The 54,160-nt window shown below is 66.0% G+C and carries 36 protein-coding genes and 1 pseudogene; 13 read left to right on the forward strand and 24 right to left on the reverse strand.

Translation table 11 applies throughout. The features are described 5' to 3' along the window. Positions 1-178: 178 nt before the first annotated feature. Positions 179-764: pseudogene (locus PV772_RS18600) on the forward strand (ATP-binding cassette domain-containing protein); the annotation flags it as partial. Between the two features lie 162 nt (positions 765-926). Here PV772_RS18600 and PV772_RS18605 read toward each other — a convergent pair. The 4 genes from PV772_RS18605 to PV772_RS18620 all read right to left on the reverse strand — a co-directional run bounded on the left by PV772_RS18605 (position 927) and on the right by PV772_RS18620 (position 7,819). After that, positions 927-2,309, reverse strand: a complete 1,383-nt coding sequence (locus PV772_RS18605) for a phospholipase D-like domain-containing protein (RefSeq protein WP_347887116.1) — start codon at positions 2,307-2,309, stop codon at positions 927-929. Continuing rightward, complete coding sequence (locus PV772_RS18610) at positions 2,306-5,716, reverse strand: AAA domain-containing protein (protein ID WP_347887117.1); 3,411 nt, start codon at positions 5,714-5,716, stop codon at positions 2,306-2,308. The genes PV772_RS18605 and PV772_RS18610 overlap by 4 nt, the downstream gene beginning before the upstream one ends. Before the next feature lie 208 nt (positions 5,717-5,924). Further along, positions 5,925-6,563: a HEPN domain-containing protein gene (locus PV772_RS18615; protein ID WP_347887118.1), complete on the reverse strand. Its 639-nt coding sequence runs from the start codon at positions 6,561-6,563 to the stop codon at positions 5,925-5,927. 20 nt (positions 6,564-6,583) lie between these two features. Beyond that, on the reverse strand, positions 6,584-7,819 hold the full coding sequence (locus PV772_RS18620) for a DUF262 domain-containing protein (protein ID WP_347887119.1): 1,236 nt from the start codon (positions 7,817-7,819) through the stop codon (positions 6,584-6,586). Between the two features lie 313 nt (positions 7,820-8,132). On the opposite strand from PV772_RS18620, the gene metH reads away from it, so the two are divergent. Beyond that, positions 8,133-11,777 carry a methionine synthase gene (metH, locus tag PV772_RS18625; RefSeq protein ID WP_347887120.1) on the forward strand — a complete coding sequence of 1,215 codons (3,645 nt, stop codon included), beginning with the start codon at positions 8,133-8,135 and terminating at the stop codon, positions 11,775-11,777. Between the two features lie 46 nt (positions 11,778-11,823). Here metH and PV772_RS18630 read toward each other — a convergent pair whose 3' ends face one another. The 9 genes from PV772_RS18630 to catA form a co-directional block, all read right to left on the reverse strand. Beyond that, positions 11,824-13,443: an ABC-F family ATP-binding cassette domain-containing protein gene (locus PV772_RS18630; RefSeq protein WP_307357866.1), complete on the reverse strand. Its 1,620-nt coding sequence runs from the start codon at positions 13,441-13,443 to the stop codon at positions 11,824-11,826. A 362-nt stretch (positions 13,444-13,805) separates the two neighbouring features. Beyond that, positions 13,806-16,658: an ATP-binding cassette domain-containing protein gene (locus tag PV772_RS18635; protein WP_347887121.1), complete on the reverse strand. Its 2,853-nt coding sequence runs from the start codon at positions 16,656-16,658 to the stop codon at positions 13,806-13,808. Continuing rightward, positions 16,655-17,218, reverse strand: a complete 564-nt coding sequence (locus PV772_RS18640) for a hypothetical protein (RefSeq protein ID WP_347887122.1) — start codon at positions 17,216-17,218, stop codon at positions 16,655-16,657. The genes PV772_RS18635 and PV772_RS18640 overlap by 4 nt, the downstream gene beginning before the upstream one ends. Positions 17,219-17,367: 149 nt before the next feature. Further along, entirely contained in the window at positions 17,368-18,942 is a 1,575-nt protein-coding gene (locus tag PV772_RS18645; protein WP_347887143.1) for an APC family permease, read from the reverse strand. 149 nt (positions 18,943-19,091) lie between these two features. Beyond that, a complete protein-coding gene (locus PV772_RS18650) occupies positions 19,092-20,732 on the reverse strand; it encodes a GMC oxidoreductase (RefSeq protein WP_347887123.1) in 1,641 nt (546 codons plus the stop codon). Continuing rightward, the gene (locus tag PV772_RS18655) at positions 20,733-22,271 is read right to left on the reverse strand and encodes an aldehyde dehydrogenase family protein (RefSeq protein WP_347887124.1); all 1,539 of its coding nucleotides are present in this window, start codon (positions 22,269-22,271) and stop codon (positions 20,733-20,735) included. Positions 22,272-22,371: 100 nt separating this feature from the next. Then, positions 22,372-22,998 carry a TetR/AcrR family transcriptional regulator gene (locus PV772_RS18660; RefSeq protein WP_347887125.1) on the reverse strand — a complete coding sequence of 209 codons (627 nt, stop codon included), beginning with the start codon at positions 22,996-22,998 and terminating at the stop codon, positions 22,372-22,374. A gap of 71 nt (positions 22,999-23,069) precedes the next feature. Then, entirely contained in the window at positions 23,070-24,347 is a 1,278-nt protein-coding gene (locus tag PV772_RS18665) for a benzoate/H(+) symporter BenE family transporter (protein ID WP_347887126.1), read from the reverse strand. Between the two features lie 91 nt (positions 24,348-24,438). Further along, positions 24,439-25,320, reverse strand: a complete 882-nt coding sequence (catA, locus tag PV772_RS18670; RefSeq protein ID WP_347887127.1) for a catechol 1,2-dioxygenase — start codon at positions 25,318-25,320, stop codon at positions 24,439-24,441. A gap of 328 nt (positions 25,321-25,648) precedes the next feature. On the opposite strand from catA, the gene benA reads away from it, so the two are divergent. From benA to PV772_RS18695, 5 genes are all read left to right on the forward strand, one after another. Next, positions 25,649-27,034 carry a benzoate 1,2-dioxygenase large subunit gene (gene benA, locus PV772_RS18675; RefSeq protein WP_347887128.1) on the forward strand — a complete coding sequence of 462 codons (1,386 nt, stop codon included), beginning with the start codon at positions 25,649-25,651 and terminating at the stop codon, positions 27,032-27,034. 33 nt (positions 27,035-27,067) lie between these two features. After that, entirely contained in the window at positions 27,068-27,604 is a 537-nt protein-coding gene (gene benB, locus PV772_RS18680; protein WP_141159038.1) for a benzoate 1,2-dioxygenase small subunit, read from the forward strand. 123 nt (positions 27,605-27,727) lie between these two features. Then, positions 27,728-29,299, forward strand: coding sequence for a benzoate 1,2-dioxygenase electron transfer component BenC (benC, locus tag PV772_RS18685; protein ID WP_347887129.1), 1,572 nt, complete (start codon positions 27,728-27,730; stop codon positions 29,297-29,299). Then, entirely contained in the window at positions 29,299-30,126 is an 828-nt protein-coding gene (locus tag PV772_RS18690; protein WP_347887130.1) for a 1,6-dihydroxycyclohexa-2,4-diene-1-carboxylate dehydrogenase, read from the forward strand. Before benC ends, PV772_RS18690 begins: the two co-directional genes overlap by 1 nt. Positions 30,127-30,185: 59 nt before the next feature. After that, complete coding sequence (locus PV772_RS18695) at positions 30,186-33,017, forward strand: AAA family ATPase (RefSeq protein ID WP_347887131.1); 2,832 nt, start codon at positions 30,186-30,188, stop codon at positions 33,015-33,017. Positions 33,018-33,022: 5 nt separating this feature from the next. Here PV772_RS18695 and catC read toward each other — a convergent pair whose 3' ends face one another. The 4 genes from catC to PV772_RS18715 all read right to left on the reverse strand — a co-directional run bounded on the left by catC (position 33,023) and on the right by PV772_RS18715 (position 36,796). Beyond that, positions 33,023-33,301, reverse strand: coding sequence for a muconolactone Delta-isomerase (gene catC, locus PV772_RS18700; RefSeq protein ID WP_347887132.1), 279 nt, complete (start codon positions 33,299-33,301; stop codon positions 33,023-33,025). Positions 33,302-33,329: 28 nt separating this feature from the next. Continuing rightward, positions 33,330-34,430, reverse strand: coding sequence for an enolase C-terminal domain-like protein (locus tag PV772_RS18705; RefSeq protein ID WP_141159043.1), 1,101 nt, complete (start codon positions 34,428-34,430; stop codon positions 33,330-33,332). Next, positions 34,427-35,347: a LysR substrate-binding domain-containing protein gene (locus PV772_RS18710; protein WP_347887133.1), complete on the reverse strand. Its 921-nt coding sequence runs from the start codon at positions 35,345-35,347 to the stop codon at positions 34,427-34,429. Before PV772_RS18710 ends, PV772_RS18705 begins: the two co-directional genes overlap by 4 nt. A gap of 75 nt (positions 35,348-35,422) precedes the next feature. After that, entirely contained in the window at positions 35,423-36,796 is a 1,374-nt protein-coding gene (locus PV772_RS18715) for an aromatic acid/H+ symport family MFS transporter (RefSeq protein ID WP_347887134.1), read from the reverse strand. A gap of 328 nt (positions 36,797-37,124) precedes the next feature. Between PV772_RS18715 and PV772_RS18720 the strand changes: the two genes are divergently transcribed. Then, a complete protein-coding gene (locus PV772_RS18720; protein ID WP_347887135.1) occupies positions 37,125-37,823 on the forward strand; it encodes a maleylpyruvate isomerase family mycothiol-dependent enzyme in 699 nt (232 codons plus the stop codon). A 77-nt stretch (positions 37,824-37,900) separates the two neighbouring features. Here PV772_RS18720 and PV772_RS18725 read toward each other — a convergent pair whose 3' ends face one another. Next, positions 37,901-38,878 carry an ABC transporter substrate-binding protein gene (locus PV772_RS18725; protein ID WP_347887136.1) on the reverse strand — a complete coding sequence of 326 codons (978 nt, stop codon included), beginning with the start codon at positions 38,876-38,878 and terminating at the stop codon, positions 37,901-37,903. A gap of 385 nt (positions 38,879-39,263) precedes the next feature. On the opposite strand from PV772_RS18725, the gene PV772_RS18730 reads away from it, so the two are divergent. Further along, positions 39,264-41,243: a PxKF domain-containing protein gene (locus PV772_RS18730; protein WP_347887137.1), complete on the forward strand. Its 1,980-nt coding sequence runs from the start codon at positions 39,264-39,266 to the stop codon at positions 41,241-41,243. Between the two features lie 92 nt (positions 41,244-41,335). On the opposite strand, the gene PV772_RS18735 is transcribed toward PV772_RS18730, so the two are convergent. Together PV772_RS18735 and PV772_RS18740 are read right to left on the reverse strand one after the other, a co-directional pair. Beyond that, positions 41,336-42,034: a type 1 glutamine amidotransferase domain-containing protein gene (locus PV772_RS18735; RefSeq protein ID WP_347887138.1), complete on the reverse strand. Its 699-nt coding sequence runs from the start codon at positions 42,032-42,034 to the stop codon at positions 41,336-41,338. Positions 42,035-42,080: 46 nt separating this feature from the next. Continuing rightward, positions 42,081-42,953: an aldo/keto reductase gene (locus PV772_RS18740; RefSeq protein WP_141159050.1), complete on the reverse strand. Its 873-nt coding sequence runs from the start codon at positions 42,951-42,953 to the stop codon at positions 42,081-42,083. A gap of 140 nt (positions 42,954-43,093) precedes the next feature. On the opposite strand from PV772_RS18740, the gene PV772_RS18745 reads away from it, so the two are divergent. The 3 genes from PV772_RS18745 (at position 43,094) to PV772_RS18755 (ending at position 48,467) form a co-directional block, all read left to right on the forward strand. Then, positions 43,094-44,086, forward strand: coding sequence for an LLM class flavin-dependent oxidoreductase (locus tag PV772_RS18745; protein WP_141182681.1), 993 nt, complete (start codon positions 43,094-43,096; stop codon positions 44,084-44,086). Positions 44,087-44,305: 219 nt separating this feature from the next. Then, complete coding sequence (locus tag PV772_RS18750; RefSeq protein WP_347887139.1) at positions 44,306-46,936, forward strand: trehalase-like domain-containing protein; 2,631 nt, start codon at positions 44,306-44,308, stop codon at positions 46,934-46,936. A 64-nt stretch (positions 46,937-47,000) separates the two neighbouring features. Next, positions 47,001-48,467 carry an MFS transporter gene (locus tag PV772_RS18755; RefSeq protein ID WP_347887140.1) on the forward strand — a complete coding sequence of 489 codons (1,467 nt, stop codon included), beginning with the start codon at positions 47,001-47,003 and terminating at the stop codon, positions 48,465-48,467. A gap of 61 nt (positions 48,468-48,528) precedes the next feature. Here the strand turns inward: PV772_RS18755 and PV772_RS18760 are convergent, their stop codons facing one another. From PV772_RS18760 to PV772_RS18775, 4 genes are all read right to left on the reverse strand, one after another. Beyond that, positions 48,529-49,662 (reverse strand): FAD-dependent oxidoreductase, encoded by a 1,134-nt coding sequence (locus tag PV772_RS18760; RefSeq protein ID WP_347887141.1) that lies wholly within the window; start codon positions 49,660-49,662, stop codon positions 48,529-48,531. 38 nt (positions 49,663-49,700) lie between these two features. Then, on the reverse strand, positions 49,701-50,627 hold the full coding sequence (locus tag PV772_RS18765; protein WP_347887142.1) for an AEC family transporter: 927 nt from the start codon (positions 50,625-50,627) through the stop codon (positions 49,701-49,703). Between the two features lie 51 nt (positions 50,628-50,678). Beyond that, on the reverse strand, positions 50,679-51,104 hold the full coding sequence (gene panD / locus PV772_RS18770; protein ID WP_210411346.1) for an aspartate 1-decarboxylase: 426 nt from the start codon (positions 51,102-51,104) through the stop codon (positions 50,679-50,681). A gap of 166 nt (positions 51,105-51,270) precedes the next feature. Then, entirely contained in the window at positions 51,271-52,185 is a 915-nt protein-coding gene (locus tag PV772_RS18775; protein ID WP_141159056.1) for a LysR substrate-binding domain-containing protein, read from the reverse strand. Between the two features lie 155 nt (positions 52,186-52,340). On the opposite strand from PV772_RS18775, the gene PV772_RS18780 reads away from it, so the two are divergent. Further along, positions 52,341-53,804, forward strand: coding sequence for an amino acid permease (locus tag PV772_RS18780; RefSeq protein ID WP_141159057.1), 1,464 nt, complete (start codon positions 52,341-52,343; stop codon positions 53,802-53,804). Positions 53,805-54,160 lie beyond the last annotated feature (356 nt).

The raw sequence follows: 54,160 nt of genomic DNA on the forward strand, positions 1-54,160 counted from the left end.
CGAAGGGCCGGTACCAATTTCCCGGAACCCCAGTACCAACTACCCAGACCAGCAGTTCCAACAAAAGCTATCTGCCAGCAAGCCTCCCGTTTAGGCCTTTGATGCCGTCCTGACCTGCGGCATCAGACTGAACTGTGGGCTGCGAGATGAACGAGTCATTGCCCCTCCTGGGGCAGTAGCGAGTTTCGGGGCGCAGTTCATTTCCGGGCTGATCATGACGTTCATCGGGAACCTGGTGTACGTGGGGATCGCGGTGGTGGGCGGGCTGCAGGTGGCGTCCGGGGCGATGCAGCTGGGCGATGTGCAGGCGTTCATCCAGTACTCGCGTCAGTTCACCATGCCGCTGGCGCAGCTGGGGTCCATGGCGAACGTGCTGCAGTCCGGGGTGGCGTCGGCGGAGCGGGTGTTCGAGCTGCTGGATGAATCTGAGGGGCGCTAACGTGTCCGCGGGGGAGAAGCAGCTGCTGACGATTGCCCGGGCCTTCCTGGCCCGGCCGTCGGTTTTGATCCTGGATGAGGCGACGTCTTCCGTGGATACCCGGACTGAGGTGCTGGTGCAGAAGGCGATGAGTGCTTTGCGAAGCGACCGGACTTCTTTTGTCATCGCCCACCGCCTGTCCACGATCCGCGACGCCGATCTCATCTTGGTGATGGAGGCCGGGCAGATCGTGGAGCAGGGGACGCACGCGTCACTACTCGCCGCCGGCGGGGCTTACGCGCGGCTGTACGAGGCCCAGTTCGCGGCTCCTGTGGCGGAGGTTTGAGTGCAGCGACAATCACCCAGCTTGCAGTCTGTATTTTCTCGTGGCAGCGGCCGTTGGATTGAATCGAACGCACCAATTCTAAGGAGAAGCGCAACAAGCGGGATGTTACCGGTACCTTCGCCGTCGTTAGCTAGGCTTTCTCACTGCTGAGGATCGCATGAGTCAGGTCCGCCCTCGCGGGTCCGCTCCATCCGAGTCCAGTATGGTGATGTAACGCTTAAAGGCCTTGTCGACTTCGCTCTGTATCTGGACGAGCGTCCCCTCCTCCATGCGGTAGGTCCGGTTTGGATCACCTTTGAAGGAAAGCCAATTGAAGCTCGTGGTGATCCATAAGTCATCGGAGATCAGGATTTTGGCGTGCGTGTTCTGGAGACGAACGACCCGCAACTTGTCGTAACGAGCAGCCAGATTGCTGAGGCGACGAAGCGCGAAGTCGTCGGAGCCGCTATCGTCAGGGCCATATCCGTGTCCTATATGGACTTCAACTCCAGCCCGGAGCCGCCGCTCAAGGGCTGCGACGAAGTCAGTGTTGACTACTCCGCCCTTCACCCATGGAGCGATGATCAACAGTCGCTTCTTCGCGCTGTTAAGCGCGTTGCTTAGCAGCTGCGGGTGCTCATGGACGTCGACGCTGCGCACTGCGATGTCCTCGACGCGCAACGGCATGTCGGCCGGGCTTTCTTCGTTCTTGGCAACTCGTTCACCTGCCATCCTGATAATCTCAACCTGCTCACTTGCCACGCGCTGCTCCTCGAGCTCGGGCGTAAGCGTAGGTCTTGGCTCAGGACGAGAAACCGAGATGCCGAGCTTCACAACTGCGTCAGCGGCCGCAAGTTCGAGCCCGTGGGCCGGCTGAAGATCACCGTCGATACACATGCCGAGCTCTACCTCTCCCGTGTCCGGGTTGCCATAGACGAGCAACTGGGCAGGCATGTAAAGGTGAAGGTTCTGCGACGCGATCTTACGGACGCGCAGCACTTCGACCTGCCGTGTCCGGTCGTCGCGCGACTCGACAAGCTCATTGAAGCGTTCCACAGGGAGATCACTGAGGTCGACACGCGATGTTTTCTTAGCGGGCAGGATCTCTAAGCCGGCTTCTTGGGCTTCCCGCTTCTTAATCAAGCTAGAGCGCGCATAGTCCTGCGCATTCCAAATGAGCCGATCAAAGGGCACATTAAGCTGGGTAAGAACGGGCTGCACAGCTGCCAACGTGCGAGCGGACTCATGACCTAGCGCAGTCAGACGCAATTGCCCATTCCACGCCCGAGTGAGGTTGTTCGAACTTATTTGGTCGGCAACTGTTGTCACTACCTGTTCGCGCCGTAGCCCGAGCAGGCCTGCGATCTCATCGATCTCGCGGACACCTGCGTGTACAAATCGCAGAATGAATTCCTCGAGGAGCGGAAATGACTTGCGCTCCTGCGCGAGAACATCGATACGCAAAATTGTAACCGGCAGGGCGGCATCGACAATGCTGACCAACTGGAGGCCAGGGCGGTGATCGCCGAACCGCCGCCGAAGCATGTCACCTGAAGCCAGCCTCATCGCTCAGCCGTCCTAAGCTCGCAGTCGTCCGGATGACTATCAATGTATGTCAGCACTTTCTTCAACGCGCCGGTCGTACCCCGAACAAATCCAGCGTCACCCACGATCGTGAGGCCGAAGCGGGCCCGTGAGAGCGCGACGTTGATGCGCCTCCAGTACTCGGCTCCGATGAAGCCGAGTTCGGCCTTTGCGTTGCTTCGCGTCACGGAAAAGATAGCCACGTCTGACTCACGCCCTTGAACTGCATCCACACTCATCACAGTGATGGAGAGATGCCTGAGCCGGTCTCGTAGGGGAGCTAGCTGCTGATTGAGGTCAGCAACTTGGGCGACGTATGGAGCGATGATAAGGACGTCGAGCTGGCCGTTGTCTTTAGGAAGCTTCACGACTTTCTTGTCGATGGAGCCATTAAGCACCTTCAACCGGTCAATCACGATGCGGGCCTCCGCACGGTTTGCGAAGCTCTGACCCTTGCCGTGTGGAGCGGCCTCACGTCGGTCGTCACCATATGCGGAGGTATCGAGCCACAAGACGGGCCTGCCATATCCGAGGAGGTAGCCTTCAAGGCCTCCGTCGTTCGGCGATCGCAATTTCTCATCGTAGAAACAGGTTGAGATCATATCCCCAATCGGGCGGATCATCCGGTACTGCTGGTTTAGCATGACCTGCGAGTGCTCCGGCAGGCGGTCCGTTAGCCTCTGGAAGAGTGTCTGCTTAATGTCGTCGGGAAGGAACTGGTGGTCGTTCATCAGATCCTTGTTTCGCAGTATGTCCTCATCTACGGGAGGCAACTGGTTCGTATCCCCAACGACTACCCATCGCTTGGCTCGGGAGACGGGCACCAACGCTTCGGTGAGGGTTGCCCGCGACGCCTCGTCCACGATGCATAGGTCGATATTGAGGTCGCGTACCGCTGGGTGCCTTAGATAGCCAATGCAGGTTCCCGCAATGACACTCGTCTGATCGAGGAATGCGTCAGCTAGCCCGGAGTCGGACGAGATCCGCTGTAACCACTCGCCCTGCAGTTGCAACCGAGTGAGCAGCTGCTGTGCATCGACGCTCTCGCCAATGAGTACTTCTACAGCGTTAAGCGCATCGCGTACACTCATGTCGGCCAACAGAGTCAAGTCACTTCCCAACTCCAACTGAGCCTCTGCGAGCAGCTCGTCGCGAAGGTCCGCCAAAGCATCAACCTTCTCCTGAACGGATGTCGACGATGTGGGTTCAACCAGTGAAGTCGCTAGCTCGGACCGCTGTTCGTCGTCATCGTCAGGCCGAACGGTCTGCAGGTAGTTGAGTTGGGCCAAAGTGGCCGAGAGTTGCTGAAGGGCCAGCGCTGCACGAAGGTGCGATGGGGCGAGTCCCGCTTCGGTCGCCTGCGCCCCCAAGTAGCCCTCAGCGTTCTTGCGAACTTCGCGGGCCCAGCGCTTCATTTGCGAGTCAAGGAGGAGGTGGCGCACTGACTCGTCAACCCGGTTCCGGTCGGCGCTTGCCAGCCTTACCATGTTCGCCTGTCCTGCATCGGAAAGACGTTGCAGAGCGTTGTCCACAGCAACGTTGGTTTGGGAAGCGATCAATACCCTTGCTTCCGAATTTGCGTTTAGAGTCTGCTCCACGAGTTCGGCAATGAAGCTGGTCTTGCCTGTTCCTGGCGGGCCTTGAACGACGAAAATATCGGGTGCCCCTAAAGCGGTTTCAATCGCTTCGCGCTTACTATCATCAAGCTCCCGATTCCACTTGGAAATTGGGACTGCTTGAGGTTCGGTGTTGCGACCGGGATTGAGGAGTAGTTCCCGCAGGTCCGGGCGGGCTGACTTGTCCCGCTGAACATCATCGACAGCTCGGCGCTGACGGTTTAGTGCTGCCTCATCTGGGCCGAGGTGGGGGTCAAGAACGGCACGGTCGGGCAGACCCTCCCAACGACGCCCGCTCAGGATGACGACCCGATCTACCTCGTGGTCGATGACCTCGCCCCAGCCGAACCTGCGGTCGGTCATCTGATCTCTTACGCGCCACTCCGTGCCGACGAGGTCGTGATCGACTGCCGAATCCAGTGTGAAGGTGGCCTCGCGTCCACTAGCTTGGACCTTCTTGTAAGGGAGCGGCTTCTTCTCTCCTCTGGCAAGTTCCTCGCGGGCGTTCAGGATCCTGCGCCACGTGTCAAAGAGCTCATCGCCGTCGCGCTCTTCCTGAACGGCATGCTCCGCCTGGTCTTTGGCCTCATAAAACGTGTCAATGGTGTCGACCAGTGTTGCTACCCCCGCCCGTGCGAGAACTGGGTTGGCTGGCTGCGCGAACATCCAGTCAAACACCTGCGGCAGTAGAACTGCCCGTCGCCTATGATTTTCGAGTCGCTCGAAGTCGAGTTCTGTGGCTTTGATGACCACAGCGCCAATCTCATCCGTTTTCAGGGTAAAGCTCCAAGCGGAACCATCGACCCTGATGCTATCTCGCTGGGGTTGACCCGACACCTGGTCATGGAAAAAAGACGCGTAGACGTCCCCGGAGAGGTCCGCTTGGACTTTGCCTATGGCCTCCTGTCGGGCGTCGTCGGCGCCTCCAAGCGACCTGATTGCCGACTTCGTTAGACGTAGCCAAACGGGGTTTCGGGTGATCTGTTGGTGTATCTGGCGCCGCTGTTGGATTGCCTTAAGTGCGCCTAGTAGGTCGCTGGCATTTTTCGGCCGATCGTCTGGCTGAGTAGCGATGCAGGATCCCAGCAGGCGTCTAACATCAGGCGGGACGGGGATGGAATCCAGCGCTCGCTCTACGCTTGCCAGGTCTTTCAACTGATCGTTCGTCATGCACTGAATGAGAAGGACGCCCATCGAGTAGACATCGCGCACGTAGCGGACGTCTGCGTTGAGTTCGGGCGGAGCGTACGGCTTAGAGTGCCAATCGGCGACGGTTTGAAGAGTCGTGGGCTCTTCACTCCTAAGCTTGGCAATTCCGAAGTCTGCCAGGAGCGGAACTCCCGCATCGGAGACTAGGACGTTTTGGGGTTTGATGTCCCGGTGTTCTATCTGTTTGAGATGCGTATATGCCAGGGCATCGATGAGCGGCAATGCGATGTCATCTGCGAGGCGGTCCCAGGACTCCCAAGGGCCGGAGGTCTTCAGTACGTCGCTAAGGTTGCGCTCAACCCAATCGAGGACGAGAACGTAGGTGTCGGTATCGTCTGTTCCCGCCCAGCGGCAGCGCACGATGTTGGGGTGCGTCAGGCTCGTCAGTGTTTTCGCCTCGTTGCTGAACACCTTCCGGGTCACGTCGTCTGACTGTCCTGACAGGAGCTTGACCGCAACGAAGGTTCCGTCGCGATCGTCAACTCCCTTGCGGACAATGGAGAACGTCCCGGCACGGCGCGCCACGTTCAAAAGCATGTAGTGGTTGCCGACGACGTCTGGCACGCCTGTTCCCCCTATTTCAAACGCTGGCTTGGTCAAGACCTATTGAAACACAACCCCCAAGGCGCGTTCCCCGGTCCAGGTACATGGCAGTATCGTCACGATTCCAGCCCTCCAAGAGTCCAAGTTTCGCGAGGCGCAGGCGCGCGTTAGTCGCATCGTTCTAATTCAAAGAAAGTTAGCTATATCGACTGTTCACAAGAAGTAGAGGTCAATTGCCATCCCAATCGGATATGAGGGAAGGTGGTTGCTGCTTCAGAAGTATCTCCGACAGGTACAATCGAATTCTTTCAATCGCCCTCTCGCCAGCATCTACCCACGTTCGAACGTCCTCGGGATAATCGTTTTCAGTTAGTTCGGTAACTTTGCTTGTGTACGGTGACAAATGACCCGCCGCTCCTCGCTTGGAGCCTAGTGTCGTCAAATCTGACAGCTCAGCGTTCAGGGCGTCTTCGAAAGACTTCCAGTCTAGTCCAACAAGTTTTGCCAGTGCAGCAACATTTTCCAACTTGAGACCATTATTCTTTCCTAGAAGCTTGATAAATTCATTGCGTGCTGGCTTAGCAAAAAATTGGTGAAGGTCGCGCTGCTTGTAGCCGATGTTTAGAGAGGCGGGTAGCCATTCTTTAACAGCGTATGCAAGAAGTGCTGTTTCACGCGGAACGAGGTCGGACACCAGCCAGCTAACCAAGCGATCAAAGTGCTCCTCAAAGATCTTTTCGAGGTGCTCTTCCAAGACGGCGTGAGCTAGCACTAAGTACCCATGAGTAAGAGCCTGTTCAGCGGCGGTCAGCGGGGCTGGAAATTGAGTAGTCACACTTCCAAGAAGTGCCTTGTCAAGATTCTTCAACTGCTCAGTTAGCAGCATGACTAGGCCCGCCGGAGTGGTTCCGGGAGAGGATACTCTGCGTTAGTGACCCGCTTAACGATCTTCATCCACGTCCTATGTCGGGTGATGAACGCCTCCGCTGTCTTTGTCGTGGCGGTGATTGACCTGACGAAAGTCTCGTTATTTTCACATTCGTATTGAAATTCTAGGATTAACTGGTCCCCCTTATCTGCAACCGCTCGCCGAACGTGTTCGTGACTAAACGAGTAGACCTGTATGTCAAAGATAGCGCGGTTCAAGGCGCGTTCAAATTTGCCATCCTTTGGATCGTCTAGCCCAGGTGACCATTTGCGGCAGAAAACGTCTACCCCTAAGATATTGCGTCCGGTTACTAAAGCGCGTTCAAACTCTTCAAGGGATTCGCTCACTACGGGGTGGAAGTGTCGCCAGTCCTTGTTGAAATGACGAGAAGTATCATCCAGGAAATCCTTGAGGTTGCCTCGATACTTGATTGGAGAGTTTGAGAAAGACAGGTGGCGTAGCAGCAGTTCTGCGTCCACCATCCGTCGATCCGGGTGAGCGTTATTAAGTAACTCGCGGAGAGCGGGGAGGTCGCCAGATTGCGAATCGAGCCAGTTGATAAACTGGCCATGTATCAGTGCCTGTCGAAGCTCTTGGGGAGAGAGCGCGACACTTCCTGTATTCAGGCGCAGGAAGAGTGAAAGTAGAAGGCGCTCCGAGTTCCAGTTGCCTAAAACGACAGTCCGTATACTGTGATTTTCGACCGCGGCAAACAACGCCGGTTCAGTTTGTTCAAGCTGGTCTGCATCCTTGCGGTTGAGGTTCGTAAGAACTTCCAGCCCTGTAAGTTTAAGCGGAGTAAAGCCTACGTCCTTCGGGTTCGCCGGGTCGGCAAAGAACTGCCGCAATGCAAGCAGGCGCTGCTTGCCGTCCAACACAAAATAATGTCCGGGAGAATCATGCTTCTCGGCAAGTACAATCTGAGGAACAGGAAATCCCAGCATGATCGACTCAATAAGCTTGCTCTTCCGATTTGCAAGCCATGCATTCCGGCGCTGAAAAGATGGGTCTAAATCAATTCGGCCCTTGCGCATCTGCGAAACGAGGGTCTCAACTGTCCAGTCTTTGCCGCCTATCGAAGCCTTAAAGCCCAGTTGGGAACCTTCGAAATCACTCTCATCTTCACCTTGATTCGGAACAAGTTGCACGCTTTCCGGATCTAAAGTCTCTCCTGTTGGCTCCTCTGAGATGATCAACGTGCCACTCCCTTGCTCACTATTGTGTACTTGGCTCAAACTCACAGTAGACCGCTTCGCATAACTTGCCGAATGGCACGCGGGGTAGCGGAACGGCGGATATCAGGGCCGTAGCTGTTTCCACCCTTGAGGGGCAGGACGAACATCTACGTGGGCGCGGTGTTGGGCTTTGCCCGAGACCTGTGCCGCAAGTCGTCTTCGGTGGACGATCATGAATGGTGATGCTCTTGAAGCTCTCGCCAACGCACTATCCGCCGCCGTAGTACACGGACACACAGCGCAACGTTTCAGCCTCCACACGTAACCTGTTTAGATGCCTCGTTTTGCGCTTGATATTGAGTCCGTGCCCCGCCCTGCCCGTTCGCAGGAGCTCTTGGACGCCGTGAACCACAGTGTGGTCATTGCCGACGGCGCCATGGGCACGATGCTGCAGGGCCGGGACCTCTCGCTCGAGAAGGACTTCCTGGGCCTCGAAGGCTGCAACGAGATCCTCAATGACACGCGGCCCGATGTCCTCGCCGACATCCACGACGCCTACTTCGCCACAGGCATCGACGCTGTCGAAACCAACACCTTCGGCGCCAACTGGTCCAACCTCTCCGACTACGGCATCGATGACCGCATCGAGGAACTCGCCCGGAAGGGTGCCGAGATCGCCCGCGAACGCGCCGAAGCGGCAGAAGAAACAGACGGCCGCATGCGCTGGGTCCTCGGCTCCATGGGCCCCGGCACCAAGCTCCCCAGCCTAGGCCACACCAGCTACGACTACCTCAAGCAGACCTTTGCCCTCCAGGCAGAGGGCCTCATCGACGGCGGCGCGGACGCCTTCCTCATCGAAACCAGCCAGGACCTCCTGCAGACTAAGGCCGCGGTCAACGGCTGCAAGCATGCCATCGTCTCCAAGGGAGTCCGCCTCCCCATCTTCGTCGAGGTGACGGTCGAAACCACCGGAACCATGCTTATGGGCTCCGAAATCGGCGCCGCCCTCACCGCCCTGGAACCACTCGGCGTCGACGCCATCGGCCTGAACTGCGCCACCGGCCCGGACGAGATGAGCGAGCACCTCCGCCACCTCGCCAAGCAGTCCTCCGTGGCCATCGCCTGCATGCCCAACGCCGGCCTGCCCATTCTCGGCGCCAACGGCGCGCACTACCCGCTGACCCCCACCGAACTCGCCACCGCGCACGAACAATTCGTCCGCGAATTCGGCCTGGGCCTGGTGGGCGGCTGTTGCGGTACGACGCCGGAGCACATGGCCGCCGTCGTCGAACGTCTTGCGCCCTTCCGCAGCAAAGCCGTGGAGACCAAGGCAAACAACGCACCCGCAAGGATCCCAGAAGAGCGCGAGGCCGGCGTCGCCTCCCTCTACCAGCACGTGAACTTCGACCAGGAGTCCGCGTACCTGGCCATCGGTGAGCGCACCAACGCCAACGGCTCCAAGGCCTTCCGCCAGGCCATGCTCGAGGAGCGCTGGGACGACTGCGTGGACATCGCCCGCGAACAGATCCGCGTCGGCGCACACCTGCTGGACGTCTGCGTCGACTACGTGGGCCGCGACGGCGTCGCGGACGTCAAGGAAATCGTCTCCCGCTTCGCGTCCGCCTCCACCCTCCCGCTGGTCATCGACTCCACCGAACCGCCCGTCCTGCAGGCCGGCCTGGAACTCATCGGCGGCCGCCCCGTGGTCAACTCCGTCAACTACGAGGACGGCGACGGCCCCAACAGCCGCTTCGCCCGCATCATGCCCCTGGTCAAGGAACACGGCACCGCCGTCATCGCCCTGACCATCAACGAAGAAGGCCAGGCCCGCACCACCGAAGGCAAGGTGGCCATCGCCTCCCGCCTCGTCGACGCCCTGGTGGGCGACTGGGGCATGCGGGTCGAGGACATCATCGTCGACTGCCTCACCTTCCCCGTCGCCACCGGCCAGGAGGAAACCCGCCGCGACGGCATCGAAACCATCGAGGCCATCCGCCAGATCACCGCCAAATACCCCGGCATCAACACCACCCTCGGCGTCTCCAACGTCTCCTTCGGCCTGAACCCCGCCGCGCGCATCGTCCTGAACTCCGTGTTCCTGCACGAGGCCGTCCAGGCCGGCCTGACCAGCGGCATCATCGACGCCGCCAAGATCGTCCCGCTCGCCTCCCTCCCCGATGAGCAGCGCAAGGTGGCCCTGGACCTCGTCTGGGACCGCCGCGAATACGACGCCGACGGCAACACCACCTACGACCCCCTGGCCATAATGCTGGACATGTTTGCCGGCGTCGACACCGCAGCGCTCAAGGACCAGCGCGCCGCCGAACTCGCGGCCCTGCCCACCGGCGCGCGGCTGGAACGGCGCATCATCGACGGCGAAGGCAAGGGCCTCGAAGCAGACCTGGACCTGGCCCGCAGCGAAGGCATGACCCCGCTGGGCATCATCAACGACCACCTGCTCGAGGGCATGAAGGTGGTGGGCGAACGCTTCGGCGCCGGCGAAATGCAGCTGCCGTTCGTGCTGCAGTCCGCCGAGGTGATGAAGAACGCCGTCGCGCTGCTCGAACCGCACATGGAGAAGTCGGACTCCTCCGGCAAGGGGACCATGGTGATCGCCACCGTGCGCGGCGACGTGCACGACATCGGCAAGAACCTGGTGGACATCATCCTCACCAACAACGGCTACAAGGTCATCAACATCGGCATCAAGCAGGGCATCGCCGAGATCATCGCCGCAGCCGAGCAGCACAACGCCGACGTGATCGGCATGTCCGGCCTGCTGGTCAAGTCCACCGTGGTGATGAAGGAAAACCTCGCCGAGCTGCAGTCCCGCGGCCTGGCCAAGAAATGGCCGGTCATCCTGGGCGGCGCGGCACTCACCCGCGCCTACGTGGAGCAGGACCTGGCGGAGCAGTTCGACGGCGTGGTCCGCTACGCCAAGGACGCCTTCGAGGGCCTGTCCCTCATGGAACCACTGGTCCGCGTGGCCCGCGGTGAATCACCGGACGACGTCGGCCTGCCGCCGTTGAAGAAGCGCATCCACAAGGGCGGGGCGAAGTTCACCATCACCGAGCCGGAGGCCATGCCCGGCCGCTCCGACGTCGCCACCGACAACCCCGTCCCCGTGCCGCCGTTCTGGGGCACCAGGATCGTCCGCGGCGTCTCGCTCCACGACTACTCCGCGTTCCTCGACGAGCGTGCCACCTTCATGGGCCAGTGGGGCCTCAAGCCCGGCCGCGGCGAGGACGGCGCCTCCTACGAGGAACTCGTGGAACGCGAGGGCCGGCCGCGCCTGCGCTACTGGCTGGACCGCATCCTGGGCGAAGGCATGCTCGATGCGTCCGTCGCCTACGGCTACTTCCCCGTGGTCTCGGAGGGTGAGCAGGTGGTGGTGCTGCACCACGGAGAGGATCCCGACGGCGTCCTGGGCCAGGCAGGTCTGCTTGCCCCGGACGGTGGTTCAGGCGGCCCGATCGGCAGCGACCGCCTGCGGTTCGACTTCCCACGGCAGCGCCGCGACCGGCACCTGTGCCTCGCCGACTTCGTGAAGTCCCGCGAGTCCGGCCAGATCGACGTGCTGCCGGTCCAGCTGGTCACCGCCGGCTCCAGGATCGAAGAGTTCACGTCCAAGATGTTCGCGGCAAACCAGTATCGCGACTACTACGAACTCAACGGCCTGGTCATGCAGCTCACCGAGGCGCTGGCCGAGTTCTGGCACGCCCGCATCCGCAAGGAGCTCGGCTTCGCCGCCGAGGAGCCCAAGGACACGGCAGGGTACTTCAAGCTGGACTACCGCGGTGCCCGGTTCTCGCTGGGCTACCCCGCCTGCCCTGACATGGAGGACCGCCGCAAGGTCACCGAGCTGCTGAAGCCCGAGCGGATGGGCGTGGTCCTGAGCGACGAGCTGATGCTGCACCCCGAACAGTCCACCGACGCGTTCGTGTTCCACCACCCGGAGGCCAAGTACTTCAAGGTGTGAGTTTGGCTGTGGCCCTGGGGACCGCGCTGCCGGCCCCGGCCTCCTGTCATTCCGCGCCAGGCAGCGAGGCCAGTTCGGTCAGCGACCCATCGCGTCCCATGCCGAGGATGAAGTCCAGGTCCAACCGGTCCAGGAAGGCGTCATCGTGGCTGACCACGATGACGGCGCCGCCGTAGGCCCCGAGCGACTCCACCAGCTGGTCAACGCTCCGGATGTCCAGATTGTTGGTTGGCTCATCCAGGATCAGGACTTGAGGCGGCGGGTCGGCGAAAAGCAGCCGGGCCAGGGAAACCCTGAACCGCTCACCGCCCGAGAGCGTGTGCACCGGCCGGTTCACGCTGTCGCCGCGGAGGAGGAACCGGGCCAGCTGGTTGCGGATATCACCCGCAGGCACGTCCGGCGCGGCGTCCTGTACGTTTTCGAGGCTTGTTGCCTCTTCCCGCAGCCCGTCGAGCCGTTGACGCAGATAGCCGGCGCGGTCCGTCAGCAGGCTTCCACCGGCTTCGCCCTCGATGCACGGGACACCGCCCATCAAGCGTTCCAGCAGTGTGGTCTTGCCGGCACCGTTGGGTCCGATGATGGCCACCTTCTCCGGGCCCTGCACCACAAAGGAGCGGTTGGTGCCCCGCAGTTCCGCGATCCGCCGGCCGCGCGGAACGTCCGGGTCGGGAAGGTTCAGGGATATCCGCTCCTGGTCCCGCACCCTCGCTGCGGCGGCGTCCAGGGCCGCTTGCGCGGCCTGCACTTTGGCGTCCATGCCGGAACGCATTCGTCCGGCTGAGACCTGGGCATCAGAGGCCCGCTGGTTCATCAGGATCTTGGATCCCTTTTTATTGTCGTAGCTGGCCTGGCCCGTCCTGGCCCGTTGGGCGAGCTTCGATTCGGCCTCCTGCTTTTGCCGCTTTTCCTTCTTCACCAGTTGCTCAGCGGCACGGGTTGCCTGCGCGGCTGCGGCTTGCTGGCTGTCCAGGTACGCCTGCCACTCGCTGTAGGGGCCGCCGAACACCGTGAGCCCTCCCTCATACAGTTCGGCCGTGCTGTCCATGAGTTCCAGCAGTGCCAGGTCGTGGCTGACCACCACCAGGCTGCCCGGCCAGTCGGCCAGTATGCGTCCGAGCGCCGAGCGTGCCCGGCGGTCCAGGTTGTTCGTCGGTTCATCCAGCAAGGTGATGGGGGTGCGCCGGATCCGGAGCCCGGAGATGGCGGCCAGCATGGCTTCCCCGCCGGACAGTTCGCCCACGCGCCGGTCCAGCCCGACGCCGGCCAGGCCGATCCCCTCCAGCGCCTCGTCCGCACGGGCCTCGATGTCCCAGTCGTCGCCCAACGCATCGAAGTGCTCCACCGCTGCGTCACCGGATTCGATAGCCCGCAGGGCACGGACTTTGTCCTTGATCCCGAGCAGCTCCATCAGGGTGGCATCGTGGTGCAGCGTCAGGGTCTGCGGAAGGTAGCCGACGTCGGCTCCCGTGGTGATACTGCCGGCCGTCGGTGTGAGGGTCCCCGCCACGAGTCGCAGCAGCGTTGACTTCCCGGAGCCATTCGTTCCGACGAGCCCGGTTTTCCCGGGCCCGAAGCTCCCGGATATCCCGGACAAAGCCGGCGAGCCGTCCGGCCACCGGAAATGCACGTCCGTGAGGACGATGGATGGATTTTTTGTTGCAGGCATGGTGCTCCCAAAACAGGATGTTGGGCGGCTGGGCCGCGGTTCGCCAAGGTCAGGTCCGTAGAACGCGGGTCCTAGGGCGGACGGGGCGTGGCGGTGGGCGGCCACGGCGGCCTGGGGCATGGGCAGGCGTATGCTGCGGGGCAGGAAATCAGTGCAGGGGAAAGAAAGCCGTGGATCGGCATCGGGCTCCGGGTGGTTTCAGCGGGTGAAGCGCTGAACTTGCCGGCCCTTGGGGCATCAGGGAAGTGTCAGCGCGCGGATTGCGTCGCGAAACCTGAAATGCCCGTCAAAACATTGCCTAACACTGGGGAACAGAGGACAACAGTGTCACAAATTCGTTGGCTGGAGGCAACCTGTCTGCGTTACGGTGTGAGCTGGCGCCGGTCCCGCACCAGCGGTGACGGCACACTGGCGGCCTGGCCGTCCGCCCCGGCAGCCCCGCCCGCACCGGACACCGGCTTCACCCGCCGCAGTGAGGCGAGCACCGCCCGGCCCACCACCGCGATGCCGATCACCGTGGTGACGGCGCGCAGGGTGTCCCAGCCCGCCGTCGAGGTCAGCAGCGAGTACAGCAGGAAGCTGCTGAGGTTGGTGCCCAGCGGCGCGCCCGGAACGTAGGAAATGCCTGTGCCGGCGCCCACGGCGAAGGGCCAGAACCACAGGTTCAGCAGCAGCCCGAACACGTAGGACGCCACCACGCCGTAGGCGGCCAGCATCCACAACTCCGCCTTGCCGCGCACCCGGCGGGGCAGCAACCCGGCTCCCGCACCCACCCACGCGCAGGCAAAGACCTGGAACGGCGTCCACGGTCCGATCCCGCCCCACAGCGCACTGGAGATGGCAATCGTGGCGGCCCCGAGGAGCAGGCCGAACCTGGCACCGAATGCACGCCCCGCCAGGATCAGCAGGATGAAGACCGCTTCCACGCCGCCGACGCCGGTGCTCGCCACCCGCACCGCCGAACCGACGGCAGCCAGCACGCCCAGCAGCGCCACCGTGTGTGCCGAACGCACCGACCCGTCCAGGGAAAGCACGACGGCGACCGCGGCCACGGGTGCAATGGCCAGCGCCGCGTAAGGGGTTGCGGCGGCAGCGTCCTGGGGGAGGGCCGCGGCAAGCAACGGCCAGCAGAACGCGGCGAGGGCGAGCAGGTTGGCGACGGCGAGGACCGCGAGTTCAGCGCCCCTCGGCATCCGGACCCGGTGTGGACTCGTGGCGCCCGGTACATCTTCCTGTTCAGCGGGGGACGCCCCAGCCTGGGCTCCGGCAAAAGCGGGAGGGGGTGCCGGGACATACGGTTCCGGGGCAGCGACAGGTTCCAGGGATGGTGCCACGCCGTCACGCATCGGCAGGATGCGGGCACCCAGGCCGTGCGCGAAGTCGAGGTCGTGCGTGGCGATCAGGACCGCCGCGCCGTCCTCTGCCGCCGTGCGCAGGGCGTTCGTCACCGCTGCGCGTGCGGCCGGATCGAGTCCGCGGGTGGGCTCGTCAATCAGCAGCACCCCGGGGCTGTCCATGGTCTGCAGGGCGATGGCCAGGATCCTGCGTTCGCCGGCGGAGAGGTCCCGCGGATGCCCGTTCCCGACCGGAATATGAACGTCTCCCCGAAGCCGGGCAACGCGGGCCGCCGCGGCACCGGCAGCAACCGCCGCGCCGTGTTTTTTGCGCGCCAGCCGCCGTTCCGCCGCCCGCAGCTCGCCCGCCACGGTATCCCGGGTGAAAAGGTCATCGGAGGCGTCCGGCACCAGGGCGACCCGGCCGCCGTCGGACGTTTCCACCGCGCCTTTGGCTTCAGGGAGGGCCAGCGCCACCAGCAGGGAAGACTTCCCGGCCCCGTTCGGCCCCACCAGCGCCACGATCTCGCCGCGGTGCAGGGCCACGGAAGCGTCGCGGACCAGCGGCGTCCCCTTCCGGTGCACCTCGAGGTGGGTTGCCGTCAGCACGGGGTCGTGGCTGTGGGCGGGGAAGACAACGGGCCGGGCATGGGCAGGAGCGGAGGGGGCGGGCGCGGTGCCCGGCACCAGGGCGCCGTCCTCGATGGTCCACCAGGAATCCGCCACCGGCACCAGCGCTCCGGCCCGGTGCTCGGCCAAGATGACGCATACGCCGTCTTCGCGGGCCAGGGTGCTGAGTACGGCGATGACTCGGCTGCGCGCCGTGGCGTCGAGGTCGGCCAGCGGCTCGTCCACCAGCAGCAGCCTGGGATGGTCCACGACGGCGGCCGCGATGGCCACGAGCGTTGCCTCACCTGCCGAGAGGGTGCTGACGTCCCGGTCCAGCAGCGAGGCGACGCCGATCCGTTCCGCCACCGCCAGGACCCGGGCCTTCGCGGCGGCCGACGGCACGCCCCGGAGCTCGAGCGCCAGGGCGATGTCATCCCGGACCCGGCTGGTGGCGAAGGCTGCGCGCGGGTTTTGGAGGACGACGCCCACTAAACCCGCGGTGTCGCGCGGGGGAGCGGAGGCACGGTCCCTCCCGGCAATCCGTACGGTGCCGGACAGCCCGCCGCCGTCCACGTGCGAAAGGAGGCCCGCGAGGCCGCGCAGGATGGTGGACTTACCGGAACCGGTGGGCCCGGTGATCACCGTGACGGACCCAGCCGGCGGCGCAAACGAATCAACCCTGATGCGTGTGTCAGCGATGCGGAACTGTGCACCGCGCACCAGAAGCGGCACGCCGTCGTCGTGATGTCCTTGGCGGGATGCCCGGCTGCCGAACCCGCGAAGCTCCAGCGCCGCGGCAATACGGCCTGCGTGCTCCAGGGTCCGTTCGAGCACTGGCACCAGGGCGCGTGGGCCAAAGCGTTCGCCCCGCAACCGGAAGGCCAACCGAACCGAGGCCACCGCGTCGGCCAGCGCCGGGAGCGCCGCCCACGCCACCACCAGCATCCGCGCCACGCCCTGCAGGGGGCCGCCGCGGGCAAGGCGGACAAAGCCCCGGGACACATCCACCCAGGCGTTGAGCAGGCCGAACGCGAGAATGGTCGCGGCGATGGGCAATGCGGACAGCACCGCTGCCCACAGCCCCGGACCGGTGACCGGGCCCAGGAACACCACATGGGCGTACGGAGCCGGAAGCCGCAGCGGCGGCAGGTCCAGCAGGACCGGGCTGCCGGTACCTGTCCCGTTGAAAAGGACCCGGTAGGCGACCCGCGCCGCGATGAACACAGCAGCGAGAACCGCTGCTGCGCGCAACGGCGCGGGCCGGAAGGTCATGACGCGGGTGCTGCCGGTTCGTTGTCCACGGTGTAGAGCAGTTCAAGGCTCTCGCCGGGGCTGAGCTTGAGGCTGTCGAGGCCTTCCTGCGCGTAGGCCCACGTGCCGTCGGCGGGCTTCACCCAGAGGGCCCAGTAAGAGACTGTGTTGGTGTCATCGCACGCTTCGCGGGTAGTGCCGCCCTTGTGCTTGATGTCGAAGTCCGCAGCGGGCACGCCGTTGACGCGGCACGCGAAGCTCGTGGGGTACTTGGCGGTGCCCTGGATCTTCACGTTGGCTTTGCCCAGCACGTCCGATGCCACGGTGGGTCCGTCCACGGACACGCAGGTGGAGCTGTCGGCGGCGGACTGCTTCAGGGCGCCCGAATCGACGATGACCTTCACGCCGGCGCAGGGGCCGGCGGAGGTTGAAGCGGCGCTGGCGCTCGACGAAGCCGCTGACGCGGGTGCGGAGGAGCTTGGCTGGGTGGCGGCCGGCGTTGAACAGGCGGCGAGGGTAAGCAGGAGGCCGGCTGCGGCGAGGGAGCCCGCTGACGCGGTGCGGAGTTTAGTCAATGTCACCTGTCAAGGGTAGGGCGTTGGCGGTCCGGAGCGGATGGCCGTTCCGTTGTGTGACGCGGGCCCTGACCCTGTCCAGGCGCCACTAACGTCAAACGGCCGACGGCGGCACTCCGGTGAGTGCCGCCGTCGACCTTTCTGCTGCGGCGCTGCTAGCCTTCGGTTGCCATGACCGCGTTGGCCGGCACCGCTTCCTCCGGCGCGTCGTACCGCGGGTCATTGGACGACGGATGGGCGGCCACTGCGGCAGCGTGCTCGGCCAGCACCCCGGTCTGGTGGCGGATCTTCAGGCGGTACAGCAGGGTTCCGCCAATCACCACGGCGGCAACGAAGAAGACGCCGCCCCACTGCAGGTACCACTCGAACGGTGGCACCGAGTTGTAGATCTCCGGGCGGGGCCAGACCAGGTTTATCGTCATGGCGGCGCCCCACAGGACGGCCAGGATGTTCACGGGAAGCCCCCATTTGCCCATGCTGAACCCGGGCTCGGAACCGTCCGCGACCAGCGGCCACTTCTTCAGGAACCGTTTGCGGAGCAGGGGAACCGTGACCAGGAGGTAGGACAGGTAGATCAGCACGATGCTGATGCTGGACAGGATGGTGAAGATGGCCGGCTGCATCACGTTGACCAGCAGCGGGATCACGGCCAGGACGCCGATGACGATCGCTGCCACCGTGGGGGTCCGGCGGACCGGGTCCACTTTGCCCAGCTGCCGGCTGAAGGGCAGGTTGTTGTCACGGGCCATGGCGAACATCATCCGGATGGCGGCGGCGTGGACGGCCAGGGTGCAGACCACCACGGCCACCACGATGCAGGCCAGGAAGGCCTTGCCGAAGGGGCCGCCCAGGACGGAGAGCACGATGTGCTGCAGGCCGCCGTCGGGTGAGCCGATCTGCGGGTCCGTGAGGTCCGGTGCGGCCAGGATGCCGAACAGCAGGATCCCGCCGCCCAGCAGGAACGATGCCGTAACAGCCCGCAGGATGGCCTTGGGTGCGGTCTTCTTGGGATCCTTGGTTTCCTCGCCCAGGGAGCTGGCGGTGTCGAAGCCGTACATGACGTAGCCGGAGGCCATGGCGCCGATCAGGAAGACGCCGAAGAAGCCCAGGTCCTTGCCCTCGCCGAAGCCGTTGGTCTGGAAGAAGACCTCCGGCCCGCGGACCACGTGCCAGCCGAGCGCGAGGATCAGCAGCACGGCCGCGATGAGCTCCACGAAGACGCCGATGCTGTTGATCCGGGTCATCAGCTTCACGCCGAACGCGTTGATGAGGGTGGAGATGGTGATCATGATGGTGGCCAGGACCACCCCGTTCATCGCGAAGTCATAGGGGCCCGTGCCGTCACCGACGAACTGGAAGCCGGACCACAGCTGCGGGAGGGTGATCTGCAGGGCCAAGGCCACGGAGCCCAGGGCCATGATGGAGGACAGCAGCAGCAGCCAGCCGGCCAGCCAGGATGAGGTTCCTGAAGACAGCCGCTTGGCCCAGTTGTAGACCGAGCCCGCAACCGGGTAGCGGCCGGCCAGCTCGGCGAAACAGAGGGCCACCATCAGCTGGCCAACGAACACGATAGGCCAGGACCAGGCGTACGCCGGGCCGGCCATGGAAAAGCCAAAGTAGAACAGTTGGAAAACACCGGTGAGGATGGAGATGTAGCTGACACCGGCGGCGAAGCTGGCAAACTTGCCGATGCTTCGATCCAGCGTCTGGGTGTAGCCGAATTCGTCCATGCCGCTTGAATCAATACTCTTGCTGGGTTCCAATATGGACTCCTAGATCAGAAAAGCACGATGGGTACGGCCGCCCTGGGGTGCGGCGGAATAACGTTCTGCGGGGGCCGCCATTGTTGGGGAATGCGGCCCCCTTGATGACCCGCCGCTCAGGCGAGGGACGTGGTGAGCTCCTTCTCTTCCGGGGCGTCGGTGCCGGCGTAGTCCGCCTTGATCAGGTCAGCACAGCGCTCGCCGATCATCATGACGGTGATGTTGGGATTGACGGTGACGTGTTCAGGCATGACGGACGCATCGGCCACCCGGAGGCCGGTGACGCCCTTGACCCGCAGCTCGGGGTCCAGCGGCGACATGTCGTCGTCGGCCGCTCCCATGCGGACGGTGCCCACGGGGTGGTAGACGGTGTTGTGGGTCTTGCGGATGTAGTCCTGCAGTTCCTCGTCCGTCTGCGCCTCGACGCCCGGCGAGAGCTCCCGGCCGGTCCATTCCGCCATGGCGGGCTGGGCGGCGATCTCGCGGGCCTTGCGGATGCCGGCCACCATGACGCGCATATCATGGCCCTCCGGATCGGTGAAGTAGCGCGGATCGACCATCGGCTTGTCGCGGAAGTCGCGGCTGCGCAGCCGGACCGTCCCGCGGGAGCGGGCGTGGGTGACGTTGGGGGTGAGGCTGAAGCCGTTCTCCGTGGTGGGGTAGCCGTGGCGCAGCGTGTTCATGTCGAACGGGACGGAGCCGTAGTGCATCATCAGGTCGGGGCGGTCCAGGCCGTCCTCGGCGGGCGTGAAGATACCGATCTCCCACCACTGGGTGGAGGTCTGCACCATGGGCTGCCTGGCCTCGAACTGCACCACGCCTTCCGGGTGGTCCTGCAGGTTTTCGCCCACGCCGGGGGAGTCCACCAGCACCTCGATGCCGTGCTGGGCCAGGTGCACCGCCGGGCCGATGCCGGAGAGCATCAGCAGCTTGGGGGAGTCGATGGCGCCGGTGGATACGACGACTTCCCGGTGTGCGGTGAGACGGTGGGTCCGGCCGAACGCGCCGTCCACCACGTCCACGCCGGTACAGCGCTTGTCCGCGTCGAACACGAGCTGGCGGGCGCGCAGGCCGGTCAGCAGGGTGAAGTTGGGCCGGTCGATGATGGGGTGGATGTAGGAGACAGAGCTGGAGGAGCGGGTGCCGTCCGCGCGGCGGTTGATCTGGAAGAAGTTGGCGCCGTTGACCACGGTGGTGCCGGTGTTGAACTTCGCGCGGGGAATGCCCGCCTGCTCGCAGGCGTCCAGAAGTGCGACGCCGGCAGGATCCGCCGGGGGCACGTTCATCAGGTGCACGGGGCCGGAGTCGCCGTGGTGCGTTGCATCGGGGCCGGCATCTTCATTGGTTTCCAGCCGCTGGTACAGCGGCCAGGCGTTGGCGGCGTTCCAGCCGGTGGCGCCGTACTTGGACTCCCATTCGTCCAGGTCCTCGCGCGGTGCCCAAAAGGCGATGCAGGAGTTGTGGCTGGAGCAGCCGCCCATCACCTTGGCGCGGGCGTGGCGCATGAAGGAGTTGCCGTTCTCCTGCGGCTCGATGGGGTAGTCCCAGTCGTAGCCGGATTCCAGCAGCTCCATCCAGCGGTCCAGCTGCAGGATCTCGGGGATATTGCGGTCGTCCGGGCCCGCCTCGACGAGGGCCACGGTGACGTCCGGGTCCTCGCTCAGCCGTGCGGCCACCGCCGCCCCCGCGGACCCGCCGCCGATGACGACGTAGTCGAACCCGCGTTCGGTCACGTCCTCGATGTTGTCGTAGTGCATCTAGTTCTCCTTGCCGTGGTCAGCAAACCAGCCGGTGACCTGTGGGCTGGTGTTCTGGTAGATGTGCTTGGCTTCCTGGTACTCGGCCAGGCCCGTGGGGCCCAGCTCGCGGCCGACGCCGGACTGGCCGAAGCCGCCCCACTCGGCCTGGGGGAGGTAGGGGTGGTAGTCGTTGATCCAGATGGTGCCGTGCCGCAGCCGGGACGCCACGCGCTGCGCCTTGCCGGCGTCCTGGGTCCACACCGCGCCGGCCAGGCCGTAGATGGTGTCGTTCGCGGTGGCCACGGCCTCGTCCTCCGTGCGGAAGGTTTCCACCGTCACCACGGGGCCGAACGCCTCGTCGGTGACCACGGACATGCCGCGCTGCACCTGGTCCAGGATGGTCGGCTGGTAGTAGAACCCGCCGTCGTACTTCTCCCCGGAAGGTGCCGCGCCGCCGGTGCGGAGCCGCGCGCCCTCCTTGATGCCGCGCTGGACGTAGGTGTGGACCTTGTCGCGGTGCGCTGCGGAGATGAGCGGGCCGGTTTCGGCGTCGTCGTCGAAAGGCCCGCCCAGCCGGATGCCCTCTGCGCGGCGGACCAGTTCGTCCACGAAGCGTTCGGCGATGGATTCCTCCACCAGCAGCCGGGCGCCGGCGGAGCAGACCTGCCCGGAGTGGACGAACGCGCCGTTCAAGGCGTTGTCGACGGCGGCGTCAAAGTCCGCGTCGGCGAACACCACGTTGGGGTTCTTGCCGCCGAGCTCCAGTGCCACCTTCTTGACGGTGGCGGCGGCGGCCGCGGCGATGCGCTTGCCGGTTTCCAGGCCGCCGGTGAAGGAGACAAGGTCGACGTCGGGGTGTTCCGAGAGCGGGGCGCCCGCCTGGGCGCCGGCACCGGTGACGAGGTTGGCCACCCCGTCCGGCAGGCCGAGGTCCTGCAGCAGCTGCATGGCCAGGATGCTGGTGGAGGGCGTCAGTTCGGAGGGCTTGAGGACGAAGGTGCAGCCGGCGGCCAGCGCAGGCGCGATCTTCCACGCCGCCTGGAGCAGGGGATAGTTCCACGGCGTGATGAGACCGCAGACGCCCACGGGTTCGTAGACGATCCTGCTGACGACGGCGGCGTCCCCGGCGTCCACCACCCGGCCCGCCTGCTGCCCGGCGAGCCTGCCGAAGTACTCGAAGCAGGCGGCGATGTCATCCATGTCGATGCGGCTTTCCACCATCCGCTTGCCGGTGTCCAGGGACTCGGCGCGGGCGAACTTTTCGCGCCGCTCCCGCAGTCCGGCGGCGACCTTCAGGAGGAAGGCGCCCCGCTCCGGTGCCGGGACGCTGGACCAGACGCCGGAGTCGAAGGCGGCGCGGGCGGCCGCGATGGCGCGTTCGGCGTCCTCCCGGCCCGCCTCCGAGACGGTGGCCACCAGCTCGCCGACTGCGGGGTTGCGGATTTCACGGACGGCGCCGGACGCCGCTGGCTCCCATTTGCCGTTGATGAACAGGGAGGAGGCAGGCTTGATTTCGGTGCTCGGGACGGCTTCCTGGGCCTGTGTGGCGTAAGTCATAGGAAGGACAGTAGTGCAAGTTGAACGAGTGTTCAATAGATTTCTTGAACACTTGTTCAATGCTTCTTGCGCCGCTACTGTTGCCCCTGGAGCGGGTGTTTCAGGGCCGGAAGGGAACCTGGCCGCCGGCGATTTCGTCCGGAACCGGTGCGAACGCGATCTGCTCCGTGCGTGCGATGCTCCGCTGGATGGAGGCCGTGTCCACGCCCAGCAGCGCGGTCAACCACATCCCGTTCTGGATGACCACAATGTCCGAGGCGCGCTCCCTGCAGGCCTCCCAGGCCAGCCCTGGCCTGGCGCTGGACACCAGGGCCGCGAGCCCGTCGATGTACCGGTCGAAGGCGGCGGCGTTGATCTGCGCGTAGTCCTCGTCCGCCTGGGCAAGGGCCCACAGGTGCAGGCGCAGGGACAGGTAGCGCGTGGTCAGCAGGTCAGCTCCGGCAACGCGCCGGAGCGCCCGGCGCAGCTGTTCATCCGGGGCCACCGACGGGTCCGGGGCGACGAGTAAAAGGTCATGCTCATCCACGCGGCGCAGGGCAGCACGGATCAGGGTGGTCTTGTCGTCGTAGTAGTAGTTGACCAGGCCCAGCGCCACGCCGGCCTCGCGTGCGACGGCGCGCATGCTCACGCCGGAAATCCCGTGGCGGGACAGCAGGTCCATTGCCGCTTCGAGGATGCGGGCCTGCCTGTCCACTTGTTCGCCGGAAGTCACGGCATTGGTCCCCATCTGGCCAGACTATTGCCTGACGGGCCGTGCGCGCACTTCCGGGGTCCGGCCAGCGGGCGGTCAGCACGGTATCAGGGCTGGGCGTGGTCGGCGCGCTCCAGCAGGCGGGACACCCCGTAGCCAATCACCAGGCCCCAGAACGCTGCATGGATGTTGAAGAGGTTCATGCCGGAGATGGTCACCACGAACGTCACCAGCGAACCCAGGGTGAAGCTGGTGGCGAACGCCGTCACGAAGGCCTGCTGAAGGGCCCGCAGCATCGCGATGCCACCCAGCGCCAGGACGAACTCCTTGGGCGCGGCCAGCATCAGCCGGGTCAGCGTGGGGGCAAACGCTGCGAACACCAGGGCCAGTAGGCCGTACGCCACGGCCGCCGTGTATTGGCGCTCCCTCTTCCCGGACGACGTCAACAGGGCGTTGGTGGGACCTGTCACGCAGGCCGAAACGGCGCCGAAACCGGCGTTCAGCACCGAAAAGGCGCCGGACGCGATGGCGAAGGCATTCACCGGCGGACGGTGGCCGGCGGCGCGGAGGACGGCGATGCCCTGGCCGTTCTGGACAAACAGCACGGTGAGGGCCAGGGGAACCACCAGCTCAAGCTGGGAAGCCCATGTGAATGCAGGGGCGGTAAAGACCGGGGTGGCCAGGAGCGGTCCGCCGGGCGGGAGGTTGAACTGCACGCTGGCCGCCACGGCGACGCAGCCTGCCACCAGGGTGCCCAGGACCGGCGGCAGGTACCTGCCAAGCCTGGGAACTGCGGTGAGGACCAGGAAGGCGGCCACCATCGGTGCAGCCACGGCCGGATTGTCCTGGGTGGAGGCAACGATGTCTGTGCCGAATTTCAGGAACACCGCGGCGACCATGGCCATCACGAGCGGCATGGGCACCAGCGCCATTGCTTTGCGCACCACGCCGGTGGCGCCCAGGGCGAGGATCAGCACGCCGGAGGTGAAGAAGGCCCCGACGACTTCGGCGAAGGCCAGGTGCTGAAGCGAAGGTCCAAGGAGCACCGTGCCGGGGATGGACCAGGCGAAACCCAGGGGCTGCCGGTAAATGAGGGACATCAGCAGCGTGGCCGCCCCGCCGGAAAACAGGATGCCAAAAACCCAGGACGACAGCTGGCCCTGGGTCAGGCCGCCCGCTGTTCCGACGGCCAGGGTGACGGCGATGGGTCCGGACGCCGCGAAAATGAGCCCGATGGCCCCGTTGGAGACATAGGACAGACCCAGGTCGCGAAGAATCCGCCGCGGGCCTGCGGGCCGGACCCCCGGCCGCTCCAGCAGGGGTTCCGGCGCCGGCGGGGCCGGCTCAACAGAGCTTGCGGTCGGATGTTGGCGGGGGTGGCTCATCGGGGCTCCTGGCTGGGGCGGAAAAACCGGAGGCGCTCCGAAGCATCAGCTCCGGAGCGCCTCCGCGTGGGGGTATCTCCCAGTTTGCGTGCTACTTCTTCTGGCCCTGCTTGGCCAGGACGTAGCCATAAACTACTTCCTCGCCCTTTCCGTCGGTACGGGGGCGGGGGTCCAGCATCAGTTCGGGCTTCACGGCCGAGGCGATGTCGTCAGCATTGTGGGGATCGCCGGGGAAGTAGAGCTGCTGGGTGACCGGCTCGTAGCCTGGTGCGGACACCTTGATGTGGATGTGCGCGGGACGCCAGGCGTGCCAGCCCGCGGCGCTGATCAGCTGCCCGCAGGCCCCGTCCGTGGGGATCTGGTAGGGCGCCGGACGCATGGTGTTGATTTCGAACCGGCCGTCGTCGGCGGCCTTGACGGTGGCGCGGAAGAGCCACTCGGGCATGCCCGGGGCGTACTGGGAGTAGAAACCGGCGGCGTCCGCATGCCAGATTTCCACCTGGGCACCCTGGATCGGGTTGCCCTCGGTGTCGGTGAACTGGCCGGTGAACCGCAGCGGGGTGCCCTCCTCGTCGTCGCGCATTTCCACGGTGGCGGGCGTCTGGAGTTCCGGGGAACCGGGAACGTAGTAGGGACCCTCGATGGTGCCCACGGTGCCGGGGCGGTCCTGGGAGTTAACGTCCTCAACGGTGTGTTCCAGCCAGACGTCGAGGAACAGCGGCCATTCACCGTCCGTGCCCACCTTGATCAGCCAGGCTTTGAGGGCGTTGTATTCCTCGTAGGTGACCTGGTGTTCGACGACGATGTCGTTGGCGGCCTTGATCAGCGCGCCGGCCAGCAGGCTTACCCGTTCCTTGGATACATCCACCTGGGCGAGCTTGCCTGATGCGGCGAAGCGTTCGGTTGCCTTGGAGCCTGCTTCGACGGCGGTGCCTTCGTTTTCCGTGCGGCTGTCCGTTGGGGTTTGGGTCATGACGGTGTCCACCTTCTTCATTGAATGGGACAGGAAGGGCTCCTGCTCCCCACGCGGCCTGCGGGGCGGGACGTTCCACCTGCCCTGCTCGGCACCGCGTGATCTCGGTCTCAATCGTAGGCCGCAGATAAGGACGCTACAAATATCAACTAGGCTCCTTTTGAGTCATTATCAGTACATAAAGACACCCTTGGTGGAACCTAGGTATTTGCCTGATGTGAGGCCAATCACGAGCGGCAAGAATTGCTGGACAACGTCCGCCGCCGAAGCCTCTTCCCGAGTGGACCTCCGCCTGTCCGTCCAGCAATCTCCAATGAAGGAGCACGCCATGACCGAGAACCTGATCCATGCCCGCGAGGTCCTTGCCGACGCCGTGATCGACGACCGCGAGAACGGCGTCATCCGGGCCAAGCGCGAGATCTTCACCGACCAGGAGATCTTCGAACTCGAGATGAAGCACATCTTCGAAGGCAACTGGGTGTACCTCGCCCACGAGTCGCAGATCCCCAACGTGGGCGACTACTTCACCACCTATATCGGCCGCACCCCCGTGATGATCACCCGGGACAAGGATGGGAAGCTGAACTGCCTGGTCAACGCCTGTTCGCACCGCGGTGCCATGCTGTGCCGCCGCAAGACGGACAACCGCACCACCTTCACCTGCCCGTTCCACGGCTGGACCTTCAAGAACTCCGGGGAACTGCTGAAGGTCAAGGACTCACGGAACGCCGGCTACCCCGAGACCTTCAACAAGGAAGGCTCGCACGACCTCACCAAGGTGGCCCGTTTCGAGTCCTACCGCGGCTTCCTGTTCGGCTCGCTGAAGGCTGACGTCCTCCCGCTCGAGGAACACCTTGGCGATGCCACCAAGGTCATCGACTCCATCGTCGACCAGTCGCCCGAAGGCCTGGAAGTCCTGCGCGGCTCGTCCACCTACACCTACGACGGCAACTGGAAGGTCCAGGCCGAGAACGGCGCCGACGGCTACCACGTCACGGCCGTGCACTGGAACTACGCAGCCACCACCGCCCGCCGCAGCGCCGGAGACTCCGCCAACAAGACCAAGGCCATGGACGCCGGCAAGTGGGGCAAGGTCAAGGGCGGCTTCTACTCCTACGACCACGGCCACCTGCTGCTGTGGCAGGAATGGACCAACCCCGAGGACCGTCCGCTCTGGGACCGCCGCGACGAGCTTGTGGCCAAGTACGGCGAGGAAATGGCCAACTTCATGATCAACATCTCGCGCAACCTCTGCCTGTACCCGAACGTCTACATCATGGACCAGTTCTCCTCGCAGATCCGCCACTTCCGGCCGATCTCCGCGGACCAGACCGAGGTGACCATCTACTGCATCGCCCCCAAGGGTGAGTCCCAGGAGAACCGCTCCAAGCGCATCCGCCAATACGAGGACTTCTTCAACGCCACGGGCATGGCCACGCCGGACGACCTCGAGGAATTCCGCTCCTGCAACAAGACCTACTGGGCCACCAGCGCCCCGTGGAACGACATGACGCGCGGCTCCACCCACGAGATCACCGGTCCGGACGAGCAGGCGCAGGCCCTGGGCATGACCCGGGTGATCGCCTCCGGCGTGCGCACCGAAGACGAAGGGCTCTACCCCATCCAGCACGGGTACTGGAAGGAAGTCATGGACCGGGCCCTGGCGGAGGAAGAGGAGCGTTCCGCCCTGGAATCCGTTCCCGTCACCGCCTGAGAGCCCGCCGGAACCACAGAGAGCGCAGAACCCATGACCAACCTGACCCACACCGCCCCGGTCCTGAAGACCGCGGAGGAGACCGCAACCCTTGAAACGGTCCGGGCGTTCCTGTACCGGGAAGCCCGCCTGCTGGATGACCGCCAGTTCGATGAATGGCTCGAGTGCTACCACCCGGACTCCGAATTCTGGATGCCGGCCTGGGACGTGGATGACCAGCTGACGCAGGACCCCCAGAACGAGATCTCCCTGATCTACTACGACAACCGGGGCGGCATCGAGGACCGGGTCTTCCGGATCAAGACCGACAGGTCCTCCGCCACCTCCCTCCCCGAGCCGCGAACGGGCCACAACATCACCGACGTCGAAGTGTTGTCTAACGACGGCAGCAAGGTGGAGGTGCGCTTCAACTGGTTCACCCTGTACTTCCGCTACAACACGACGGACACGTACTTCGGCACCAGCTTCTACACGATCGACCTTTCCGGCCCCCAGCCGGTGATCCTGAAGAAGAAGGTCGTCCTGAAGAACGACTACATCCACCACGTGGTGGACGTCTACATGATCTGACCTCCCGCGCCGGCGCCCGGACTACCCGGGCGCCGCACGGCCTGTCCCATTCCGTGCCCGCCGGGCACGCCAGAACTTTTTTCCCCGGACGCGACGACGCGCCCGCCCAGTCAGGAGGACCCCATGGGCCACAAAGTAGCCCTCAGCTTCGAAGATGGCGTTACCAAAGTCATCAAGGTCGGCGACTATGAGACCGTCATGGACGCGGCCTACAAGGCGCGGATCAACATTCCGTCGGACTGCCGCGACGGCGCGTGCGGCACCTGCAAGGCGTTCTGCGACTCCGGCTCCTTCGACCCGGGCGACTTCATCGATGACGCCATGACCGAAGAGGAGCTCGAAAAGGGCTACCTGCTGACGTGCCAGGCCGTCCCGGAGTCGGACCTGGCCATCCAGATCCCGGCCACGTCCGAGTCGGCCAAGACGGCGGCCGCCACCTTCAGCTCCACTATCAAGGAACTCAACCGGCACACCGACACCACGGTCTCTTTCACCCTCGAGGTGGAGAACCGGGACGCACTGGCGTTCCTGCCGGGCCAGTACGTAAACCTCAAGGTTCCCGGAACCGACGCCGAGCGCTCCTACTCCTTCAGCAGCGGCCCCGAGGTGGACGATGCGTCCTTCATGGTCCGCGTGACCCCGCAGGGTGCCATGTCCGAGTACCTGCGGGACCGCGCCGCGGTAGGCGATGCCATCGAATTCGCCGGCCCCTACGGATCCTTCTTCCTCCGCGAGCCCAAACGGCCCCTGCTGCTCCTGGCCGGCGGCACCGGCCTGGCCCCGCTGCTGTCCATCCTCGAGAAGCTTTCCGAGAACCCGCCGTCCACCCCGGTGCACCTCATCTACGGGCTCACCCGCGAGGCGGACATCGTGGGCCTGGACTGGCTCCGCGCCTACGAGGCGAAACTGCCCGGCTTCACCTGGGACTACATCGCCTCCGAGCCCGGCACCTCCGCCCCGCATACCGGCTACGTCACCCAGATCATCGAACCGAAGCACCTCAACGAGGGCGACGTGGACATCTACCTCTGCGGGCCGCCGCCCATGGTCAATGCCGTCTCCAAGTGGCTGGACGCCGAAGGCATCAAGCCTGCCAACTTCTACTTCGAACGATTCGCACCGAAGGAAACCACCGGCGGCGACGCCGAGACGGGTGCCCCGGCGTCGGCCGGGAAAATCCAGGCCGACGGGGACACCATGACCCGCGGCGAGGCCGTGTCCTCGCTGGAGACCGGCCGGCTGGATTTCCGCAAGGAAGACAGCTTCGCCCAACTGGACGCCCGCATGGGCCTGGAGCTTGCGGTCAGCGAACTGCTGCTGGGGCGGCTCAGCGGGGAGCAGCTGCGCCAGTTCCGCCGCCTGGCCGAAGCCACCGCCGGTTCGGTGCGGGACGGGAACATCACCGACCCCGACGAGTTTGCGCGCACCAACGAGGAATTCCACGAGTACCTCTTCATGATCTGTGACAACCCGATGCTCCTGGAGTCCTACCGCCGCCTGGACGTCCACGCCCAGATGGCCGCCGCCTTCGAAGCCGGCACGCCGATCTTCGGGCGCGTCACGCAGGACCACCTCGACGTCGTCGACGCCTTTGAACGCGGGGACAAAGCCAGGCTGCGCGAAGTCATCATGGCCCACGCCCAGGATGCCAAGGGGACCATGGTCGGTGCCATCGACGCCAAGGCCGCACACTGATGGCTGCGCCGTACGCAGGGCAATACGTGACCCCGGGCAGGTTCGGCGGCAAGGTCGCCGTCGTCACCGGTGCTGCCCAGGGGATCGGCCAGAAGGTGGCCGAGCGCATCGGCGCCGAGGGCGGCGCCGTGGTCCTGGTGGACCGCGCGGACCTGGTCCACGACGTTGCCCGCGGCATCAACGACGCAGCCAAGGCGTCGGGGTCGGGCGGGTCGGCCACGTCCGTCACCGCGGACCTGGAGACCTTCGCCGGCGCCACCCAGGCCATCAAGGCCGCGCTCGCGGCCCACGGGCGCGTGGACGTCCTGGTCAACAACGTGGGCGGGACCATCTGGGCCCGACCGTACCAGGAGTACGACGAGGACAAGATCGAAAAGGAAATCCGCCGCTCGCTCTTCCCCACGCTCTGGACCTGCCGGGCAGTCCTGCCGGCCATGATGGAGCAGGAGTCCGGCACGATCGTGAACGTCTCCTCGGTAGCCACCAGGGGAATGCACCGGGTGCCCTATGCCGCGGCGAAGGGTGGCGTGAACGCCCTGACCCAGTCGCTGGCCATGGAGGTGGCCGGGCACGGCATCCGCGTGGTGGCCACCGCCCCCGGCGGCACGGAAGCGCCGCCGCGCAAGGTCAAGCGCGGGCCGGAGGCCGAATCCGCCACCGAGAAGGACTGGTACCAAACCATCGTGGACCAGACGGTGGACTCCTCGTTCATGAAGCGGTACGGCACCCTGGACGAGCAGGCGGCGCCCATCGTGTTCCTTGCCTCGGACGAGGCGTCCTACCTGACCGGCAGCATCCTCCCGGTGGCCGGCGGCGACCTGGGGTAGGGCAGGTGCTGGACGCGCGGCACCAGGGGCGCCCGGGCCGCTCCGGTAGGATTGCGGCCATGACAGCGGGCTCCACCCAGGGCGAGATCGCGGAAGACTTCCCGCTGGCGGGCCGGGCGGCGGCGTTCGAACAGCTGCTGGAAATCCTCCGCACCGTCCGCAAGGGCAAGGTGGGAACCGTCGTCCTGTCCGGGCCGTCCGGGTCCGGCAAAACCGCACTCCTGGAACTCTTCCTGGACCACTGCAGGACGGCCGCCCGTGGCGTCCGCGTCTTGTCCGCCATGGGCGACGACTGGGAGGCGCAGTTCGCCCTGGCAGGCTACTCCCAGCTCATGCGGACCCTGCCGCTCCGGACGGCAAAGGATTACGACGGCGGCCCGGCCCTGGCGCCGGGGCCCGTCGCCTCCCTGACCCCTGACCAGGTGGTCAACTACGCCTCCACCCTCAGCACCCATCTCGAAGGCCTGCAGACGCACGGGAGCGTGGTGGTCGCCGTCGACGACGTCCACAAGCTCGATGAGGAAAGCCTGCGCATCCTCACCTTCGTCATGCGCAGGCTGCACGACAAACGGGTCCTGTTCCTGCTGACCCTCAACCCTGTAGACGCGCCCCGCGTCCCCGCCGGCGTGCTCGACTTCCTCACCGGCCACCAGGTAGTGCGCATTCCGCTGGAACCCCTCTCGCCGCAGCAGGTCCAGGACGTGGCACGGAGCCTGTTCGGCCTGGACCTCAGCGCGACGGCGGCCCATGGCCTGGTGACGCACACCGGCGGGATAGCCCAGTCCATCGTGGAGCTGCTCCGTGAGCTGCCGCCTGAGACGTGGCAGTCGTGGTTCCCTTCCCTGCCGCCTACTTCCCGGGTGCGCGCCAGGGTCCGCAGCGTCCTGGCGGCCGCGTCCCCCGCGCTGGTGGCCGCCGCCGAGGCCGCTGCGGTGCTCGGTCCCGGCGCCGGCCTGGCTGAGGTGGCCAAGGTAGGCGGCCTGGAATCCGTCATGCCGGCACTCGATGAGGGGCACCGGGCCGGGCTGCTGGGACTGTCCGTGGACCAGTCCCGCTCCGCCGTCGCCTTCCTGGAGCCCGGCACCGCGGAAGCCGTCTACGAACAGATCGTCCCCAGCCGGCGCGTTGCCCTGCACCGGAAGGCCGCCGAGGCTGTCCAGTCCGAGGGCGAACAGCTGGGCCACCGCGTTGCCGCCACCCCGGCCGCAGACGAAACCCTGGCCGCGGAACTGGAAGGGTTCGCGCGGCGGCAGGCCACGGTCGGCGCATGGCAGGATGCCTCCACCGCACTGTTCTCCGCCTCGCGGCTGTCCCCCGATGTCCGCGCCCGGAACCTCCGGCTCCTGAAAGCCGTCGACGCCCTGGTGGGTTCCGGCAATGTTGCCCAGGCACAGGCCTGGGCGGGGGCGGTGGATGCCCTGCCGCCGTCGCCCCTGCGGTCCTCGGTGCTGGGGTACCTGTCCACTGTGTCCGGCCAGAATGACAGCGCCCAAAGCCAACTGGAGATGGCCTGGCGGACCAGCAATCCGCAGCATGAACCCGCCGCGGCAGCGCAGGTGGCCCAGCGTTTCGTCCTCCATGGGGTGGCCTCGTGGGACGGTCCGATGATCACCGGCTGGGCCGAACGCGCGATGGCCCTGACCGAACCCGGAACTCCGGCCCACATCGAGTCGGAGGCCATCTACGGCCTGGGCCTCTATGCCCAGGGCCGGATAGCGGACGCAGAGGCCTCCTACCAGCGGGCCTCGGCCCAGGCGGCCGAGAATGCCCAGAAGCAGCGCGTGCAGATGGGCGCCGGCTGGCTGGCCCTGCGCCTGGACAACGCAGAATCCGCGCTGGTGAATTTTGAGTCGGCCGCCCCCACGGAGTACCGCGGAGGATCGCTGCGGATCTCCCTGTGGGCCGAGGCCTGGCTGGCCCGCACCCACCTTGTGCTGGGCAACTGGGACGCGGCCGCCGCCACCATCTCCCGGGCCAGCGTCCGGCTGGAGAGCTCGCGGATGCCGCTGATCCGGCCGCTGCTGTACTGGACGGCTGCCGAGCTGTGGTCCATGCGCGGCGACTGGGACCGGGCACGCTACTACGTTTCGCAGGCCGCGGTTCAGCCGGGAACCTACCGGGCCATGCAGGTCCCGGCCAGCCTGGCGCGCGCCCGCTTCCACGAAGCGAGGGCGGACTATGAAAGTGCCCTGGCCGCCCTGCAGCCGCTGACTGAGCTGGACCCGTGGACCGATCAGCGCGTGTCCTTCTGGCCGTGGCAGGACACCTACGTCAATGCTCTGGTGATGACGGACAAGCTCGATGCCGCGGACACGTTCCTCACCGCGTTTGAGGGAGTGCACCGTGAGCGGGAAGTCCCGTCCGACCTGGCCCGCGTGGCGTGGGCCAGGGGCCGGCTGCTGGCCGCGCAGGGGGATCCGGACACGGCAAGGGAGTATTTCGAGGCGGCGCTGGGGCACCTTCGCGGGCTCAACCGCCCCTATCTGCGGGCGCGGATCAGTTTCGCGTTCGGGCAAAGCATGCGCCGGGCCGGAAAGCGGCGCCTGGCCTCATCGGTGCTGCGGGCGGCGCGGGACCTGTACGACACCCTTGGCGCGGCCACGTACGTGGAACGGTGCGACCGCGAGCTGAAGGCAACTGGCCTGGACGTGGGGAACCTGCCGGACCCGGCGGACCCGGTGCTCTCCTCTGTGGGCGGCCACCATCAACAGCTCACGGCCCAGGAACAGGCCGTGGCCGAGCTGGTGGCTGCGGGCGCCACCAACAAGGAAGCGGCCCGGGCCCTGTTCCTGGCCGAAAAGACGGTGCAGTACCACCTCACGCGGCTGTACCGGAAGATGGGAATCCGGTCCCGCAGCGAACTCGCGGCGGCGTTCCGGGCCAAGGACTGACCCGGCTACTTCACATCCGAAGGGTGCTTGGCCAGCGGGACCACGGTGATGTCCATGTACGGGAACAGCGGAAGGTTCTGCAGGATGCCGTGCAGTTCGTCGTTCGATTCGACGTCGAAGATGGAGTAGTTGGCGTATTCGCCCACCACGCGCCAGATTTCGGGCCATTTGCCGGAGCGCTGCAGCTCCTGGGAGTAGGCCTTCTCCTTGGCCTTGATTCCGGCGGCTTCTTCGGCGGGCATGCCGGCGGGCAGGTTGACGTCCATGTGGACCAGGTACTTCATGGTGACCTCTCGGTGGAAGGGGCGGGTGTCAGTCGGTGCGGTAGTGGGCGAGCTTGTCGTCGTCCACGTCCGTGCCCGCGCCGGGGCCCTCGGGAACGTGGATCCGGCCGTCCGTGATGGCCAGTGGGCGGGCCAGCAGGTCATCGGTCATATCGAGGTAGTTGGACAGCTCGGCCGCACGCTTGGCGGTGTGGGCGAAGGCTGCGCCGAACACCACGGAAGCCACCGTGCCCACCTGGGTGTCGATCTGGTTTCCGATGTAGACATCGATGCCCATGCCCTCGGCCATGCCAACGATCTTGGCGGCTTCGGTGAAGCCGGACCGGGCGGTCTTGACGGACAGGAGGTTGGCCCCGCCGGTGAGGATTTCGCGGGCCGCCTCGCCCAGGTTGGCGGCGGATTCGTCGGCGGCGATGGGGATGGGGGAGTTGGTGACCAGCCGGCGGCGGCCCAGGACTTCGCGGGCGTCATCAGGTTCCTCAAGGAATTGCAGGCCGAGGTCGGCAGTACGGCGCAGCACCTCGGCGGCCTCGTTGGCTGTCCAGCCGCGGTTGGCGTCCATGTACAGCTCGGCGTCCTCGCCCAGGCCTTCCCGCAGCACTTTGGCGGCCTCGATGTCCAGGTTCAGCGGACGGCGGCCGGTCTTCAGCTTGAAGGTGTTGATGCCGTAGGTTTCCCGGAACTCCAGGGCCAAGGCCAGGAGTTCCCGGGCGGGTTTGAATCCGAGCATGTGGGAGACGCGCAGCGAGTCGGTGTAGCCGCCCAGCAGCTTGGTCACGGGCTGCCCCAGGGTCTTGCCGATGACGTCCCACACGGCAATGTCCACCGCGCCCTTGGCCGTCTGGTTGTGGATGGTCCGCGCCATCACTGCCTGGATCTTTTCCCGGTCAAAGACGTCGATGCCCACCAGCTGCGGGGCGAAGACATCCTGCACCACCGCGACGATGGACTTCTGCGTCTCACCGTAGGTGTACGGGCGGGGCGGGGTGTCTGCGGTTCCCACCACGCCGTCGTCGGTGTGGACACGGACCAGGACGTGGTCGGCCTCGTGCACGGAGCCGGAGGCGAAATGGAGCGGGTGGCGGTACGGGATCGAGTAGGGGATCGCCTCGATGGCTGCGATCTTCATGATGGGAGGAGCCTTTCATCAGCGGGAGCGGGGGTGGCGGCATCAGCGGTTGCCGTGGCCACGATGTCCAGGAAGTTTTGCAGCAGGGCGGACCGGTGGCCGCGCAGCCAGGCGACGGCGAGTTCCACCGGGGGAGCATTGTCGATCTCCCGGTATGCGACGCCTTCGAGCTGGAAGGCGCGCACGCTGGACGGCATGACGGCGATGCCGCCGCCCGCGGCCACGAACGCCAGCATGGTGGAGGTCTCACCAACCACTTGCGTGATCCGCGGCTGGAAACCTGCCTGCCTGCAGAGGTCCGAGGTAATGCGGTTCAGCACGGACTCCGGTGCATAGGCGATGAAGTCCTGGTCCTGCAGTTCGTGCATGGCCACGGGCCGGTCCACCGCCAGCGCGCTGAAGGAGGGAAGCGCGACGACGAGTGGCTCCTGGGTGACCACGCGGTAGTCGATTTCCTCGGAGGCAACGGGTGGACGCAGCAGTGCCGCGTCCAGGGTCCCGTTCCGCAGCCCCGCTTCCATGGACGGCGTCAGCATCTCTCCGTTCAGTGCCAGCGACAGGCCGGGAAGGACCTGTTTGGTGAGCCGCGCGATCCGCGGCATGACGCCGTAGGTTGCCGAGCCGGAGAACCCCACCCGGAGGACGCCGGTGGCGCCCTTGCCCACCTGGTAGACATCCGCGCGGAGCGTCTCGACGTCGTTGACGATCTGGCGGCCGCGGTCCAGGAGCAGCTGGCCCGCCGCCGTCAGGTCCACCCGGCGGGTGGTGCGGTTGAGGAGCTGGACGCCCAGCTGGTCTTCCAGTTGGCGGATCTGCTGGGACAGGGGCGGCTGCGCCATGTGGAGCCGCTTTGCCGCCCTGCCGAAGTGCCGCTCCTCCGCCACCGCGATGAAGTAGTTAAGCTGGCGGATTTCCATCCGGTGCCACCTTTCCAGCGGGTCGGGGAGGGCGCGGCGCAGCCTCATTGATTCATAGAATAACCATAAAAGGCCCTACTTAGATACTTTTTCGACGTAATCTTTCCGCTCTTCGGCCCGGGGCAGGGCTTCTTCCAGCTTGCGCTGGCGGGGTACCAGGATGGTGACGGCGCCGCCAAGCAGGGCCACCGCGCCGTAGATGTAGAAGGCTGTTGCCCCGCCGATCCCCGCCGCTGCCAGCCAGCCGCCGATGATCGGACCCAGGACCCCGCCCAGCCGGCCCACGCTGGCGCACCAGGCGACCCCGGCTGCACGGGCATTGGTGGTGAAGTAGTTGGACTGGAAACCGTAGACCAGCACCTGGGTGCCCAGGGTTCCCACCCCGGCGGTGGCGATGAAGGTGAAGAGCAGCGGCAACGGGAAGCTGAAGGTCATCAGTCCCAGGGAAATGGTGGCGAGGGCAAACGTGGCAGCGATAACCCGCTGCGGGCCGTTCCGGTCGGCCATCCGGGAGGCGACCAGACCGCCCACCACGGCACCGAGGTTCAGTGCCAGCGGGAAGAAGAGGGCGTAGGTGCGTCCGTAGCCGTAGCCCTCCATGATCTTGGGCAGCCAGGTGTTGAGCCCGTAGGTGAGGAGGAGCCCGCAGAAGGACATCAGGCCCAGCAGGATGGATGCCACGGCGAACTGGCGGGAAAAGACGGCGGCGAACCCGGACTTCTGCGGGGCGGCGCCGGCTTCCCGGATTACTTGCTCTTCGGCGAGCGGGACCCCGGTGCGCCAGGCAGCGGCCAGCGCTTCCTCTTCCCGGCCCCGGGCCAGCAGCCACCGCGGGGATTCCGGAAGTTTCCGCCAGGCAATGGGCAGGATGACCAGGAGGGGCAGGGAGCCTATGACGAAGAGGCCGCGCCAGCCGATGCTGTCCAGGAACGCGATGCCCAGGACGGACGCCAGCACGCCGCCCGCGGGGACCCCGGAGTACACGATCGCGTTGTAGAACTGCCGCCGTCCCGCAGGTGCGAACTCGGCCATCGTGGCGCCGGCGCTGGCGATGACGACGCCCAGGCCCAGGCCCGTGGCAAACCGGAGGGCGCCGAAGGCGGTGACATCCGTGGCCAGGGCGGTGGCGAACATGCCCAGGGAGAACCAGGCGATGCCCGCGAGCATCAGCCGGCGGCGGCCGAAGAAGTCACCGATGGCACCGCATGCCAGCGACCCCACCAGCACGCCAATGAGGGCCCAGGACCCCAGGAGCCCGGCCGTGGCCGCATCGAAATGACCGATTTGGCCCGCGTCCGCGAGCAGTCCCGGAAGGACGGTGCCGTAGACCACCAGGTCGTACCCATCGAAAAGGAGCGCGGCGCAGATGACGAAAGCCACCCAGTTGGCTGTCCGGGTCTCCTTTCCCGGGTTTCCGGAGATTGTTGATTGGGGGTGCGGCAGCGTCATGGCGCAGGTCCTTTCAGGGGGCGAGTGTGGAGGCGATGCGGCATCCGGATGGATCCGCGCCGGGGCCTCGGCAACCCAGCCTGACAGGCAATGTGACGCGCGGCATATGAGGGGAATCCCCGGTTTCGCACAAGGGGTGCATTGGGCAGTTTCCGGATATCAAAGGGCCTGTATTTGCGATGGATCCGGCGGAACAGGACCAATGCGCCCGGCGGCAGCGGCCTTCCGGCGGTGGCTGGCGGGCCGGTCTTAGTCCATACGCGGCCGGTATGAACCAGGAGGCCCGCAACCATGGCCGGGGGTATGGCGCCCCGGTTAGGCTGGCGGAATGATCAATCCAGCACGGCTGCACTCAGACCTGTCCCGCCTGGGCCGGGAGACGGACATGTTCCTTGCCACGGTCTCCTCCTTGTCCGATGAAGAACTGGCTGCCCCTTCACTGTGTGAAGGGTGGACCCGTGCCCAGGTCATCGCGCACGTCGCATCCAGCGGACGTGCCCTGGGTGGGCTGATCGACTGGGCCACGTCCGGGAAGGAACGCCAGCTGTACGCGTCCCCTGAAGCGCGCTCGCAGGCCATTGCCGCCCTTGCGGCCCTGCCGCGGGAGGAACTCCTGGCTGAAGTGCGGGACTCGGCCGCCGCTTTCGCCGGTGAAGCGCAGCGGTTGACCGGGGATCTTGTGGCACCGGAAGTAAAAGTGGGTGGCCGGGAGTTGCCGGCAACCTCCATAGTGGCGCTGCGGATTGCCGAGGTGGTGGTGCACCACCATGACCTGGACACCGCGTGGACCATCGAGGAGGCCGACCCCGATTCGCTGTTGAACGCCATTGAGGCCGTGGTACGTGCCATGCGGGCCAAGGGCGCGCCCGGGATGACGCTGGTTACCGAGGAACGCGACGAGTGGGTGATCGGTGACGGCGGCCTGCGGGTTGAGTCGGACCGGGAGGGCCTCCTGAAATGGCTGGCACGCGGCGACGCCGAAGATGTTGAGGCGGCAGGCCCGGTGCCCGTGCTGCCGGCCTGGTAAAGCCAAAGAAGAATCCCCGCCGGGCACCAGCGGATTGCTGGGGACACCCGGCGGGGATTCCATCGTCGGCGGGACGCCTACTTCTTCGGCAGGCCCGCCGGGTTCAGTTCGGACTTCTGGATGGCCTCGGAGGAGAGGCCCCAGCGGTCCAGGATTTTGGCGTAGGTGCCATCCTCGATCAAGTGGTTCAGCGCAGCCTGGGCGGCCACCGCCAGGCCGTTGCCCTTCTTGGTGGTGAAGGCGATCTGCGCCGTCAGTGGCCAGCCGCCGTTCAGCGTGCCCACCTGCTTCGTCTTTCCGTCCTGCGCCGCCTTGTAGGCGGCAGCCGCGTTGGGCCCAAACGTCAGGTCCGCACGGCCTGACTGAAGGGCCAGGCTCGAGGCGGAGTCGTCGTCGTAATACTGGAACTGGACCGGCGCCAGGCCGTTCTTCTTGTTCTCCTCGTCCCAGCGCACCAGGATGGCCTCCTGATTGGTGCCGGAGCCCACGATGATCCTCTTGCTGGCCACGTCCTTGGCCTCCTTGATTTCCCCGATGTCCGAACCACTCTTGGCATAGAAGCCCAGGAGGTCATTGCGGTAGGTGGCGAAGTCGAACTTTTCCTTGCGCGCCTCGGTGACGGTGACGTTGGACAGCACGGCCTCGTACTTGGACGATTCGATGCCCAGCGGCCAGTCCGCCCACGCCACAGGCAGGACCTCCACCTGCAGGCCCAGTGACTCGCCCACGGCGTAGGCGATGTCCACCTCGCTGCCGATCAGGGTCTTGTTGTCCGTGGCGAAGAGGCTGAGCGGCGCCGCGCCGCCCGTGGTCACCACGGTGAGTTTGCCATCGGCCTTGATGGCCTCGGGGACCAGTGCGGCAGCGGCGGGGTCGGCAGAGACTTTGAAGCGGTCCTGCTCCGGGGACAGGTTGAAGGTCTTGCCGGCAGTGTTTGTGGCGGACGACGACGGTGCTGTCGCCGCCGAAGCGCCGGGGTCGGAGCAGGCAGCCAGTCCCAGCAGTGCTGAAACGGCAAGGGCCACGACGGCGGCCGGCCTGGTGGTGATGGCCATGGTTCCTCCTTGGAACGAGGGTGGAAGATGCAGCGGGATGTGCGCGTTGCAGCCACTATCCGGCAGCCTCCGCGGTGGAATCAAAGGCCGCGAAACCCGGGGATACAGGGAGTAACGGCAGTTCACCGGAGGACCGCGGCGGTCATATTCGCCAGCTGTGGCCCAGCCGGACACGCGCCTGTCACGCATCCAGCAGAAAGCGAGTACTCGGGCAAAAAAGACAAGTGGTGATTACGCGTGTTCTCCGGCCACTCCGGAACCTACGGTGAGATACGTTGCGGTCCGGGTGGGCCGTAAGCCATGAGGGAGGCACTAAATGAATCATTCGCCAGGTGGGAAAACTATCGCTGGGGGGACGGGCCTGCTGAGGCGAACCAGCATCAGGATGGGCGCTGCAGTTGCGGCAGGAAGCCTGCTGCTCGCAGGCGGCGGGGTCGCCTTCGCGGACGACATCTACAACACCCTGGATACGTCGATCGACTCCACGGCAGAGGTCATGCCGCTCAATGCAGGGGGTGCGAACGGCACCACCACCCTGGCCGTCAGGGAGCAAAACGCCGACGGCAAGCAAGGCTGCAACCTGACGGGGCAGACCACCCTGACGCTGAACGTCTCATCCAGCAACCCGGCTGTTGCGACGGTTTCGCCATCCAGGGTCACCTTTGACTCTTGTGGTGCCCTCCGGACGTTGACCATCACCCCGGTCGGAGCTGGTTCAGCCACCGTGAGTGCCAGCCAGGTCAGCAACAACAGCGGCGGCACCTTCAACCTCGCCCCTGCCACCTTCACCGTAAACGTTGCAGCGCCGGCACCCTCGAACACCGCGCCGGTCCTGAACATCACTGGCGTGACTAACGGCGGGTCGTACACGAAGGGGGCCGTCCCGGCCGCCGTCTGCAACGTCGCAGACGCCGAAGACGGCAACAGCTCGTTCGATGCAAAACTCAGCGCGCTCTCAGGGCCCGACGCCGCCAGCGGCATCGGCTCCCAGGAGGCAACCTGCAGCTACACGGATAAGGGTGGTCTCACCGCCACCAGTTCCGTCGCCTACACGATCACCGACGGGACGGTTCCCAGCATCGGCTACACGCTCTCGCCCGACACCCCGGACGGCCTGAACGGCTGGTACAAGTCCGCTGTAAAGCTGCACTGGATCGTCACCGAAGCGGACTCGCCCAGCACCCTTAAGCTGACCGGCTGCCAGGACCAGGACATCACCGCTGACCAGGTGGCCACCGACTACAGCTGCTCCGCCACCAGTTCCGGGGGAACCGCTGCGCCCCAAACCGTGAACCTCGGCAAGGACGCCACAGCCCCCACCGTTGCGGCAAACGGCGGGACGGGAACCCTCGGGAACAACGGCTGGTACACCTCCGACGTCGAGGCGTCGTTCACCGGCACCGACGCCACCTCTGGGCTGCTCGCTGCAACCCAGACGGCGACCTCCGCCGGGGAGGGTTCCGCTGTGAAGGTGGACAGCCCGGCGTTCACTGACATCGCCGGCAACACCACCCAGGCGGGCGCGGCCTGGCAGACGTTCAAGATCGACAAGACCGCGCCCGGTGTGAGCTACACCAGCGCAGCAGGAACCGAGGGCAACGACGGCTGGTACCGCAGCGACGTGGTCGCCACGTTCACCGGCACCGACTCGCTCTCCGGCCCAGTCAACCCAACGCAGAACGCAACCTCCGACGGTCAAGGCCCGGCGGTGCAGGTGGCTAGCCCGGCCTTCAGCGACAACGCCGGCAACACCACCCCTGCGGGAGCGGTAACCAAAACCTTCAAGATCGACAAGACCGCCCCCACCGTGACCTTCGACTCCGTGATGGGGGACAGCTACTACGGCTCCACTGCCGCGGCGCCCACCTGCACCGCAATTGACAGCGGCGGTTCGGGCCTCGCGGGCAGCTGCGCGGTCACCGGCTATGACACCAAGGTGGGTCTGCACACGCTCACGGCAACGGCAACTGACGTGGCCGGCAACACCACCACGGTGACGCAGTTCTACACGGTCAAGGCCTGGACGCTGAAGGGCTTCTACCAGCCAGTTGACATGGCCGGTGTGCTGAACACCGTCAAGTCCGGCAGCACCGTTCCCGCCAAGTTCGAGATCTTCGCGGGGGACACTGAGCTGACGGATCCGGCGCTGGCCAAGTTCACCCTGCAGCAGACCGCCTGCTCGCTGACGGCTGTGCAGGACGCTATCGAGGCCACGACAACGGGCAACACGTCGCTGCGGTACGACGCTACGGCCGGCCAGTTCGTCTACAACTGGAAGACGCCCACCGCCGCCGGCACCTGCTACAAGCTGACCATGACGGCAAACGACGGCAGCAGCATCAGCGCCAACTTCAAACTGAAGTAGCGCAGCCGGGCCAGCGCCCAACGACGTTCGCCGCAAAGAGGGGACCAGCTCACTTGAGCTGGTCCCCTCTCTAGTGCGTCACGGCCGGTTGCCTAGGACAGTGCCGCGAGCACTTCCTTGGCCACATCCTCGCTGGACTGCGGGTTCTGCCCGGTGATGAGGTTGCCGTCCCGCACCACGTTGGAGGACCAGGCCGCGCCGTTCTCGATGACGGCACCCTTGGCCTTGAGGGCGTCCTCCACCAGCCACGGCGTGTTCTCCCCGGTGCCGCCGCCAAGTTCTTCCTCGTTGGTGAAGACCGTCAGGCGCCGGCCCTTGAACGCGAACCCGCCGTCGTCGTCCGTTGCGCCCAGCAGCCCCGCGGGGCCGTGGCAGAACGGGGCGATGACCTTGCCGGCTTTGTTGGCAGCCACCAGGATGCGGCCCAGGTCGGCGTCCTTGTACAGGTCCGCCATGGGGCCGTGTCCGCCGGGCATCACCACTGCGTCGTAGGCAGCAATGTCGACGTCGGCAAGGACCAGCGGGTGCGCCAGCTCGCCGTCGATCTTTGCGATGTAGTCCCGGAAGCCCTGCGCCCGTTCCTCGCCGCCCGCCGACTCTGCCGCCAGGCTGACCTGGTCCACGGTGGGCTTCCTGCCGCCGGGGGTGGCGATGTGCACCGTGTTGCCGGCATCGGTCAGGGTCTGGTGGGATACCACCAGTTCCTCCGCCCAGTAGCCGGTGGGGTGTTCGCTGCCGTCCTTCATGGTGAGGGAATCTGCGGCCGATACGACCATCAAAATGTTTGCCATGGTGTTTCTCCTGTCTTAGCTGACGTGAGTGGCTGGAAGCCGCTTGCTACTTTCCTGCTGCTTCAAGCTCAGCGTACGTGGCGTCGTCGAGCGTGATGCCCGCTGCGGCCAGGTTCTCTTCGAGGTGCTGCACGGAGCCCGTTCCGGGAATGGGCATCATCACGGGGGAGCGGCGCAGCAGCCAGGCCAGGGCCACCTGGGAGGTGGTGGCGCCGAGGCGCTTGGCTGCCTCATCCAGCGGGCCGCCCGGCTTGGCGAGCTCGCCCGCGGAGATGGGCGCCCAGGGAATGAAGCCGATGCCGTTGTCTTCGGAGTAGCGGAGTACGTCCTCCGAGCTGCGGTCCGTCAGGTTGTAACGGTTCTGGACGGTGGACACGGTGAAGTGCTTCCCGGCCGCTTCCAGCTGCTCCACGCTGACCTGCGACAGGCCCAGTGCACGGACCTTGCCTTCGTCCTGGAGCTCGCGCAGGACGCCGAACTGCTCCTCGGCGTCCACCTTGGGATCGATCCGGTGCAGCTGCAGGAGGTCCAGGGTGTCCACCTTCAGCTTGCGCAGGCTCAGTTCCGTCTGCTGGCGCAGGTATTCCGGCCGGCCCACGGGAACCCACTTGTTGGGCCCGGTGCGCGTGAAGCCAACCTTGGTGGCGATCCTCAGCCCTTCCTTGTACGGGTGCAGGGCCTCGGCGATGATTTCCTCGCTGATGTTGGGTCCGTAGGAATCGGCGGTATCGATGAAGTCGACGCCGAGTTCGACGGCGCGGCGCACCACGGCCACGGCCGCCTGGCGGTCCGCTGGCTCGCCCCAGACACCGTCACCCACGATGCGCATGGCACCAAAGCCAAGCCGGTGCACGGTACCCAGGTCCTTGAGGTCGATGGTTGCGGACAGTTCCAGCTGGTTCGTTGAATCATGGCTCATAGGGGCGGCAACATCATCAGTGTGCTGAGTATTCCGAACATCACAGAAATAACCCGGCCGCCGCCGTCGTTATGCCTGAAGAGCCCGCCGCGAACCGGCCGGCGACTCTAACGAACGTTCCTGAAAGGCCGGCACCTGACGTGACTCTTCCCCTCTCCATCCTTGACCTGGCAACCATCGGCAAAGGCCAGACGGCGGCGGAGAGTTTCGCAGGCAGCGTGGCCATGGCGCAGGACGCCGAGAAGCTGGGCTACCGGCGCGTCTGGTACGCCGAGCACCACAACATGTCCTCCATCGCCTCCTCCGCCACCAGCGTGCTGATCGCCCACGTGGCGGCGCACACCGAAAGCATCCGGCTGGGCGCCGGCGGCGTCATGCTGCCCAACCATTCCCCGCTGACCATCGCAGAGCAGTTCGGCACCCTGGAAACGCTGCACCCCGGACGGATCGACCTGGGCCTGGGCCGGGCCCCGGGCAGTGACCAGAACACCATGCGCGCCCTGCGCCGGGACCCGATGTCCGCCGACAGCTTCCCGCAGGACGTCCTTGAACTGCAGGGCTACCTGACCGGCCCCACCCGCATCGAGGGCGTCGAGGCCACCCCGGGCAAGGGGACCAACGTGCCGCTGTACATCCTGGGGTCGTCCCTGTTCGGCGCCCGCCTGGCCGCGCAGCTGGGCCTGCCCTACGCCTTCGCCTCGCACTTCGCCCCCGCCGCTTTGCAGGACGCGGTGGCCATCTACCGGCGCGAGTTCAAGCCGTCCGCCCAGCTGGACGCCCCGCACGTGATTGCCGGCGTCAACGTGATCGCCGCCGACTCCGCCTCCGAAGCGCAGGCCATGTTCCAGGCCACCAAGCGGGCCCGCGTCTCCCTGTTCTTCGGCGGGGGCACCCGCGAGTTCACCGACGACGAAGCTGACATGATCCTGGACTCGCCCCAGGGACAGCACATGGCACAAATGATGACGTACTCCGCGGTGGGGACGCCCGACGCCGTCATCGATTACCTGGACAGTTTTGGAAAGCACGCCGATGCAGACGAACTCATCGTGGCGCACCAGAGCCCGGGGACGGAGGCGCGCCTGCGGTCCGTGGAACTCCTGGCCGAGGCGGCCGGGCTGGTCCGGGTGTAGCCGCTGTGGTTTGCCGGCCGGTGCGCAACATGCAACGCCACTCGGCCGGTCGGACTTTTACATATACGCAATGAAGGGGACTTCCGGGGGTAACTGCCCGGGCTGAGGATGGGATGTGCCCCGGGTCATCCACCCGGAACCTCGGGGCGCCAACCGGTAGCCCGCGGACCGTCCGTGCGGCTGTGTTCCCGGCCTGGCCCTGCCTCAAAGGGGTTTTGGATGCCGACGCCATTGAACCAGAGCGTGGCGGATTCCGCGCTGCTCACCCGGTCCCTTCCGCTGGACATGCTGCGCGCCTTCATCCAGTCCGATGCGGCGGACAACGGGCTGACCCCCGCCCTGCTCACGGAACTCAAGGTGCTGGCCCGCGTCCCCAGCCTCCTGGTGGCCTGCAATTACGGCGGAACGCTGTGCGACGCCGAAGGCATCTCCACCGAGACGCTCCCGCTGGGCAGCGCGGCCATTGCGCTTCGTGCGCTGGCAGCGCTGCCCAATACCCATGCGGCGATCATCTCGGGCCGCTCCCTGCGTGACCTGGCAGCGGTGTCACGGCTGCCCGCGGAGGTGCACCTCATCGGTTCGCACGGCGCCGAAGCGGACATGGGGTTCGCCCACGCGCAGAGCCTGGCCACCGAGTCCGTCCTGCAGAAGGTCAATGCCGCCCTCAACGAGGCCGTCGGCTTCCACGAGGGCATCTGGATCGAACGCAAACCGGTGGCAGTTTCGGTGCACACCCGGCCCGCCCGGCCGGACGTGGTGGCCACCGTGACGGAAAGTTCCCGGCAGATCGCTGCTGCCCACGGGCTGTTCTTCATCGTGGACGGCTCCGTGCTGGACCTTTCCGTGGTGGAACCGTCCAAGGGCGAGGCATTGGAGACCCTCAGGTCCCGGCTGGGGGCCAGCGCGGCCATGTTCGCGGGGGACGCCGCCAGCGACGAACTGGCCATTGCCACCCTGCGCGGGCCCGACCTCGGCCTGCACGTGGGCCAGGGTGAGACGGCAGCCCCGCACCGCCTCCGCGACCCCCAATCCTTCGCCCGCGTCCTGGCGTTCCTCTTCGAACTGCGGCGGGCGTGGCTGTTCGGGGAGGACGCGGTGGGCCTTGAACGCCACTCGATGATCGGGAATGGGTCCTCCACCGCGCTGCTGACGCCCGACGCGAAGATCTGCTGGATGAGCCACCCGCTGCCGGACTCCGGTTCCCTGTTCGCCCACATTTTGGGCGGCGATGCCGCCGGGCACTTCTCGGTGGAACCGGTCAAAGCCTCCCAGGTGCTGGGGCAGCGCTACGTGGACAGCACCATGATTGTCGAAACCCGCTGGGCGGACGTCACGGTCACCGACTACCTGGAGCCTGCACCGGAAGGCATCACCAGCCTGGTCCGGGTGCTGACGGGCCACGGCGCAGCCAGGATCACGTTTGCTCCGCGGCCGGACTACGCCAACGCCCCGTTCAGCATGGAGGCGCGGGGCGGGGAACTGCATGTGCTGGGCACCTCGGAGCCCATCATCCTGTTCGCGCCGGGCGCCGCGTTCAGCATCACCTCGGACGGCCGCCATGCCACGGCAACGGCGTCCGTCAACCTCCAGGACGGGCCCGTGGTGCTCAACCTCCGCTGCGGGGACACCGAGCCGCAGTCCGCGGACCCCGGCGGGGAGACGGAACGGCGGGCCCGGGTGGCGCTCCATGCCCGGCAGTGGGTGCAGAACCTTTCCCTGCCATCGGTCAAGCCCTCGCTGGTACGGCGGTCGGCGCTGGTGCTCCGCGCCCTGGTGCATGAACCCACGGGCGCCGTACTCGCGGCCCCCACCACTTCCCTGCCCGAGGGAATCGGCGGGACCAGGAACTGGGATTACCGGTACTGCTGGCTGCGGGATGCCTCCATGACCGTCAACGCGCTGGTGGACCTGGGCTCCACGGCGGAGGCAGCCGGATTCCTGGGCTGGCTGGGCCGGATCCTCGAACACGCACCGGGCCCCGAATGGCTGCACCCCCTGTACTCGGTGACGGGCGCGCCGCTGTCCACGGAAGCCGTCGTCGACAGCCTGCCGGGGTACGCGGGATCCCGTCCGGTGCGGATCGGCAATGCGGCGGATCACCAGGTCCAGCTGGACGTCTTTGGGCCGGTGGCCGAACTCATCCACTCGCTGAGTGAACGTGAGGACGCGCTCGCCGACGACCACTGGGAGCTGATGAACCAGATGGCCTCGGCGGTCCTGGCCCGCTGGCATGAACCGGACCACGGGATCTGGGAAGCCCGGCGGGCAGCACGGCATCACGTGTATTCAAAGGTGATGTGCTGGGTGACCCTGGACCGCGCGCTGCGGACCGCGGCGCGGCACGGCCGGGAGCCGGACCCGGCCTGGGCGCCGGCGGCAGCCACGATCCGTGCGGAAGTGCTCCGGGAGGGCTGGGACGAGTCCGCGAAGTCCTACACTGTTGCCTACGACAGCCCGGACCTGGATGCCGCTGTCCTGCACATCGGCCTCTCCGGCCTGCTGGACGTCACGGACCAGCGCTTCCTGGACACCGTCACCGCCGTGGAGCGGGAGCTGCGGGTGGGTCCAACGGTCTTCCGCTACAGGTACGACGACGGGCTGCCGGGCCTGGAGGGCGGGTTCCACATCTGCACCACCTGGCTGATCGAGGCGTACGTGGCCGTCGGCCGCATCGATGAAGCCTGGGACCTGTTTGACCAGCTGGTGAACCTTTTCGGCCCCACCGGGCTGCTCCCCGAGGAATACGACCCCGGCACCGAGACCCACCTGGGCAACCATCCGCAGGCCTACTCACACCTGGGCTTCATCCGCTGTGCCCGGCTGCTGGACGAACACCAGGACAGGAGATAGTCGGCTCCCGTCGTGGGTACGTAGAGTGGAGGTAACAGGGATCCACCTTACTGAAACGAGACTGATGACGACCGCCCGCGCCCAGGGAGTAGGGTTCCGGTCCGACCGCGGGCCCATCCTCATCGCCCTGATGCTGTCCACGGGACTCGTGGCCATCGATTCCACGATCGTGGCCACGGCGGTCCCCTCGATCGTCCGGGACGTGGGCGGCTTCGCATCCTTCCCATGGCTTTTCTCCGCATACCTGCTGGCGCAGGCGGTGTCCGTCCCCATCTACGGCAAGCTCTCCGACATGGCCGGCCGTAAACCGATCATCCTCACCGGCATCGGCCTGTTCCTGCTGGGCTCGGTGCTGTGCGGTGTGGCGTGGAGCATGCCCTCCCTGATCGCTTTCCGCGCCCTGCAGGGACTCGGCGCCGGCGCGGTGCTGCCCGTGGCCGTGACCATCGCCGGGGACATCTACACCCTGCAGGAGCGTGCCAAGGTCCAGGGCTACCTGGCCAGTGTCTGGGCCATCTCGTCCGTGGTGGGCCCCAGCCTGGGCGGCGTCTTCTCCGCCCTCGGCATCTGGCGCGGCATCTTCCTGGTCAACGTGCCGCTCTGCCTGCTGGCAGGCTGGATGCTGGTCCGCACCCTGCACGAGAATGTGGAACGGAAGAGGCACAAGGTGGACTACGCCGGCGCCGTCCTCCTGGCCGGATCGCTCGGCCTGCTCATCCTCGGTGCGCTGCAGGGCGGCCAGGCGTGGGCGTGGAATTCGCCCATCAGCATTGGCGTGTTCGCGGTGGGTGCCGTGCTGCTGGTCGCGTTCCTCCTGGTGGAGCGGCGTGCGGCGGAGCCCATCCTGCCTTCCTGGGTGGTGTCGCGCCGCCTGCTTGCCACCACCACCCTGGTGTCCTTCGGGGTCGGGTCCGTCATGATCGGCCTGACTTCCTACGTGCCCACCTACCTGGAGGGTGCGCTGTCCTCCTCGCCGCTGGTGGCCGGCCTGGCGCTCGCCGCGCTGACCCTCGGCTGGCCCCTGAGTGCCTCGCAGGCCGGCAAGTTCTACCTGCGGATCGGCTTCAAATCCACGGCCCTGATCGGCATCGCCATTTCCGTGGCGGGCCTGCTGATCCTGTCGCTGACGGCCTCCTCGCCCAACGTGGCGCTGATCGCGGTCAGCTGCTTCGTCGTCGGGCTTGGCCTGGGCCTGCTGGCCACCCCCACGCTGATTTCCGCCCAGTCCAGCGTTCCCTGGCACGAACGCGGCGTGGTGACCAGCACCAACATGTTCGCGCGGTCCATCGGCAGTGCCCTGGGCGTGGCCGTGTTCGGCGCCGTGGCCAACTCCATTTACGGCGGCAGCAGTGGTGGCGACGCCGACCCCGCCACGGTAATCAGCGCTTCGGGTGCCGTGTTCCTGGCCGCGCTCGTGGCCGGCCTCCTCACGGTGGCAGCGGTGCTGTCCATGCCGGCGGTCAAGGCCGAGGACAGCGGCAATTCCGACGCGGAGCCAGTGCCCACCAACGCGGACGGCAGCCCGGACTAGGGAATCCCGCCAGACCGGCACGCCAGCCCGGCGGCGCCGGCCGCCTTGGGTGGCAGCGCCGCTAGCGGGACGCCCGGAAGATCGACGGCGCTGGCCGGGTCCCGGTGGCAAGGTCGGCCAGGATCCGCCCCACCACCGGGGTGAACTTGAAGCCATGGCCGGAGAAGCCCGCGCCGATCACCACCGGCCCCACCCGGTCCAAAATGAAGTCCTCGTCCGGGGTGGTGGTGTACGTGCAGCTGATGGCCTCGAACGAATCAGGGTCCACGCCGGGCAGCCACTGCCGTGCGTACTCCTGCAGCGCTGCCAGCTGCGTTGGTTCGGGCAGAAAATCGCGGTGGTCCGGGTCCACCACCGGGCCCACCCCGTGCCAGCCGGCCTTGATGCCTTCGCCGGGGGTCTGCATGCCGTACACGGGGGAGTACCAGCCCTGGTAATCCGGGCCGGGATAGTGGTTGAATCCGGGCCACACCGCGCCGGGGTCCGCCACCCGGAAATGCGCCGGCTGCTCCTGCGTCACCCTCAGCTTCGGGATCCGCAACGCTGCGGCGCCCGTGCCCGCAACCCTGGCCAGCAGCTTTTCCGTCCAGCCGCCGGCGGTCACCACGGCCTGGGCTGCGGTGACCACTTCCGTGCCCGCAGCGGATTCAAGGCCCAGCCGCACGCCGTCGTCGAACACCTCGAAGTCCACCACCTTGGTATGGTGCCGGATCTCGGCGCCGCGGGCGGAGGCGAGACGCTGGAAGGCGGGCAGCGCCGCCTCCGGGTTGAGCTGGCCGCCGTCGGGCATGTGCAGGACCTGCTGGTCGAAGCGGATGCCGCGCCAGCGCCCGCCGGCCTCGGCAGGGTCCAGGAATTCGGCGCGGATGCCGGCCTCGGTGAGGGCCTCGGCAACCTTGGGGAGGTCGCCGCCGGGACCATGGGCCGCCACGCCGGTGCGCGCAAGCAGCTGCACGCCGCTGTCCTGCTCCAGCTCGTCCCACAGGGCGAGCCCCTCTGCCAGCATGGCCACGTAGTCGGGCTGGTGGTAGCCAGGGTTGAGGTTACGGGTGGCACCGTGGGAGGCGCCGATCTTGTGGCCTGGGCCGAATTGTTCCACCAGCGTCACCTGCCGGCCGCGGCGGGACAGTGCCCACGCGGCCGCAGAGCCCATGGCCCCGCCGCCGATCACGACGGTATCCAGCACAGTATTCATCAGCCCTCCAAGCTGCAGTTATGTCGGGTGGCCGGCGCTCAGGCCAGCAGCAGTGCCACGCCGATCATCGCCGGCACCGCCACCACGGTGGTGATGAGCACGGTGTCCTTGGCGACGGTAAGCCCGGTCTGGTACCGGCTGGCGGCTACGAACACATTCTGCGCGGTGGGCAGCGAGGACGTCACCACCACCGCCAACAGGGCATGCCCCTCCATCCCGAGCGCGAAGCGGGCAAAGACGTAGGCCAGGGCCGGCTGGACCGCGAGCTTGAAGCCGCTGGCCAGCAGGGTGTCCACGCGCCGGCCGGCGGAGGCCTGCAGCGGGCGGCTGCCGTTCAGGCTCATCCCGAATGCCATCAGCATGGCCGGAATCGCGGCCCCGCCAATCAGGTGGATCGGCTCCATGACGAGCGCCGGCACCTGGAATCCGGTGCCTGCCACCAGCAGCCCCAGTCCGGAGCCCACGATCATCGGATTGCGCAGGATCATCAGGAAGAAGCCCAAAACCGTGGTCCGGTGCGTGCTGGTGCTCGAGTCCAGGATCATCAGGAACGTTGGCGTGAAGAAGGCCAGCTGGAAGATCAGCAGGGGCGCCACATAGCTCGCATCGCCCAGGACATATACCGCGATGGGAATACCCAGGTTCGCCGAGTTGGCAAGGGACGCGGACATGGCGGACATCAGCGATTCCGGGAGGGCGCGCTTCAGCCAGAACCTGGCCAGCACCAGGTAGATCCCGGCCGTGGCGATGGCCGCCACCGCCGTGACCAGGAGCGGTTCGGCGAAGACTTCCTGCAGGCGGGCCTTGCTCAGGGTTTCAAAGAGGAGCGCCGGACTGGCGACGAAGAACGTCAGGCCGCTCAGGACGGGGCGGGCGTTATCACCAAGGATCCGCTTCCGGCCCACGAACCAACCCACCAGGATGATGCACCAAACGACGAAGAATCCCGCCAGCACCCCTAGCAAGGGTCAGCCGTTCGGGCACGGCGGAGGCAGGGACCGGGACACACGCTCCGGCTACAGGGTGGCGTTGTTAAGCGCGAAAGGGGGGCGCATCATGCCGGGAGTCAGGCCTTCGGCGGGATCATTGCCCAGCTGGATGATCCGGTTGTCCTGGTCGACGTGGACCACCTTGGGCTGGTAGGCCTTGGCTTCTTCGGTGGTCATTTCGGCGTAGGTGATGAGGATGACGATGTCATTCTCGTGCATCAGGTGCGCCGCTGCACCGTTGATGCCGATGACGCCGGAACCGCGCTCGCCGGCGATGGTGTAGGTTTCAAGCCGCGCGCCGTTGGTGACGTCCACAATGGACACCAGCTCGCCGGGCAGGATGTCGGCGGCTTCGAGCAGGTCGAGGTCAACGGTGACCGAGCCGACGTAGTGCAGGTCGGCGTGCGTGACGGTGGCCCGGTGGATTTTGGACTTGAACATTGTTCGATTCATAACGGCTCCAGTCTAGTCCTGCGGCCCTTTACCCGCAGTGACGCACGAAACATACGGGCCACGACGCGCCTGCGCACCGGCGCGGGTTCTCAGGGCGCAGGGAACGCACCTGCGCAACGCCGGGCGGCGTGGCTGCGCACGGAAGGACGCGGACGACGGCGGCCGGTCACCCGGCGTCGTCCGTTGCCACCGCCGCGGCAGCCGCAGCCAGGGTCTCCCGGGCGGCCAGGATGGCCGGGCGCTGGGTGCTGGAGCGGCGGACCGAGGTGAAGATGGTGCGGTGCGGCTTGCCGGGAAGCTCAAGAAGCTGCGCGGTGGTGCCGCGGCCCGTCCACACCAGGTCCGGCATCAGGGCCACGGCGTTGCCGGACTCGATCAGGCGTGCCTGGGCCTGCAGGTCGGCGGTTTCAAAGCGGACATCGGGCTCGAATCCTGCGCTGCGGCAGGCTTGTTCCGCCCAGTGGCGCGAAGCGGCGCCGCGCGGTTCCATGACCCAGGCCAGGTCTGCCGTGTCCTCCAGGGAACGGATCCCGGGTCCGCTGCCGGAGGCCGGGGGAACGGCCAAGCGGATGGCGTCTGTGGTCAGCTTCACCTTGTCCAGTTCCGGGTAGCGCGGGGCCGCGTGTCCCGGATATTGCTCGGCAATCACCAGGTCGAAGTCCCGCGCCCACGTCTCATGCAGCGCCGTCTCTGGCTCGCGCTGGATCATTTCGATCCGCACCTCGGGGTAGGCGGCGGCCATGCGCGTCAACGTGTCCGGCATCAACGCCAGCGCGGCCGACTGGAAGACCGCGATCCGCACCGTGCCGGTCACCGTGGTCAGGGATGCGGCCAGGTCCGCCTCGGCCTGCTCCATGGTTTCGAGCAGCTGCGCCGTGTGCGCCACGAGCACCTCGGCCTGGGGCGTCAGTTGCACCCGCCGCCCGGTCTTCCGGAGCAGTTCCACGCCCACTTCCTTCTCCAGCAGGGCCAGCTGCTGGGATACCGACGACGGGCTGTACTGCAGTGCCTCGGCCACCTCCGCGAGCGTCCCACGGATGCTTAACTCCCGGAGCAGCCGCAGCCTGCGGACATCAAGCATGGTGAATTCCTAACTGAAACTAATGAATATAGGTTAGAAGTAGTCACTTTATCTAACGCAATTGCGCACGCATACTGTTGAAACCGAGTTACCCCCGTCACAGCCAGGTTTCTTGGCGTGCCGCGGCGGGGTCGCACCCCAACCAGGAGTTCCTGATGAGCAGCAAAGATTTGAGCCAATCGATCATGCGGCGAAAGCCCATTGATGACATCGAAGAAGAAAACAAGCACAGTGGACTGTTCAAGTCCCTTGGCCTGTGGCAGCTCACCGCCATCGGCGTTGGCGGCATTATCGGCGTCGGCATCTTCTCCCTCGCGGGACTGGTGGCCGCCGGCAGCGAAGGCACACCCGGGGTGGGGCCCGCGGTACTGATTTCCTTCCTGATCGCAGGGCTGGCCTCAGCGGCCGCAGCCCTGTCCTACGCGGAGTTCGCGGGAATGATCCCGCGCGCCGGCTCCGCCTACACCTACGGCTACGTAGCGCTCGGCGAGGTCATCGGCTGGTTCATCGGCTGGGACCTGCTGCTGGAATACATCGCCATCGTGGCGGTGGTGGCGATCGGCATCTCCGGTTACCTCGACGCCTTCCTGGCCGGCATCGGCATCCACCTGCCGAGCTGGATGACCTCCACCTTTGACGAAGGCAAGGGCGGGATCATCAACATCCCTGCCATCCTGGTCTGCCTCCTGGTCACCTGGATCCTGTCCCGCGGCACCAAGGCGTTTGGCCGGTTCGAGCTGGCAGCCGTGGCCATCAAGGTGGTCCTGATCCTCTTCATCATCGGGCTTGGCGTGTTCTACATCGATACCAACAACTACAACCCGTTCATGCCCAGCGGCTTCGGCCCCGTCGTGGCAGGCTCCGCCACCGTCTTCTTCGCAGTCTTTGGTTACGACGCCATGAGCACTGCGGCCGAGGAAGCCAAGGACGGCAAGAAGCACATGCCCAAGGCCATCGTGCTCTCGCTCATCATCGCCATGCTGCTCTACGTTGCGGCCACGCTCGTCCTCACCGGCATGCAGAACTACAAGGACATCGACCCCAAGGCAGGCTTCGCCTCGGCCTTCACCTCCGTGGGGCTGCCGGTTATCGCCACGATCATTTCGGTGTTCGCCGTGCTGTCCATCCTCACCGTGATGCTCACGTTCCTCCTGGGCGTTACCCGCGTCTGGTTCTCCATGAGCCGTGACGGACTGCTCCCCGGCTGGTTCGCCAAGACGGACCACCGCGGCACCCCGCAGCGCGTCACCTGGATTGGCGGCATCGCCTCCGCCTTCCTGGCCGGCGTGTTCCCCATCAAGGCAGTCGCGGACCTGACCAACATCGGCATCCTGGCCGCGTTCGTCGTCGTCTGCCTGTCCGTGATCATCTTCCGCTACAAGCGGCCTGATGCTCCCCGCACGTTCCGCCTGCCCCTGATGCCCGTGATCCCGGCGTTCGGTGTCCTGGCTTCGGCCTTCCTCATGCTGCAGCTGCACTGGGAGACCTGGCTGCGGTTCGTGGTGTGGCTGATCATCGGCTTGGTGATCTATTTCAGCTATGGACGCAAGCATTCGCTGATGAACCCCGACAGCCCGCGGCACCAGGAGCTCGCAGAACTGCACCGCCCGCTTTCCTGACCTCTCCCCGGACGCCCCATCACCTTCTGCCCGTTTTCCCCCAACGCCCCATCACGTTCTTTCCGCTTTCTCCCAACGCGCCATCAGATAATGCGGCGTCCAGCCGAACCCTCCCCCACATTCGGTGGGGGAGAGTTCGTTGCTTTCGACGGGAGGTGATGGGGCGTTGGCGGTTTGCGGGCGGGAGGTGATGGGGCGTTGGTGGGGTTAGCCTCTGTTGGTGGACACCTGAAGTAGCGGGATCCTGGGATTCTGCGGGAAGGTGTTCTTGTGAGCACAACACGACGTAAATTCACTCCTGAGTATCGGCGGGAGGCTGCGCGTCTGGTGATTGATACGGGCAGGCCGGTCGCGCC

It is taken from the genome of Pseudarthrobacter sp. CC12 (genome assembly GCF_039907755.1).
GTDB lineage: Bacteria > Actinomycetota > Actinomycetes > Actinomycetales > Micrococcaceae > Arthrobacter > Arthrobacter niigatensis.

Excerpts from the sequence above, each read along its gene's own strand:
- PV772_RS18605 (WP_347887116.1), bottom strand. The coding sequence starts at position 2,309 with ATGAGGCTGGCTTCAGGTGACATGCTTCGGCGGCGGTTCGGCGATCAC.
- metH (WP_347887120.1), top strand. The coding sequence starts at position 8,133 with ATGCCTCGTTTTGCGCTTGATATTGAGTCCGTGCCCCGCCCTGCCCGT.
- PV772_RS18630 (WP_307357866.1), bottom strand. The coding sequence starts at position 13,443 with ATGCCTGCAACAAAAAATCCATCCATCGTCCTCACGGACGTGCATTTC.
- PV772_RS18635 (WP_347887121.1), bottom strand. The coding sequence starts at position 16,658 with ATGACCTTCCGGCCCGCGCCGTTGCGCGCAGCAGCGGTTCTCGCTGCT.
- PV772_RS18645 (WP_347887143.1), bottom strand. The coding sequence starts at position 18,942 with ATGGACGAATTCGGCTACACCCAGACGCTGGATCGAAGCATCGGCAAG.
- PV772_RS18650 (WP_347887123.1), bottom strand. The coding sequence starts at position 20,732 with ATGCACTACGACAACATCGAGGACGTGACCGAACGCGGGTTCGACTAC.
- PV772_RS18655 (WP_347887124.1), bottom strand. The coding sequence starts at position 22,271 with ATGACTTACGCCACACAGGCCCAGGAAGCCGTCCCGAGCACCGAAATC.
- PV772_RS18660 (WP_347887125.1), bottom strand. The coding sequence starts at position 22,998 with ATGGGGACCAATGCCGTGACTTCCGGCGAACAAGTGGACAGGCAGGCC.
- PV772_RS18665 (WP_347887126.1), bottom strand. The coding sequence starts at position 24,347 with ATGAGCCACCCCCGCCAACATCCGACCGCAAGCTCTGTTGAGCCGGCC.
- catA (WP_347887127.1), bottom strand. The coding sequence starts at position 25,320 with ATGACCCAAACCCCAACGGACAGCCGCACGGAAAACGAAGGCACCGCC.
- benA (WP_347887128.1), top strand. The coding sequence starts at position 25,649 with ATGACCGAGAACCTGATCCATGCCCGCGAGGTCCTTGCCGACGCCGTG.
- benB (WP_141159038.1), top strand. The coding sequence starts at position 27,068 with ATGACCAACCTGACCCACACCGCCCCGGTCCTGAAGACCGCGGAGGAG.
- benC (WP_347887129.1), top strand. The coding sequence starts at position 27,728 with ATGGGCCACAAAGTAGCCCTCAGCTTCGAAGATGGCGTTACCAAAGTC.
- PV772_RS18690 (WP_347887130.1), top strand. The coding sequence starts at position 29,299 with ATGGCTGCGCCGTACGCAGGGCAATACGTGACCCCGGGCAGGTTCGGC.
- PV772_RS18695 (WP_347887131.1), top strand. The coding sequence starts at position 30,186 with ATGACAGCGGGCTCCACCCAGGGCGAGATCGCGGAAGACTTCCCGCTG.
- catC (WP_347887132.1), bottom strand. The coding sequence starts at position 33,301 with ATGAAGTACCTGGTCCACATGGACGTCAACCTGCCCGCCGGCATGCCC.
- PV772_RS18705 (WP_141159043.1), bottom strand. The coding sequence starts at position 34,430 with ATGAAGATCGCAGCCATCGAGGCGATCCCCTACTCGATCCCGTACCGC.
- PV772_RS18710 (WP_347887133.1), bottom strand. The coding sequence starts at position 35,347 with ATGGAAATCCGCCAGCTTAACTACTTCATCGCGGTGGCGGAGGAGCGG.
- PV772_RS18715 (WP_347887134.1), bottom strand. The coding sequence starts at position 36,796 with ATGACGCTGCCGCACCCCCAATCAACAATCTCCGGAAACCCGGGAAAG.
- PV772_RS18720 (WP_347887135.1), top strand. The coding sequence starts at position 37,125 with ATGATCAATCCAGCACGGCTGCACTCAGACCTGTCCCGCCTGGGCCGG.
- PV772_RS18725 (WP_347887136.1), bottom strand. The coding sequence starts at position 38,878 with ATGGCCATCACCACCAGGCCGGCCGCCGTCGTGGCCCTTGCCGTTTCA.
- PV772_RS18730 (WP_347887137.1), top strand. The coding sequence starts at position 39,264 with ATGGGCGCTGCAGTTGCGGCAGGAAGCCTGCTGCTCGCAGGCGGCGGG.
- PV772_RS18735 (WP_347887138.1), bottom strand. The coding sequence starts at position 42,034 with ATGGCAAACATTTTGATGGTCGTATCGGCCGCAGATTCCCTCACCATG.
- PV772_RS18740 (WP_141159050.1), bottom strand. The coding sequence starts at position 42,953 with ATGAGCCATGATTCAACGAACCAGCTGGAACTGTCCGCAACCATCGAC.
- PV772_RS18750 (WP_347887139.1), top strand. The coding sequence starts at position 44,306 with ATGCCGACGCCATTGAACCAGAGCGTGGCGGATTCCGCGCTGCTCACC.
- PV772_RS18755 (WP_347887140.1), top strand. The coding sequence starts at position 47,001 with ATGACGACCGCCCGCGCCCAGGGAGTAGGGTTCCGGTCCGACCGCGGG.
- PV772_RS18760 (WP_347887141.1), bottom strand. The coding sequence starts at position 49,662 with ATGAATACTGTGCTGGATACCGTCGTGATCGGCGGCGGGGCCATGGGC.
- panD (WP_210411346.1), bottom strand. The coding sequence starts at position 51,104 with ATGAATCGAACAATGTTCAAGTCCAAAATCCACCGGGCCACCGTCACG.
- PV772_RS18775 (WP_141159056.1), bottom strand. The coding sequence starts at position 52,185 with ATGCTTGATGTCCGCAGGCTGCGGCTGCTCCGGGAGTTAAGCATCCGT.
- PV772_RS18780 (WP_141159057.1), top strand. The coding sequence starts at position 52,341 with ATGAGCAGCAAAGATTTGAGCCAATCGATCATGCGGCGAAAGCCCATT.